At 37.4% G+C, this 57,671-nt stretch carries 51 protein-coding genes (2 of these 51 only partly in view); 28 read left to right on the top strand and 23 right to left on the bottom strand.

The window, feature by feature from the left end:
- On the top strand, window positions 1–746 hold the 3' portion of the coding sequence (locus tag ASU31_RS09360) for a RagB/SusD family nutrient uptake outer membrane protein (RefSeq protein WP_057932077.1). Its footprint begins 622 nt before the window's first position; only the last 746 of its 1,368 coding nucleotides appear in the window; the start codon falls outside the window, past its left edge; its stop codon occupies window positions 744–746.
- 66 nt (window positions 747–812) lie between these two features.
- On the opposite strand, the gene acs is transcribed toward ASU31_RS09360, so the two are convergent.
- Complete coding sequence (gene acs / locus ASU31_RS09365) at window positions 813–2,720, bottom strand: acetate--CoA ligase (protein ID WP_280739846.1); 1,908 nt, start codon at window positions 2,718–2,720, stop codon at window positions 813–815.
- A gap of 275 nt (window positions 2,721–2,995) precedes the next feature.
- Between acs and rpmB the strand changes: the two genes are divergently transcribed.
- The 6 genes from rpmB (at window position 2,996) to ASU31_RS09390 (ending at window position 6,955) form a co-directional block, all read left to right on the top strand.
- Entirely contained in the window at window positions 2,996–3,229 is a 234-nt protein-coding gene (gene rpmB, locus ASU31_RS09370) for a 50S ribosomal protein L28 (protein ID WP_025145121.1), read from the top strand.
- Window positions 3,230–3,273: 44 nt separating this feature from the next.
- Window positions 3,274–3,456 (top strand): 50S ribosomal protein L33, encoded by a 183-nt coding sequence (rpmG, locus tag ASU31_RS09375; RefSeq protein WP_010599807.1) that lies wholly within the window; start codon window positions 3,274–3,276, stop codon window positions 3,454–3,456.
- A gap of 98 nt (window positions 3,457–3,554) precedes the next feature.
- Window positions 3,555–3,710: a DUF4295 domain-containing protein gene (locus ASU31_RS27180; protein ID WP_010599808.1), complete on the top strand. Its 156-nt coding sequence runs from the start codon at window positions 3,555–3,557 to the stop codon at window positions 3,708–3,710.
- Window positions 3,711–3,794: 84 nt separating this feature from the next.
- Window positions 3,795–4,757, top strand: coding sequence for a signal recognition particle-docking protein FtsY (gene ftsY / locus ASU31_RS09380; protein WP_057932079.1), 963 nt, complete (start codon window positions 3,795–3,797; stop codon window positions 4,755–4,757).
- Between the two features lie 151 nt (window positions 4,758–4,908).
- Window positions 4,909–6,240 carry a 30S ribosomal protein S12 methylthiotransferase RimO gene (rimO, locus tag ASU31_RS09385; RefSeq protein WP_057932080.1) on the top strand — a complete coding sequence of 444 codons (1,332 nt, stop codon included), beginning with the start codon at window positions 4,909–4,911 and terminating at the stop codon, window positions 6,238–6,240.
- A gap of 214 nt (window positions 6,241–6,454) precedes the next feature.
- Window positions 6,455–6,955: a hypothetical protein gene (locus ASU31_RS09390; protein ID WP_057932081.1), complete on the top strand. Its 501-nt coding sequence runs from the start codon at window positions 6,455–6,457 to the stop codon at window positions 6,953–6,955.
- A gap of 70 nt (window positions 6,956–7,025) precedes the next feature.
- Here ASU31_RS09390 and ASU31_RS09395 read toward each other — a convergent pair whose 3' ends face one another.
- From ASU31_RS09395 to ASU31_RS09410, 4 genes are all read right to left on the bottom strand, one after another.
- Window positions 7,026–7,370 carry a hypothetical protein gene (locus ASU31_RS09395; RefSeq protein WP_057932082.1) on the bottom strand — a complete coding sequence of 115 codons (345 nt, stop codon included), beginning with the start codon at window positions 7,368–7,370 and terminating at the stop codon, window positions 7,026–7,028.
- Between the two features lie 578 nt (window positions 7,371–7,948).
- Window positions 7,949–8,950 carry an NAD(P)H-dependent glycerol-3-phosphate dehydrogenase gene (locus tag ASU31_RS09400; RefSeq protein ID WP_057932083.1) on the bottom strand — a complete coding sequence of 334 codons (1,002 nt, stop codon included), beginning with the start codon at window positions 8,948–8,950 and terminating at the stop codon, window positions 7,949–7,951.
- A 74-nt stretch (window positions 8,951–9,024) separates the two neighbouring features.
- Window positions 9,025–10,365: an efflux RND transporter periplasmic adaptor subunit gene (locus ASU31_RS09405; protein ID WP_083505321.1), complete on the bottom strand. Its 1,341-nt coding sequence runs from the start codon at window positions 10,363–10,365 to the stop codon at window positions 9,025–9,027.
- A gap of 88 nt (window positions 10,366–10,453) precedes the next feature.
- Window positions 10,454–11,947 (bottom strand): TolC family protein, encoded by a 1,494-nt coding sequence (locus ASU31_RS09410; protein WP_245224518.1) that lies wholly within the window; start codon window positions 11,945–11,947, stop codon window positions 10,454–10,456.
- A gap of 20 nt (window positions 11,948–11,967) precedes the next feature.
- On the opposite strand from ASU31_RS09410, the gene ASU31_RS09415 reads away from it, so the two are divergent.
- The 3 genes from ASU31_RS09415 to ASU31_RS09425 all read left to right on the top strand — a co-directional run bounded on the left by ASU31_RS09415 (window position 11,968) and on the right by ASU31_RS09425 (window position 18,573).
- Window positions 11,968–12,585: a polysaccharide deacetylase family protein gene (locus ASU31_RS09415; RefSeq protein ID WP_057932085.1), complete on the top strand. Its 618-nt coding sequence runs from the start codon at window positions 11,968–11,970 to the stop codon at window positions 12,583–12,585.
- Between the two features lie 747 nt (window positions 12,586–13,332).
- Window positions 13,333–16,098, top strand: a complete 2,766-nt coding sequence (locus ASU31_RS09420; protein ID WP_057932086.1) for a bifunctional aconitate hydratase 2/2-methylisocitrate dehydratase — start codon at window positions 13,333–13,335, stop codon at window positions 16,096–16,098.
- 195 nt (window positions 16,099–16,293) lie between these two features.
- The gene (locus tag ASU31_RS09425) at window positions 16,294–18,573 is read left to right on the top strand and encodes an aconitate hydratase (protein ID WP_057932087.1); all 2,280 of its coding nucleotides are present in this window, start codon (window positions 16,294–16,296) and stop codon (window positions 18,571–18,573) included.
- A gap of 614 nt (window positions 18,574–19,187) precedes the next feature.
- Here ASU31_RS09425 and ASU31_RS28175 read toward each other — a convergent pair.
- From ASU31_RS28175 to ASU31_RS09460, 7 genes are all read right to left on the bottom strand, one after another.
- Window positions 19,188–19,715, bottom strand: coding sequence for a PH domain-containing protein (locus ASU31_RS28175; RefSeq protein WP_057932088.1), 528 nt, complete (start codon window positions 19,713–19,715; stop codon window positions 19,188–19,190).
- Window positions 19,705–20,142, bottom strand: a complete 438-nt coding sequence (locus tag ASU31_RS09435; protein WP_245224519.1) for a putative signal transducing protein — start codon at window positions 20,140–20,142, stop codon at window positions 19,705–19,707. The genes ASU31_RS28175 and ASU31_RS09435 overlap by 11 nt, the downstream gene beginning before the upstream one ends.
- A gap of 148 nt (window positions 20,143–20,290) precedes the next feature.
- Window positions 20,291–21,628: a GH1 family beta-glucosidase gene (locus tag ASU31_RS09440; RefSeq protein WP_057932090.1), complete on the bottom strand. Its 1,338-nt coding sequence runs from the start codon at window positions 21,626–21,628 to the stop codon at window positions 20,291–20,293.
- A gap of 112 nt (window positions 21,629–21,740) precedes the next feature.
- Entirely contained in the window at window positions 21,741–23,135 is a 1,395-nt protein-coding gene (locus ASU31_RS09445; RefSeq protein WP_057932091.1) for a c-type cytochrome domain-containing protein, read from the bottom strand.
- Window position 23,136: 1 nt separating this feature from the next.
- A complete protein-coding gene (locus ASU31_RS09450; RefSeq protein ID WP_209434979.1) occupies window positions 23,137–24,069 on the bottom strand; it encodes a sugar phosphate isomerase/epimerase family protein in 933 nt (310 codons plus the stop codon).
- A gap of 102 nt (window positions 24,070–24,171) precedes the next feature.
- Window positions 24,172–25,683 (bottom strand): DUF1501 domain-containing protein, encoded by a 1,512-nt coding sequence (locus ASU31_RS09455; protein WP_057932092.1) that lies wholly within the window; start codon window positions 25,681–25,683, stop codon window positions 24,172–24,174.
- 11 nt (window positions 25,684–25,694) lie between these two features.
- The gene (locus ASU31_RS09460; RefSeq protein WP_057932093.1) at window positions 25,695–28,433 is read right to left on the bottom strand and encodes a DUF1553 domain-containing protein; all 2,739 of its coding nucleotides are present in this window, start codon (window positions 28,431–28,433) and stop codon (window positions 25,695–25,697) included.
- 220 nt (window positions 28,434–28,653) lie between these two features.
- On the opposite strand from ASU31_RS09460, the gene ASU31_RS09465 reads away from it, so the two are divergent.
- Window positions 28,654–29,538, top strand: coding sequence for an AraC family transcriptional regulator (locus ASU31_RS09465; RefSeq protein ID WP_057932094.1), 885 nt, complete (start codon window positions 28,654–28,656; stop codon window positions 29,536–29,538).
- A 131-nt stretch (window positions 29,539–29,669) separates the two neighbouring features.
- Here the strand turns inward: ASU31_RS09465 and ASU31_RS09470 are convergent, their stop codons facing one another.
- Window positions 29,670–31,484 (bottom strand): MutS-related protein, encoded by a 1,815-nt coding sequence (locus ASU31_RS09470; RefSeq protein ID WP_057932095.1) that lies wholly within the window; start codon window positions 31,482–31,484, stop codon window positions 29,670–29,672.
- A gap of 113 nt (window positions 31,485–31,597) precedes the next feature.
- On the opposite strand from ASU31_RS09470, the gene rlmH reads away from it, so the two are divergent.
- Window positions 31,598–32,071 (top strand): 23S rRNA (pseudouridine(1915)-N(3))-methyltransferase RlmH, encoded by a 474-nt coding sequence (rlmH, locus tag ASU31_RS09475; RefSeq protein WP_057932096.1) that lies wholly within the window; start codon window positions 31,598–31,600, stop codon window positions 32,069–32,071.
- A 253-nt stretch (window positions 32,072–32,324) separates the two neighbouring features.
- Here rlmH and ASU31_RS09480 read toward each other — a convergent pair whose 3' ends face one another.
- Entirely contained in the window at window positions 32,325–32,867 is a 543-nt protein-coding gene (locus ASU31_RS09480) for a DUF5606 family protein (RefSeq protein WP_057932097.1), read from the bottom strand.
- Between the two features lie 150 nt (window positions 32,868–33,017).
- Window positions 33,018–33,479 carry a peptidylprolyl isomerase gene (locus tag ASU31_RS09485; RefSeq protein ID WP_057932098.1) on the bottom strand — a complete coding sequence of 154 codons (462 nt, stop codon included), beginning with the start codon at window positions 33,477–33,479 and terminating at the stop codon, window positions 33,018–33,020.
- Between the two features lie 233 nt (window positions 33,480–33,712).
- Here ASU31_RS09485 and ASU31_RS09490 point away from each other — a divergent pair, with 233 nt between their 5' ends.
- Together ASU31_RS09490 and ASU31_RS09495 are read left to right on the top strand one after the other, a co-directional pair.
- Window positions 33,713–34,894, top strand: a complete 1,182-nt coding sequence (locus ASU31_RS09490; protein WP_083505322.1) for an asparagine synthetase B — start codon at window positions 33,713–33,715, stop codon at window positions 34,892–34,894.
- A gap of 285 nt (window positions 34,895–35,179) precedes the next feature.
- On the top strand, window positions 35,180–35,920 hold the full coding sequence (locus ASU31_RS09495) for an outer membrane beta-barrel protein (RefSeq protein WP_057932099.1): 741 nt from the start codon (window positions 35,180–35,182) through the stop codon (window positions 35,918–35,920).
- Window positions 35,921–35,987: 67 nt separating this feature from the next.
- Here the strand turns inward: ASU31_RS09495 and ASU31_RS09500 are convergent, their stop codons facing one another.
- Genes ASU31_RS09500 through lpxK form a run of 3 tightly spaced genes read right to left on the bottom strand, consistent with a single transcriptional unit; the run spans window position 35,988 to window position 39,844 of the window.
- Entirely contained in the window at window positions 35,988–37,994 is a 2,007-nt protein-coding gene (locus tag ASU31_RS09500) for a putative porin (protein WP_057932100.1), read from the bottom strand.
- A 1-nt stretch (window position 37,995) separates the two neighbouring features.
- Window positions 37,996–38,811, bottom strand: a complete 816-nt coding sequence (locus tag ASU31_RS09505) for a purine-nucleoside phosphorylase (RefSeq protein ID WP_057932101.1) — start codon at window positions 38,809–38,811, stop codon at window positions 37,996–37,998.
- A complete protein-coding gene (gene lpxK / locus ASU31_RS09510; protein WP_057932102.1) occupies window positions 38,783–39,844 on the bottom strand; it encodes a tetraacyldisaccharide 4'-kinase in 1,062 nt (353 codons plus the stop codon). Before lpxK ends, ASU31_RS09505 begins: the two co-directional genes overlap by 29 nt.
- 452 nt (window positions 39,845–40,296) lie before the next feature.
- Between lpxK and ASU31_RS09515 the strand changes: the two genes are divergently transcribed.
- From ASU31_RS09515 to ASU31_RS09550, 8 genes are all read left to right on the top strand, one after another.
- Complete coding sequence (locus ASU31_RS09515) at window positions 40,297–41,436, top strand: sterol desaturase family protein (protein WP_057932103.1); 1,140 nt, start codon at window positions 40,297–40,299, stop codon at window positions 41,434–41,436.
- Window positions 41,437–41,808: 372 nt separating this feature from the next.
- Complete coding sequence (locus tag ASU31_RS09520) at window positions 41,809–42,939, top strand: NAD(P)/FAD-dependent oxidoreductase (protein ID WP_057932104.1); 1,131 nt, start codon at window positions 41,809–41,811, stop codon at window positions 42,937–42,939.
- The gene (locus tag ASU31_RS09525) at window positions 42,940–43,653 is read left to right on the top strand and encodes a methyltransferase domain-containing protein (RefSeq protein WP_057932105.1); all 714 of its coding nucleotides are present in this window, start codon (window positions 42,940–42,942) and stop codon (window positions 43,651–43,653) included. It abuts the gene before it with no gap.
- Complete coding sequence (locus ASU31_RS09530; RefSeq protein WP_057932106.1) at window positions 43,650–44,702, top strand: type III polyketide synthase; 1,053 nt, start codon at window positions 43,650–43,652, stop codon at window positions 44,700–44,702. Before ASU31_RS09525 ends, ASU31_RS09530 begins: the two co-directional genes overlap by 4 nt.
- 18 nt (window positions 44,703–44,720) lie before the next feature.
- Window positions 44,721–45,158, top strand: a complete 438-nt coding sequence (locus tag ASU31_RS09535) for a 3-hydroxyacyl-ACP dehydratase FabZ family protein (RefSeq protein WP_057932107.1) — start codon at window positions 44,721–44,723, stop codon at window positions 45,156–45,158.
- Window positions 45,151–46,428 carry a beta-ketoacyl-[acyl-carrier-protein] synthase family protein gene (locus ASU31_RS09540; RefSeq protein ID WP_057932108.1) on the top strand — a complete coding sequence of 426 codons (1,278 nt, stop codon included), beginning with the start codon at window positions 45,151–45,153 and terminating at the stop codon, window positions 46,426–46,428. The genes ASU31_RS09535 and ASU31_RS09540 overlap by 8 nt, the downstream gene beginning before the upstream one ends.
- A complete protein-coding gene (locus tag ASU31_RS09545) occupies window positions 46,421–46,681 on the top strand; it encodes an acyl carrier protein (RefSeq protein ID WP_057932109.1) in 261 nt (86 codons plus the stop codon). Before ASU31_RS09540 ends, ASU31_RS09545 begins: the two co-directional genes overlap by 8 nt.
- A complete protein-coding gene (locus ASU31_RS09550) occupies window positions 46,671–47,135 on the top strand; it encodes a 4'-phosphopantetheinyl transferase family protein (RefSeq protein WP_057932110.1) in 465 nt (154 codons plus the stop codon). The genes ASU31_RS09545 and ASU31_RS09550 overlap by 11 nt, the downstream gene beginning before the upstream one ends.
- A 43-nt stretch (window positions 47,136–47,178) precedes the next feature.
- Here ASU31_RS09550 and ASU31_RS09555 read toward each other — a convergent pair whose 3' ends face one another.
- The 5 genes from ASU31_RS09555 to ASU31_RS09565 form a co-directional block, all read right to left on the bottom strand.
- Window positions 47,179–49,368, bottom strand: a complete 2,190-nt coding sequence (locus ASU31_RS09555) for a peptidase domain-containing ABC transporter (RefSeq protein WP_057932111.1) — start codon at window positions 49,366–49,368, stop codon at window positions 47,179–47,181.
- Between the two features lie 78 nt (window positions 49,369–49,446).
- A complete protein-coding gene (locus ASU31_RS09560) occupies window positions 49,447–50,607 on the bottom strand; it encodes an HlyD family secretion protein (RefSeq protein ID WP_167346170.1) in 1,161 nt (386 codons plus the stop codon).
- Between the two features lie 397 nt (window positions 50,608–51,004).
- Window positions 51,005–51,154: a hypothetical protein gene (locus ASU31_RS27420; RefSeq protein WP_157257953.1), complete on the bottom strand. Its 150-nt coding sequence runs from the start codon at window positions 51,152–51,154 to the stop codon at window positions 51,005–51,007.
- A 523-nt stretch (window positions 51,155–51,677) separates the two neighbouring features.
- Window positions 51,678–51,848, bottom strand: coding sequence for a hypothetical protein (locus ASU31_RS27425; RefSeq protein WP_157257954.1), 171 nt, complete (start codon window positions 51,846–51,848; stop codon window positions 51,678–51,680).
- 23 nt (window positions 51,849–51,871) lie between these two features.
- The gene (locus ASU31_RS09565; protein WP_057932113.1) at window positions 51,872–52,084 is read right to left on the bottom strand and encodes a hypothetical protein; all 213 of its coding nucleotides are present in this window, start codon (window positions 52,082–52,084) and stop codon (window positions 51,872–51,874) included.
- 277 nt (window positions 52,085–52,361) lie between these two features.
- On the opposite strand from ASU31_RS09565, the gene ASU31_RS27430 reads away from it, so the two are divergent.
- From ASU31_RS27430 to pruA, 6 genes are all read left to right on the top strand, one after another.
- Entirely contained in the window at window positions 52,362–52,505 is a 144-nt protein-coding gene (locus ASU31_RS27430; RefSeq protein WP_157257955.1) for a hypothetical protein, read from the top strand.
- Between the two features lie 141 nt (window positions 52,506–52,646).
- A complete protein-coding gene (locus ASU31_RS09570; RefSeq protein WP_057932114.1) occupies window positions 52,647–52,826 on the top strand; it encodes a hypothetical protein in 180 nt (59 codons plus the stop codon).
- A 71-nt stretch (window positions 52,827–52,897) separates the two neighbouring features.
- Entirely contained in the window at window positions 52,898–54,310 is a 1,413-nt protein-coding gene (locus ASU31_RS09575; RefSeq protein WP_057932115.1) for a S41 family peptidase, read from the top strand.
- A gap of 221 nt (window positions 54,311–54,531) precedes the next feature.
- On the top strand, window positions 54,532–55,440 hold the full coding sequence (locus tag ASU31_RS09580; RefSeq protein ID WP_167346171.1) for a sensor histidine kinase: 909 nt from the start codon (window positions 54,532–54,534) through the stop codon (window positions 55,438–55,440).
- A complete protein-coding gene (locus ASU31_RS09585) occupies window positions 55,440–56,165 on the top strand; it encodes a LytR/AlgR family response regulator transcription factor (protein WP_057932117.1) in 726 nt (241 codons plus the stop codon). Before ASU31_RS09580 ends, ASU31_RS09585 begins: the two co-directional genes overlap by 1 nt.
- A 231-nt stretch (window positions 56,166–56,396) precedes the next feature.
- Window positions 56,397–57,671, top strand: the 5' portion of a protein-coding gene (pruA, locus tag ASU31_RS09590; protein ID WP_057932118.1) for an L-glutamate gamma-semialdehyde dehydrogenase. It continues 360 nt past the right edge of the window; 1,275 of the gene's 1,635 nt are visible here — the first part of the coding sequence; the start codon lies at window positions 56,397–56,399; the stop codon falls past the right edge of the window.

Raw genomic sequence — 57,671 nt, forward strand, 5'->3', positions numbered from 1 at the left:
AATTGGCTACAGTTGATGATCAATATGCTGCCAAAGCTTTTTTGGCAAGGGTTTATCTGCAAGAGGGTAAATATGCTTTAGCAAGGGATATGGCCAATGATATTATTACCAATAGCCCATATCATTTAATTACAAATTCTCTTGAAGCACCTTTCAGAACCAAAAATTCGAGTGAGGGGATTTTCGAAATCAAACAGAACGAACAAAGTAACGCAGGAACATCTAACGATGGCTTGGCAACTTTTTATGCCAGTTATCAAAATGCTACGGGTGGAGATGTTGGTAGGGCTGATGCATTAGTAAATACCATATTTTACGATTCGTTCGAAACTGGTGATAAAAGACAAACAGAAATGATTTATGATGGTACAGGTGCCAGAACAGGTCTTTTTACCAAAAAATGGTACAGCTTTTATGATAATATTCCTGTTTGTAGAATTACCGAACAATATTTAATACGCGCTGAGTGCAATTTTAGATTGGGGACAAGCGTCGGTGCTACCCCTGCAAGCGATATCAATACTTTAAGAACAAGGGCTGGATTAGGTGACGTTGTGCCAACATTAACAATTATCTTAAACGAACGCGAAAAGGAGTTAGATTATGAAGGTTTTAGGCTTCATGATTATAAACGCACTAAACGTTCTATCGGAACCTTTGCCTATGACGATCCTAAATTGGTTTTCCCAATTCCAGACCGTGAAATAAATGTGAATAAAGCTTTAAAGCAAAACCCAGGTTATTAGAAATGTAGCATTATAACAGAAATGCCCCAAAAATTTCGGGGGCATTTCTTTTTCTTAAAATTATGGTTAAAGCTTTTTGGCTGCTGCTATAATCTCTTCTACTACGCCTGGATCGAGCAACGTAGAAGTATCGCCTAAATTAGTTGTATCCCCTTCGGCAATTTTACGCAGAATTCTACGCATAATTTTGCCCGAGCGTGTTTTGGGTAAACCAGAAACAAACAATATTTTATCAGGCTTGGCAATCGCCCCAATTACACGGGTAACCGTTTGTAAAATATCTTTTTTAGATAATTCTGCTTCGCCATGCATTTCAGGGTAAATTACAAAAGCATAAATACCCTGGCCTTTTACATCATGCGGATAACCCACAACTGCACTTTCTACCACACCGGCATGCATATTAATCGCATTTTCTACCTCAGCGGTACCAATTCTATGTCCAGAAACGTTTAACACATCATCAACTCGACCTGTGATTCGATAATAACCATCTTCATCACGTAAACAGCCGTCGCCCGTAAAATATAAATTCTCGTAAGTAGAGAAATAAGTCTGTTTGCAGCGCTCGTGATCGCCATAAGTGGTACGCAACATACCCGGCCAAGGGAATTTGATACAAAGATTTCCCATTACGCCATTCCCTTCAATTTCATTACCATTTTCATCCACCAAAATCGGTTGAATACCCGGCAAAGGCAATGTGGCAAAGCTAGGTTTGGTTGGTGTTACCGTAGCAATGGGCGAAATCATAATGCCCCCCGTTTCTGTCTGCCACCAGGTATCAACAATAGGCGCTTTACCGTGCCCGATTTTCTCATCGAACCAATGCCATGCTTCTTCGTTGATCGGCTCTCCTACCGAGCCTAAAACGCGGATTGAGCTTAAATCTTTGCCGTTTAATGGATCTTCACCATAACTCATTAAAGAGCGGATAGCCGTTGGAGCTGTGTATAAAGTATTCACCTTGTGTTTTTCTACAATATCCCAAAAACGTGATGGTGTAGGATAAGTAGGAATCCCTTCAAAAAGAACCGAAGTAGCACCTTGCGAAAGCGGCCCGTAAACAATATAAGAGTGACCGGTAATCCAGCCGATATCTGCTGTACAAAAATAAACCTCGCCAGGCTGATAGTTAAATACATTCGAAAAAGTATAACCCGCATAAACCATATAACCGCCACAGGTATGCACCACACCTTTGGGTTTGCCGGTAGAACCAGATGTGTAGAGAATAAACAGCATATCTTCTGCATCCATTTCTTCTGCTTCGCAGATATCGTTTACGTGTTTAACCTCATCTTCCCACCATACGTCCCTGCCTTTCAACATCGAAACAGGTGTACGGATATGGGTTAACACGATACATTTTTCAACGGTTGGGCAACCAATTAAGGCATCGTCAATTACATCTTTTAAAGGAATCTGTTTATTGCCACGATAAGAACCATCTGCCGTAATCACTACTTTACATTGCGAATCGTTAATCCTGTCGGCAATAGATTTAGCAGAAAATCCACCAAAAATAACGGAGTGAACGGCACCAATCCTGGCACAGGCCAAAACAGCAATAGCCAGTTCCGGCACCATAGGCATATAGATACAAATACGGTCGCCTTTTTTTGCGCCGTTACGTTTTAAAACATTGGCAAAACGGCAAACGCGTTCGTGCAACATTTTATAAGTATAAGTAACACTTTCTTCTTCAGGATTATTAGGTTCCCAAACAATAGCAGGTTTATCGCCATTGGTAGCCAAGTGCCGATCTAAACAATTTTCGGTAATATTAAGTTTAGCGCCTTCGAACCACTTGATATTTGGTTCGTTAAAGTTCCAGGATAATACCTTGAACCAAGGTTTGCGCCATTGAAAGTTTTGCGCTACTTCGCCCCAAAACTGCTCTGGGTTTTCTACGCTTTTCTTATAATCTTCTTCGTATTGCTTAAAAGATGTAATTTGCATTGCTCGTTCTATATTTTGGATTAGTGGGGCTAATTTAAATAAATAATAATAAGGAAAAATAGTCTAATCGTATCAAAATGAATATCAAACGTTTGATCCGGAATATTTATTTTAATATATGTAATATATGAAGATTTTAATATTTGGCGTTTACAAACCTTTTCAGCCTATAAATATTAATTACAAAAATATTTAGCTGTACTATTGCTGTTTACAATTATTATTCAGATATTTGCACACTCTTAAAAAAATTAAGCGGACGATATTAACAACTATATTTACAAGTCATGTCAAGAGTTTGTGATTTAACAGGAAAAAAAGCAATGGTAGGTAACAACGTTTCTCACTCAAACGTTAAAACCAAACGCAAATTTTACCCAAACCTACAACTTCAGAAATTTTATATTCCTGAAGAAAACCGTTGGATTACGTTGAAAGTTTCTACTTCAGCGATTAAAACCATCAATAAAGTGGGCATTAGCGAAGCAATTAACCGTTTCGTAAAAAAAGGATTTTTGTAAAAAACATTAACTGTTGAGATTAACAGTTTTCAATTTATATTAAAATGGCAAAAAAAGGTAACAGAGTTCAGGTTATTTTAGAATGTACTGAACATAAAGAAAGTGGCATGCCAGGTATGTCTAGATATATTTCTACCAAAAACCGTAAAAACACTACTGAGAGATTAGAATTGAAAAAATTCAATCCGGTATTGAGAAAAGTAACCGTACATAAAGAAATTAAATAGGTTAAGAATAAAAGACCAAAGCTTAAAGACTAAAGCATTTTGCAAGTCTCAAATCTAATGTCTGATATCTCAAACCTAATAATTAAAATTATAAGAACATGGCAAAGAAAGTAGTTGCAACCCTTAAAACAGGTACAGGTAAAGAATATTCGAAAGTAATTACAATGGTAAAATCACCAAAAACCGGTGCTTACTCATTCAAAGAACTTATCGTACACAACGACCACGTAAAAGATGCTATTGCATCTAAATAAGGTTAATATTTTTTAATATTAAAAATATTAAAGGCCGTTCCGTTTTAACCGGAAGGGCTTTTTTTGTTATATAAAAATTTAGATATGGGTTTATTCGATTTTTTCAAAAAGAAAGAAACTGCACCTGAAGCTCAGGAAGCACTGGATAAAGGTTTAGAGAAAACTAAAGACGGTTTCTTTAATAAAATTACCAAAGCTGTAGCAGGAAAATCTTCTGTTGATGATGAAGTGCTCGATAATCTGGAAGAAGTTTTGGTTACTTCTGATGTTGGTGTAAGTACTACATTAAAAATTATCAAACGTATCGAAGAACGTGTTGCCAAAGATAAATACCTCAATACCTCAGAACTAAATTTTATCCTGCGTGATGAAATCCAGTTACTTTTATCCGAAAACAACAGTAACGATTTCCGTCAGTTCGAATATGGCGATCATAAACCTTATGTAATTATGGTGGTTGGCGTAAATGGTGTGGGTAAAACCACTACTATCGGAAAGCTGGCGCATAAACTTAAAGAATCGGGACTTAAGGTAGTATTAGGTGCTGCCGATACCTTTAGAGCTGCGGCCGTTGACCAGATTAAACTTTGGGGCGAACGCGTTGGCGTGAGGGTTGTGGCACAGGCTATGGGTTCTGATCCTGCTTCAGTTGCTTTTGATACCTTACAGTCGGCTGTTGCTAACGACGAAGATGTAGTGATTATTGATACTGCCGGACGTTTACACAACAAAATCGGTTTGATGAACGAGTTGGGTAAAATTAAACAGGTGATGCAAAAGGTAGTGCCAGGTGCACCGCACGAAATTTTATTGGTATTGGATGCCTCGACCGGACAAAATGCCTTTGAACAGTGCAAACAGTTTACCGAAGCTACTGATGTTAATGCATTGGCCATTACAAAATTAGACGGAACAGCAAAAGGCGGTGTCGTAATCGGAATTTCAGATCAGTTCAGGATTCCTGTTAAATATATTGGTGTAGGAGAAAAAATTGGCGACTTACAGCTTTTTGATAAGAAAGAGTTTGTGAATAGTTTGTTTAAATAAGCTAAATTTATAAATCAAATCATTATCGACCGTCATGCTGAATTTATTTCAGCATCTGCCATTGAGATCCTGAAATGAATTCAGGATGACGACCGCACCAACAAGACACAGACTACAAAAATGTTGTGTTTATAGAAAGATTAAGTGAAAGATGAATACCAAAATAGTAAGAAGTAAAAGCGCAATTAAACAACCCAAAATTAATGTAATTACATTAGGTTGTTCAAAAAACATATACGATTCGGAAGTATTGATGGGCCAGCTGCGTGGCAACAACTTAAATGTTGTGCACGAATCAGACAAGATGGGCAAAGATGATATCGTTGTAATTAACACCTGCGGTTTTATCGATAATGCTAAACAAGAATCAATCGATACCATTCTACAGTTCAGTGAACTAAAGGAAGCCGGTAAAATTGGCAAAGTAGTGGTTACAGGTTGTTTATCTGAACGTTACAAACCTGAACTGGAATCAGAAATTACCAATGTTGATGCCTTTTTCGGCACTAACGATCTGCAGAATATATTACATGAGTTGGGTGCGAATTACAAACACGAACTTATTGGCGAACGTTTGCTAACCACCCCTTCTCATTTCGCTTATTTCAAAATTGCCGAAGGCTGTAACCGCCCATGTTCTTTCTGTGCCATCCCTTTAATGCGTGGCAAACACTTGAGCAAACCAATGGAAGAATTGGTTAACGAGGCTAAAATACTAGCTAAAAACGGTACAAAAGAACTGATTTTAATTGCTCAGGATCTTACCTATTATGGTTTGGACCTTTATGGTGTGCGCAAGTTAGATGAGTTGATGCGTCGTTTATCAGATGTTCCAGGAATCGAATGGATCCGTTTGCAATACGCCTACCCATCTGGTTTCCCGATGGAAATTTTAGATGTCATGAACGAGCGCGATAACATCTGCAAATACCTGGATATGCCATTACAGCACATTACCGATAATATGTTGAAATCGATGCGCCGTGGTACCACCAAACAAAAAACCATAGATTTAGTCAATCAGATCCGTGATAAAGTGCCAAACATCGCCATGCGTACTACTTTAATTTGTGGCTACCCTGGCGAAACCGAACACGATTTTGAAGAAATGAAGGAGTGGGTTGCCGAAACCAAATTCGATCGTTTGGGTTGCTTTACCTATTCTCATGAAGAAAAAACGCATGCACATACCTTAGTTGATGATATTCCGGACGAAGTAAAACAACAACGTGTAGATGATATTATGGAAATCCAGCAAGGTATTTCTTTCGATATTAATCAAGAAAAAGTAGGCAAAACCTTCAAGGTGCTAGTAGATAAAAAAGAAGGCGATTTCTTTGTAGGTAGAACCGAATTTGATTCGCCTGAGGTTGACAATGAAGTTTTAATCGATGCGGCTACAGGTTATGCCGCTAACGGAAGCTTTGTTAATGTGAAGATAGACAGGGCTGAAGATTTCGATTTATACGGAACTATAGTTTAAAAAAACACAAAATACGAAACCCCAAAAGCAGTGCTTTTGGGGTTTTTGTTTTTATAAACATTTAATTATTCGCTTTCCGCTGTAGCGAATACCATCACATCTTCGTTTAAAGAATAGAACCAGATACCGATGCACCAAACCAGATTGATGGCTAATTGCAATTAAACAGAAATCCTTTAAACCTTAAAAATTATAACTCAATAATTTAAGCTAAATGAAAAAAATTCTATTTGTTCTCGTGCTCATTTTCATCACCAATTTAGGTTGCAAAAAAATAACCAACGGCGGCGGACTATGTGCCTGCTCTCCTATAAGTTATGACACAAGCTTAGGCTTGGTGATTAAAAACAGTGCCGATGTGGATCTCCTTAACCCTAAAACTACAGGTTTTTTAGACAAGACCCAGATTCAGCTTTATTCTAAAGATGCCAGCAATGTAATTAAACAAATCAATTTCGACATTCGCCAGCCCTTTACTTACACGAATAACTTAAAATTGGATTATTATCAACTTATTTCCTATGAAATAGGGCTTCAAGCCAAAAGCATAGATAATGCCTTTTATCTTAAACTGGGCGATAAGCTTTATGAGCTTAACCTAAAGGTGAATAATCGTGCGGTTGAAAAATTACTGATCGATAAAGTTGATGCTCCTAAAGAACTTCCGAATATTAACAGTCAGTATTTAAATAGCATTTACACCTTAAAGATATAAGAGGAAAAGAATTTTAAATACAAATAAACGGCATAAAAAAATCCCGATGACCTCGGGATTTTTTTATATGTTATTTTTTAGACGCAGGCCTGTTTTTAATCTGACTAGGTTTTAACCAAATTTTAGCGCCTTTAGAGTTCACATAATATTTTTCATTTTTTGCATTGATATAAACATCTGATCCATCCGGTGCCATTTTGCCTTTCCAGGTTTTATCAGCAACTTTCGAACTGCCTTTTACTGCTACTTCGGCAGTTTTATTACCTACAGATTTAGCACCTTTACTTATTGCTTTTCCGGTATGATCTAATGCTTTACCAACTTCAGTTTTTTTCTTTTCTTGAGCATTTACAGTTAAGGCTACACCTCCAAATAAGGCCAGCGTTAATAAACCCATTACTAATTTTCTTTTCATGACAGCTATATTTTGTTTAGAGAATAACAGTTGATCATAAGATTTGTTTTATTTCTGTTACACTAATAAAGATAAAGTTTTAAAATATTATTTTATAAGTAGAGAACCAATCAATGGTAAAAGATCTTGATTTACAAAAAAGCAAATAATTGCGCTAATTCGTTGAAGAGCTTCCCAATGGAAAGTCACTTAAAATGCTTTAAGTCAAATTTTTATTTTTTTGGAGCGCATGGCCACAGCAGCTATTAAAGCTTGTTCCCGTTCTTCGCTGTATCCTTTCGCTGCGCTCCAGGGATGCCGCTTCGCCCGGGGCTAAACAAATTGGTACTGCAAGAAAATACAGAACGCCTACCTACTTCTTTCGTAAGCATTCATTTTTTATTTCTTGCGCAGCCCTTCGTCCAATAAACCTTATTGAAGCGGTTATCCTTTTTGTTGTACCCCACAAACACCCCTCACTAACCATCACAAAAAGATACTAGCGAAAAGAAGGACTGTCCTAACCGAGAAGCAATGAACCTCCTTTACAAAAAACTAAATTTACATTAAAAGACTAAATGGCCATCAAAGCCCTGCCCCTAGTTTAATTTCTCGGCTAGTAATTTCATTTCAATGTGCGGCGAACGGTTTTCGTAAATAATACTGTGCACCGCCTTGCAAATTGGCATATCTACATTATACGCCTGATTTTTAATATGCATACACTTAACCGCATAATAACCTTCAGCAACCATATTCATCTCCAATTGAGCCGATTTTACGGTGTAACCTTTCCCTACCATGTTACCAAATGTGCGGTTACGGCTGAACTGCGAATATGCAGTAACCAACAGATCGCCAAGATATGCCGACTCCATAATATCCCTGTTGATAGGATGAACGGCATCAACGAAACGTTTAATCTCACGGATGGCATTGCTGATCAACACCGCCTGAAAATTATCGCCATAACCTATGCCATGACAAATACCACTGGCTACCGCATAAATATTTTTTAAAACTGCAGCATATTCCGTCCCGAAAATATCGTCTGATACGTTTGTTTTAATATAACGGGTGTTTAAAAACGAAGCGAAAGTGGATGCCTTTTCTACATCGGTACAGGCGATGGTTAGGTATGATAATTTTTCTAAAGCTACTTCCTCGGCATGGCATGGTCCGCTAACCACCAAAATATCATCATATGGGATGTTATAATTTTCGTGCAAAAATTCGCCGATAATCAGATTATCTTCGGGTACAATGCCTTTTATGGCTGAAATGATTTTTTTGCCCTTTAAATCTTCAGTGGTGATGGAAGCTAAAGTATTTTTTAAAAATGCCGCCGGGACGTTTAGAATTACAAATTCGGCAGATTTTATGATGGAATTGATATCTGAAGAGATATGGTCTTCCTGAGTAAGTTTAATCTCAACAGAACTAATATAATTAGGGTTATGTTTAAATTTTTTAATGTGCGCTATGGCAGCCTCGTTGCGCATCCACCAAAAAATTTCCTTTTCAGCTAAATTATCTGCAAGCATTTTCACAATGGCAGTCGCCCAGCTTCCGCCCCCTATCATCGCTATTTTAGGTACCATATTTATAAAATAAAAATCCCGGTTTAATGTTTTAAACCGGGACAATTTAATTATTTATTGTTGTTAAATATAGTCTACTTCTTAGCGTCTTTGCTAAACAATTGGTCTTTAGATGTTTTTTCTACAATCATCCCGTCTTTTAATTTGTTTTGGATGGCAGAATAAGGACCGGTAACAATTTCTTGGCCAGTTTTAACACCAGATTTCACGATAATAAACTGGTCATTTTGGATCCCTGTGGTTACCTCTGTCTTTTTAACCTTTTTAGTTTTAGCATCGTAAGCATAAATATATTGCTTCACTTTTTTATCGGTTAATTTAGATTTCTGCTTATCGGTATTTTCCTGGTTACCCTGGTTTTGACCAGCATCGCCAGATTTACCGCTATCGGTAAATACAGCCTGAATTGGAATAGCTAAACCTGTTAACGATTCGCTTTCGATATCAACTGTTGCCGACATGCCCGGGCGGAAAATAGATTGTTGTTTACCTGCTAGTTCTTCAGTAATTCTAATTTTTACAGAGAAATTAGTTACCTGATCTACTGAAGTAGATACCGCAGTACCTACAGCTGTTGATGAACTTGCAATTTCAGTTACTACACCCCTAAATTTTTTATCTGAGAAAGCATCAACCTCAATCGAAGCTTTATCGCCTACTTTAACACGGGTAATGTCGTTTTCGTTAACGTCAACATTAACTTCCATTGAAGATAGGTTAGAGATACGCATAATTTCTGTACCTGCCATTTGCGAAGTTCCTAAAATACGATCTCCCAATTCGATTGACAATTTTGAAACTACCCCATCAACCGGAGCATAAATTGTTGTTTTAGCTAAGTTTGCACCAGCTTCTTTAACATTTGCCCCTGTTTGCTCTAAAGTAAATTTTGCGCCGGTTACATTTTCTTTTGCACTGGCTAAATTTGCTTTAGCAGTTAGATAAGCTGCCTTGGCAGAATCGAATTCTGATGCAGAAATTACCTTTTTATTAAAAAGCTCTACATTACGTTTGTAAGTTGCTTCAGCATTTACAAAGTTAGCCTGGTTTTGTATCAATTGTTGTTGCGCTGCAGCCACACTAGCCCTTTGCGCATTGAAGGTAGCAACTGTTCTTTCATAGCCCGATTGCAAAACATCCGGACGTACTTTACAAAGCAATTGGCCTGCTTTAACAATATCGCCTTCTTTTACCTTTAATTCTACTACCTCTCCCGATACTTCAGAGCTTAATTTAACTTCTGTTTCCGGCTGTATTTTACCACTTGCGGTTACTGTTTCTACAACAGTTTTATCTGATGCTTTTTCTATAGTTACTTTTTCGGTCTTATTACCACCAATAACTCCGGCCAGTTTTAATATCACTAGAAGGGCTACAATAGCAACTACGGTAATAATAATATGCTTCAGTTTCATAATTTATTGTATTTCGTTTGTTTGTATTAAAGTTATCATGTTAAGGTTGAACGTTAATGTTGCACCCTGTTCTTCCAATATTTTAAGTTTAGAAAGTAATCTGTTTGCCTAAATAGTAATCAATTACTTTTGCTCTGAACAGAAGATCATATTTAGCCTGGATAAAATCTATCTCCGCTTTATTTCTATTGGTTTGGGCCGTGCTATAATCTAAAGAGTTTACTAAACCAACATTATAACGCTGCTCAATTACATAAAAGGCATCTTTTTGCGCCTGAAATGCATTCTGAGTTGATGAATAACGGCTTTCTGCGGCCTTTAAATCATATACTGCCTGAGAGATTACCTTGCTTAAATTATTCTTGGTAAGTTGTTCCTGTACCTGTGTATTCTGATAGTTAATTTTTGCTTTTCTAACATTTGTTCTCGCCTGGAAACCATTAAAAATAGGAATAGAAAGATTCAACCCAACATATTGGTTAAAGTTATCTTCTATCTGCGAACCAAATGCCTGTTTGCCTAAAACAGTCACAAAATCTGGCGCAACAACAGATTCGTTAGTAGTTAATGTTCTTCCAATTTCAGAGAATCCATTTGGGGTAATAGAAACTACCTTACTTCTACCGCTTGAAAAATTAGACCCTAAACCAGCTCCAATTGATAGTCTTGGGTAATAAGACGATTTTGCAACACTAACTCCCCTTAATGCAGCTTCAGTTCTTAATGATGCTAACTTAATATCGGGGAAACTGGTTACCGCACTGGTGAAAATTGTATTAATATCATAGCTGTTCTGCAAAGAATAGTTTTCTGCAATAGCAGGTGCCTTTACTTCAAACCTGTTTTCTGGTTGCATTTCCATCAATTGATTTAAAGTTAAATAAGATACCGATAATGTATTTTGAGCATTTGTAGTATTTAATTCGGCTGTTGCTACCTGAGATTTTGCCTGCGAAATATCGGCTAAGGTTTTATTACCGGCATCTAACAAAGCTTGTTCCCTTTTTAAGGTCTGTTTAGCCACATCTAACTGTTGTTGTGAAGCCGCCAATAAGTCTTTATTATACAGAATCTGCATGTATGAGGTTACCACCTGCAAAATTAAATCGTTTTTGATTTTCTCTACATTGGTTTGATCGGCAGCAAGCAAAAGTTTGTTCTGTCTAATCTGGTTTATTTTCTGAAAGCCCTGAAAAAGATCGGCACTTGCGCTTAAGCTACCATTGGCTGATGAAAATTGTTGTGAAATAAACTGATTGGTTGATGGATCGATGCTACGACCGAAGTTTTTATTATAACTAGCTGTTCCGTTAAGCGTTGGTAAAAGCGCATTTTTAGATTGACTTAACGTTTCATTGCTTAAAGCAGCACTAAATGCAGCCTGTTTGATCTGTAAATTATTTCTAAGGGTATTATCTACTGCCTGTTGGATGGTTAAAACTTGCTGGGCATTGGCATTACTGGCAAAACCGAGCGCAATAACAAAAGCAAAACCGGTAACTAACTTCTTCTTGGTAAACATCTTCATAATTTGTTTCAAATCTATATAAACAACTTTAATAATTTCAATCTGTACAGGCATTTAGTAACTTTACCGCTAAAATGTACCTGATCAAATCACCGCTTCTGCTAAAATGGTATTATCCATCACTATTATGGAATAAATCCCGCACCGAAAAAGTTATTTATTTGACCTTTGACGATGGACCTATACCCAATGTTACAGATTTTGTATTAAAAACTTTAAAAGTCTTTAATGCTAAAGCTACATTTTTTTGCATTGGCGATAATATTGTAAAACACCCCGAAGTTTTTGAACGTATAAAAAACGACGGACATGCCATTGGCAACCATACTTTCAACCATTTAAAAGGCTGGAAAACCGATAATGAAACCTACCTTCAAAATACACTAAAATGCCAGGAACTTACACAAACAAATCTGTTTCGTCCACCCTACGGGAGAATTAAGAAGTCGCAAATCTCAAATCTCAAATCTCAAATCTCAGAACTCAAAATCGTAATGTGGGACGTACTCAGCGGCGATTTCGACACTAAGCTTTCACCCGAAAAATGTTATCAAAACGTAATTAAACATACCGAAAATGGTTCTATAATTGTATTTCATGATAGTTTAAAAGCATTCGACCGTTTATCTTACGCACTTCCTAAAGTATTGGCTTATTTTAGTGAAAAAGGTTTTACATTTTCAATGCTTTAGCCTTAAGCTAATCTTGTGCCAAGGCGCTAAATACAACTCAATAAACTGAAAATCAATAAATTAATACCGAATAAAATAAATAACTGTTCAAAACCGCACAAATCTGTCCGAAAACGAACGGTTAACCCAGATATTAAGATGCTATTACCTAACTAACATCAGCCCCCTATTAACATTATTTTCTAGCGACCAGTTTTTAGCCTGTTTTCTTAACGCAATCGTCATAAGACTGTATTATATTTGTAATTTCATTCGAATTTGTTACGTTGTCCAAAGGACTCCTACGGAGAGCTTGTCGAAACGCCTTTCGACATATTTAAACAGATCCTTCGACAGGCTCAGGATGACAATTCTATATTTAGAAGACAGCCTCATCTTTCCTGCCAGATAAACCCAGAAATGAACAGGGATAACAATTATAATATAAAGCTGGTAAGCACAGAGATTTTAGGCTATACCAGCCCCTCTAAAACGCCACTAATCGCGTATTAACCAGCCATAATTTATATGTTTTTATGGCCTTTAATCCACATTCTTTTTTCTTGTTTAGAATAATTCCAAATTGTTTAATCGCCTGCCTAAATTGCATTTAAGGGTTGTTTTTTGCTATTTTTGTTTTAACCAAAAAACTGGGCCCTATTGGCTCAGTGAACGCAAATTAATATACAAAAACAGTATTCTTTTTTGTAAAAAGCGGGTGTACATTTTGTTGCACAATCTTATAACAAAAAGAATAAAATAGCTAAGATGAGTATTTATAACGATTATATCCAGGAGATTGAAGACAGAAAAGCTCAAGGTCTTCACCCTAAACCTATTGATGGAGCAGAATTATTAAGTGAAATCATCGATCAAATCAAAAATGTAAATAATTTTAACAGGACAGATGCTGTTAATTTTTTCATATACAACACCTTGCCGGGCACTACCGGAGCTGCAGGTGTAAAAGCAGAGTTTTTAAAAGAAATTATTTTAGGCGGAACTATCGTTGCCGAAATCACACCTGATTTTGCTTTCGAATTGTTATCGCACATGAAAGGTGGATCTTCTATCAAAGTGTTGTTAGACATTGCGTTGGCCGATAATGGTGATAAAGCCCATAAAGCTGCAGATGTACTTAAAACACAGGTTTTCTTGTATGATGCTGATACCGATCGCTTAAAAGAAGCTTACAACAATGGCAATGTCATCGCTAAAGAAATATTAGAAAGTTATGCCAGGGCTGAATTCTTTACTAAACTTCCTGAAGTACCGGAAGAAATCAAAGTAGTAACTTTTATCGCAGGTATTGGCGATATTTCTACAGATTTATTGTCGCCAGGTAACCAGGCACACTCTCGTTCAGATCGTGAATTACATGGCAAGTGCATGATTACGCCAGAGGCCCAGGAGGAAATTAAAGCATTGCAAGCGCAACATCCTGATAAAAGTGTAATGCTGGTAGCTGAAAAAGGTACCATGGGTGTAGGTTCTTCACGTATGTCGGGTGTAAACAACGTTGCACTTTGGACGGGTAAAAAATCTAGTCCTTACATTCCATTTGTGAACATAGCCCCAATTGTAGGTGGCACCAATGGTATTTCTCCAATTTTCTTAACAACAGTTGATGTAACTGGCGGTATTGGTATCGACCTTAAAAACTGGGTAAAGAAAACAGATGAAAATGGCAATGTTATCCGTAACGAAAATGACGAGCCGATTTTAGAGCAGGATTATTCTATAGAAACGGGTACAGTACTTACCATTAATACAAAAACTAAAAAATTATACAATGGAGATCAAGAGTTGATCGACATTTCAAAAGCATTGACACCGCAAAAAATGGAATTTATCAAAGCTGGCGGTTCTTACGCTATCGTTTTTGGTAAAAAAATCCAAACTTTTGCAGCTAAAACTTTAGCTATCGAACCTTCGTTAGTATTCGCCCCTGCTAAAGAGGTATCTATTGAAGGCCAAGGTTTAACGGCTGTAGAAAAAATCTTCAATAGAAATGCCGTTGGTTTAACACAGGGCAAGGTTTTACATGCCGGTTCTGATGTTCGTGTAGAAGTAAACATTGTAGGTTCTCAAGATACAACAGGTTTGATGACCGCTCAGGAATTAGAAGCAATGGCTGCTACAGTTATTTCTCCAATTGTTGATGGCGCTTATCAATCAGGTTGTCATACCGCATCTGTTTGGGACAAAAAGGCACAGGCAAACATCCCGAAATTGATGAAGTTTATGAACGACTTCGGTGTGATTACTGCCCGCGACCCTAAAGGCGAATATCATTCAATGACCGATGTTATTCACAAGGTATTAAACGACATTACTATTGATGAGTGGGCAATTATCATTGGTGGTGATTCGCACACGCGTATGTCTAAAGGTGTAGCTTTCGGTGCAGATTCTGGTACGGTAGCATTAGCATTGGCAACTGGTGAGGCTTCTATGCCAATTCCTGAATCGGTAAAAGTAACATTCAAAGGTCAAATGAAAGAACATATGGATTTCCGTGATGTAGTTCATGCGACACAATTGCAGATGTTGCAACAGTTTGATGGCGAAAACGTATTCCAGGGCCGTATCATCGAGGTACACATCGGTACTTTATTAGCTGATCAGGCTTTTACTTTTACAGACTGGACAGCTGAGATGAAAGCAAAAGCATCTATCTGTATTTCGCAAGACGATACTTTAATCCAATCGTTAGAAATTGCTAAAAACCGTATTCAAATCATGATAGACAAGGGTATGGACAACCATAACCAAGTACTTCAAGGATTGATTAATAAAGCGAACAAACGTATTGAGGAAATTAAAACCGGTATCAAGCCAGCTTTAATGCCAGATGATAATGCCAAATACTATGCAGAAGTAGTTATTGACCTGGATATCATCAACGAGCCAATGATTGCCGATCCGGATGTGAACAACGCAGATGTTTCTAAACGTTATACGCATGATACCATCAGAGACTTAACTTTTTATGGTGGCGATAAAAAAGTAGACCTTGGTTTCGTAGGTTCTTGTATGGTACACAAAGACGACTTGAAAATCGTTTCTCAGATGTTGAAAAACGTAGAGACATTAACTGGTAAAGTAGAGTTCAAAGCTCCATTGGTAGTTGCAGCCCCTACTTACAATATCATCGATGAGCTGAAAGCAGAAGGCGATTGGGAATACTTACAAAAATACTCTGGATTTGAGTTCAGCGACGCTTTACCTAAAGCTGCAGCGCGTACCGAATATGAGAACATCATGTACTTAGAACGTCCGGGTTGTAACCTTTGTATGGGTAACCAGGAGAAAGCGGCTAAAGGCGATACTGTAATGGCTACGTCAACCCGTTTATTCCAGGGCCGCGTGGTGGAAGATAAAGATGGTAAAAAAGGAGAGTCTTTATTGGCATCAACACCAGTAGTGGTTCTTTCTGCTATCTTAGGTCGTATTCCAAGTATTGAGGAATATAAAGTAGCGGTAGAAGGCATCAACTTAACCAAGTTTACGCCTATTTCTACAAAACAATAAGAAACAAATAAACATATTTATTGTTAATAAAGCACAAAGGCTGTCCGATAATCGGATAGCCTTTTTATTTACACTAATAATTGAATAGAATGGTTTTAAATAACATAATTTGACAAATCTTAAAAATAAGTATATTAAAAATTGTTTAATTTAGTTTGTGTTGTTATTGACAATAATTTTAAAAAAAAATAAAGTATGGCTTTTGATATAGACATGATTAAAAAGGTTTATGCAAACTTTGGCAGCCGCGTTGAGGCTGCGCGTAAAGTGGTTGGCAGACCTTTAACATTATCTGAAAAAATATTGTATACACACCTTTGGGATGGAGATCCTAAAACGGCGTTTAAACGTGGCTCTGACTACGTAGACTTTGCACCAGATCGCGTTGCGATGCAGGATGCAACAGCTCAAATGGCATTATTGCAATTTATGCAGGCTGGTCGCCCACAAGTAGCTGTACCTTCTACAGTTCACTGCGATCACTTAATTACAGCTAAAGAAGGTGCTGCAATAGATTTACCGCATGCTAAAACCGAAAGTGCCGAAGTTTTTGATTTCTTATCTTCTGTATCGAACAAATACGGTATCGGTTTCTGGAAACCAGGTGCTGGTATTATTCACCAGGTAGTTTTAGAGAATTATGCTTTCCCAGGTGGAATGATGATCGGAACCGACTCACACACCGTGAATGCGGGTGGTTTGGGTATGGTGGCTATTGGAGTTGGTGGTGCTGATGCCTGCGATGTAATGGCGGGTTTACCCTGGGAACTTAAATTCCCTAAGTTAATCGGCGTTAAGTTAACAGGAAAATTAAACGGCTGGACTGCTGCTAAAGATGTGATCCTTAAAGTTGCGGGTATCCTTACTGTAAAAGGTGGTACAGGAGCAATTGTAGAATATTTTGGTGATGGCGCCACTTCAATGAGCTGTACGGGTAAAGGCACCATTTGTAACATGGGTGCCGAAATTGGTGCTACTACTTCTACTTTTGGTTATGATGAAAGTATGGAACGTTATTTACGTGCTACGGGTAGAAATGAAGTTGCTGATGAAGCAAACAAAATTGCAGCATATTTAACGGGTGATGCTGAAGTTTATGCTGATCCGGAAAACTATTTCGACCAGGTTATTGAGATCGATTTAGATACTTTAGAGCCTTACCTAAATGGCCCTTTTACACCAGATTTAGCTACTCCGGTTTCGCAGATGAAAGTTGAGGCAGAGAAAAACGGCTGGCCTTTAAAAGTAGAATGGGGATTGATCGGTTCTTGTACCAACTCTTCTTACGAAGACTTATCAAGAGCAGCTTCTATCGCAAACCAGGCTATTGCAAAAGGTTTGGTAACCAAATCTGCTTTCGGTATCAATCCAGGATCTGAGCAGGTGCGTTATACTGCAGACCGTGATGGTTTCCTAAAAACTTTCGAAGATTTAGATGCAACAATTTTTACCAATGCCTGCGGACCATGTATTGGGATGTGGGACCGTACCGGGGCAGAAAAAGCAGAAAAAAATACGATTGTACACTCGTTTAACAGAAACTTTGCTAAACGTGCAGATGGTAATCCTAATACTTTCGCTTTCGTGGCTTCACCAGAAATGGTTGCTGCAATTGCAATTTCAGGTAATTTAGGCTTTAACCCGTTAACCGACACCTTAACAAACGATAAAGGCGAACAGGTTAAATTAGATCCACCTACAGGTTTTGAACTGCCAACAAAAGGTTTCGCTGTAGAAGATGCAGGTTATCAGGCACCAGCAGCTGATGGTTCATCCGTTCAGGTTTTGGTTTCTCCAACTTCACACCGTTTACAATTGTTAGATCCATTTACCCCTTGGGAAGGTACCGACTTAAAAGGTTTAAAACTTTTAATCAAAGCCAAAGGTAAATGTACAACAGATCATATCTCAATGGCTGGTCCATGGTTAAAATTCCGTGGTCACTTAGATAACATTTCTAACAACATGCTCATTGGTGCAGTTAACTATTTTAACGACAAAACAGATAACGTTAAAAATGAATTAACTGGTGAATACGGGCCCGTTCCTGCAACGCAACGCGATTATAAAGCTGCTGGCTTAGGATCTATTGTTGTTGGTGACGAAAACTATGGTGAAGGTTCATCACGTGAACACGCCGCTATGGAGCCTCGCCATTTAGGTGTTCGTGCTGTATTGGTAAAATCTTTTGCCCGTATCCACGAAACTAACCTCAAGAAACAAGGTATGTTGGGCTTAACCTTTGCAGATAAAGATGATTACGACAAAATCTTGGAAGACGATACCATCGATATCTTAGGCTTAACAGAATTTGCTCCAGATAAACCATTAACATTAGTATTACACCATGCCGATGGCACACAGGAGCAATTCCCGGTTAACCACAGTTATAACGATCAACAAATTGAGTGGTTTAAAGCTGGTGGTGCACTAAATATTATTCGCGCTGAAGCAGCGGCTAAGGCAGCACTTTAGTCATCCGAAGTCCAGAGTCGAAAGCCCGAAGTTTGGATGAAAACAATATCAATCCCGTTCTGTTAAATCAGAGCGGGATTTTTTGTTCTTTTACCAGATACCGCTTAAAACGATGTCTATGTATCCATTTTATCATATTGAGCTTGTCGAAATGCCTTATAAAATCATTTTAAAGAGTCCTTCGACAGGCTCTCCACAGGAATCCTTTGGATAGGGTGACAAATCTATTATTTAGGATTAACCTCTTTATTCTTTTGGAAAGCAGTTGCAGTAGGTCTTAGGTTGGGGTTAGTCCCGCTAATGCTGCTGCTGGTTGAAAAAACCAGCATTCGCGTATATCGGGTTTAGATAGCATAGACAGTGATGCTTTTCACTCAAAAAAGTACTTTACCAATAGGAGCTGCTAGAACACATGAGGGAATACTCTGCCTTCCTTACAGGAAATGGACTTTATAGCCCCAGGCGCAGTGGCATCCCTGAAGCGAAGCGTAAGGATACAGCGAAGCATGGGAACAAACCTTAATAGCTGCTACCGGCCCTGCGCTTCAAATGAGATAATAAATAATTGCCATATTTTTTGGAAAGCATTCTTAGAATATTTTCCTGCAAACAGTTCATTTTAAATATGGTATAAAGCGATATTTTGTTGTATAAATATGCATTGGGAAACATTTATAATCAATCATAAGTGAGGTTAAAAAGAAATGATCTCCGGTTTTCAATCGAATCTTAACATAGTGGTAATTTGTCCACAGAGCTGATCGGCGATTTGCAAAATCAAGATTATTTTCATGGTAAATTCCAATATGCTGTTCAATAACGTCAATATCCTTTTGCTTAAATTCAAACCGCTTGTTCTTATCTGAATAAAGATACAAATTAGAATTACCGAATATTATAAAGGTAGCTTTTCGATTTTTGATATAGTAAGTAATGTGTAAATAAAAAACGGGAAGTAAAAAGATGAATAAAACCGATAACATGTACCCAAAGAACCGGAAATCAACAAATGGCCACCAACCAAGCATATAAATAGCTAGTGGGGTTATGATTAATAAAATCCCTAATAGCCTACAATATTTTAAGGATTTAAATTGATGTTTAAGATCAATTTTGAAAGTTACATCCTCTTCAAAACTCATAACCACAGTCGTAACAATGGTGACATTTATTGGCCTTAATGGGTGTAGTTAGGGTTAAAAAGGAAAGTATAGTTGCCCAAATACTATATTTTTTATCGGTAGCCATTCCATAACCCACATTGGTAGATCCACATTTTTCACAAACTGTTTTATCTTCCGCTGATTCTTCTTCATCAACAATTTCATCTGATGATTCAAAAGCCAAACTATTGTCTTCAGCCAGTAAAGCATTAATGGCTTCTACATCTCTTTCAAAAACAATGAGTTTTACACCGCCTATTGCCTGATTGTAAAGCGGATTTAAAGTTGCAACATTTTCATCCGCCAGGAAACAGGCAAATCCACTGTCTTCCAATTTAGCCTTAATAATATTGGCCTCCATCGGATTATAATAGGTGCTGTAAACTACTGTTCTATCGTTCATCATCCAAACATAAGAATTTGTTTACTAAAATAGTCCTCGTTTGCAACGAGGATTAGTGAGATTTGCATTGTAATGCAACAATGAGAAAATACGGCGATCAAATCGCCTTTCTCCTCCGTCCTCGTTACAAACGATGACGATGTTTCTTTGTCTATTTTTTCAGGAATTCTTTCCACCAATATCCGGAATCTTTAATGGTACGTTCCTGAGTTTTAAAATCATTATAAATTAACCCAAATCTTGCCGTAAATCCTTCAGCCCATTCAAAATTATCCATTAATGTCCAGGCCATATAACCGGTTACGTTTATGCCTTCCTTTTTGAGTTTTAGGAGTGCATTTAAATAAAGTTTAAAATATTCGATCCGTTCAGGGTCTTCTATCCTACCATTGATCAATTTATCATGATAAGCAGCACCATTCTCCGTGATCAGGATATTTTTGATACTTGGGTAAGCGGCGAACTGTTTAACGATATTATAAAAACTATCAGCATTTACTTCCCAGCCCATTGCGGTATGAGGCCTTTTTCTGCTTTTGGCTTTTACCTCCCAGGCCTGAATAACCGGAATAAAGGCATTGTATTTAACCACCAAAGGAAAATAATTCTGAAGACCAATAAAGTCAAAATCAAACTTCATCCGTTCGTGAAGCCGCCAGGTACCATATTCGATCTGAAATTTCTCTAACACATCCCAATTGGCAGTAGGAAAACCCATGCCCTGTGTAGGTTCTACAAAAAGACGATTCATTAGGCAATCAACCCGTTTTGCAGCAAGAATATCACTATCACTCTGGGTACTTGGAATTACTTCCGAACAAGAAAAAGTAGTCCCGATATTAGCCTTGCTAATTTCTGCGCGTAAAATCTTGCCCCCATCTGCCTGGGCCAGTGCAGTATGTAACACTGCCGAAAAAAAATTACCTAATCCTGTTTTCCCTGGGGCATGAACGCCTAGCATATACCCCAAAGAAGTATAACCGAAAGGCTCATTCAAGACAATCCAGTTTTTTACCTTATCACCGTACGCTAAGGCGCAGATGCTCACAAAAGCATTAAAAGCAGCATTAATACTAAAGCTTGTCCAACCGCCCTCATCTTCTAAAGCCTGTGGTAAATCCCAGTGGTATAGCGTTATGTAGGGTGTTATTCCATGGGTTAAACATTCATCAATAAGGTTGTGATAAAAACGGATGCCTTCCTGATTAACTTCACCCCTACCCGCAGGTAAAATGCGCGACCAGGCAATAGAAAATCTAAAAACTTTAAAGCCCAGCAGTTTAACTAAAGCTATATCTTCGGCATATCGGTGATAAAAATCGCAAGCTGGATCTAGTTTGTGGTTCTTTTTTATTTTTCCATTTTTGGCGGTAAAGGTATCCCAAATGGAAGGGCCTTTACCATATTGAGTGGCTGTACCTTCTATCTGAGCGGCAGCGGTAGCCACACCCCACAAAAAATTTTGACCAAAATCACTTGCATTAATCATTCTTTATCAATTAATTGCCACAAGTTGCGAGTTTAATATTAATAAATCATTAAGCAATAAATTTTTAAAATAAAGATTTCTCCGCTGGGGTCGAAATGACGATTCTTCGAAATTATGGCGCTTTAACCACAGTAGTATCTTGTGCTACCATTGGTACTTTATAATTTCCGGTATCTAAACTTACTTTAGGGAATAGTTTTTTTATACTGGCTAAATCTGCTTTAGCTATCCTAGTTTGATACACGTACAAAAATTTTAAATTTTTTAGTTTCTTTAATTGATTAATCCCTTTTGCAGTAATTTTTGTCCCGACCAAACTCAATGATTGTAACTGATCTAAATCTTTCAGCGATGCTAAACCTGCATCTGTAATCTGGGTATTATTTAGGTTTAACCTGGTTAAATTTTTACAACCCTTTATTGCAGTTAAGGTTTGGTCGTTTACTTTATTATTTTCTAACTTAAGCCAAAGGAGCTGTTTTTCGATTGATTTTATCAGGTCCAAAACATCTTTACCCATCAATTGTGCATTGATAAAATTGGCCGAAAGATAATTGGTATTCTGGGCAACAGGAAACACGGTAATACCTGCATCGGTAAACTTTTTCAATACTTTATCATCAACTGCCGAAACCTCTTCAGTTGGAATATCACTGGCTTTGATTTGCTCATTCCCACTTTCGCCTTTTTGCAGGCTGGCTAAAATAGTTTTTATATTTTCTGGCTGGGGAAGATCTTTAAATTTCTTTTTAAAATCGGCGCCATTATCAATCCACCATTTTAACAAGGCGATCTCATTGGTGGTGAGTTGAGGTTTTTCTTTAGGTGCCATATGGTCTTCATCATTCAACGGCAATAAAATCCGCTTCATCAGCTCACTATCATCAGCTTTACCCTTTACTAAGGTGTGTCCATCTTCTCCACCTTTTAAAATATATTCTTCCTGGTCTAACCTTAGCTTGCCTTTCTGCTTTTCGCTGCCATGGCAACTATAACACCTATTTTGAAAGAGTGGTTGAATAGCATTTTGGTAAACAATGGCTTCCTGAACATTGGGAATTGGTGGTATGGCTGCACCGCCTTTTGTGTTGCCCGATTTTAACGGCGCGGTTAAATAATCAGAACCATGGGTTAAAGAACCTCCTAAATGCCCGGTAATTGAAATGAGCGCTATGAGAACCACCGCTATTGTACCTAGTATGGCATTTGATTTAACCTTTTTGCAAATAATCCACAATACAAAAGATAAAACAGCAACACTGATTCCCATCCATTGGTGATTACTCACAAGTTTACCGTCATAATCGCCACCATTGGCCAATAAATAGCCAGTAATGCAGGATACTACAGCACTTAACGCACCTAGAAGCAGCATAATAGGAATGGCTGGTTTTAGGTTGGTAAACTTTGCCGCAAATGATAAGAGAATACAAATACAGCCAAGTAACAAAATTCCGATAGGAAGGTGGACAAAAACCGGGTGAAAGCGGCCAAAAAACTCTAACATCTTATTGATATCTCTTTCTTAATAAATTCATCATGTAAACATTTATTGCCCATTGATCGGCAAGGGGTTGGCGCGTATAAGGCAAGGTAGGCATATAATCAGCCGGACCAAATTCGGTAAGAATGGTCATACGCTCGCCGTTTTTCTTTTTGCGTGCTATAATTTTATCCCACCAGGCCAGGTGTGCTTCTACCACTTTTGCCCATTCTGGTGCCCGTGGGTCGTTTACTTGTGGCCCTTCGGGGTGCCCAACCCTCGAGTGGATATGTTCTGCCTTTTCTAAAATAAAATCGATGGTCTGTTTCTGGTCAGACAATAAACTTTCGTGCACATTACACCAATGCGAAATATCTAAAGTAAATCTTAATTCTGGATTTTTTTCAGCAAAATTTTTAGCAACATGCGCAGCAAACATCATACGGCTACGATGTGTTTCATGATAAACCGGTATGCCAGACGATTTACTTTTGGCCGTTGCGTAATCAATAATCTGTTTATTCTCTTCGTAGGTGAAATAATCTTTTCCCGAATGGCAATTAATGTAAACAGGTTTTTGATAAGTATTGGCACAAATAGCATCTAAACTTTTTTTGAAAGAAGTTAAGTGCTCAGTTATGTTCGACTGCGATCCGGCGCATAAAAACCCTATTTCCAGTTTATGTTTCTTAACTGCATCAAAAAGTTCTTTTATCGCTTTATCCTCACCTGGCCACCATACTTCAATGCCTTCATATCCTTCTTTTTTGGCTGCTGCGCAAAACTCATCTCTTGTGCCTCCAAAACCCCAATCGGTTTGCATAAATAATAATTCGTAGCCAGCTTTTGCTTTTATATTTTTAAGTTCGTTGCCGCTCATATTTTGGACTGGGGCTAAAATTGATGCTGCCGTTACAACAACTGTATTTTGTAAGAATTTCCTTCTGGTTTGGTTCATTGGTTCACTTGTTATTGGTTCATTTGTAGATTGGGCATTAGTTTATTGGTAACTGCCAATTGAAAATTGGTCACCGCAGACTCCGGACTTCCGACTCCTGACTTAAGCTACAATCTCTGATATCACCTTACCTGCCACATCAGTTAACCTAAATGGCCGTCCCTGGAAAGGATAGGTAAATTGTTCGTGATCGAAGCCCAACTGGTTTAAAATAGTGGCTTGAATATCGAAAGCATCAACTTTTCCACTTATAGCACTATATCCAATTTCATCTGTTTCGCCGTGTGTAAATCCTTTTTTCACACCTCCACCTGCCATCCATATGGTAAATGCTTCTGTATGATGATCTCTCCCTTTAAATGGATTTTGAATACCATTTCTGTTTTCCATCATCGGAGTACGCCCGAATTCACCGCCCCAAACAACCAGGGTTTCTTCTAATAAACCGCGTTGTTTCAAATCGAGTAATAAAGCAGTAATTGGTCTGTCAATGGTTCGGCATTTATTCTTCAGTCCGATGTTAAGTGAGTTGTTCGGATTATCGCCATGTGCATCCCATCCCCAATCGAATAATTGCACATAACGCACCCCTTTTTCTACCAGTTTACGGGCAAGCAACACATTATTGGCAAAACAAGCTTTACCTGGTTGTGTACCATACATTTCGTGAATGTAGGCTGGCTCATCATTGATATTCATCACCTCTGGTGCCGATATCTGCATGCGGTAAGCCATTTCATACTGAGCTATCCGCGATAAAATTTCAGGATCATTATACTCTTGATATTGTTGCTCGTTGGCTTTATTAATGGCTTCGATAGACGCTTTTCTCAAATCCCGGTTCATTCCGTCCGGATCTTTTATAAATAGTACCGGATCTCCTTCACTTCTACATTGTACACCTTGATAAACAGAGGGTAAGAAGCCGCTTCCCCAAACACTTTTTCCTGCATCAGGGAAACTACCTCCACTGGTCAATACTACATATCCCGGTAAATTTTGGTTTTCTGACCCTAAACCATAAGTTACCCAGCTTCCCATACTTGGTCTGCCCAACCGCGGCGACCCTGTATGTACCAACAGCTGCGCCGGAGCATGGTTAAATTGATCTGTTTTTACAGCTTTCAAAAAGCTTACCTCATCTACCATGGTAGAAAAGTGTGGTAAATTATCACTCACCAAGGCGCCTGATTGGCCATATTTTGCAAAATTGGCCTGTGGCCCCAACATTTTAGGTACCCCGGTTATAAAAGCAAATTTTTTCCCGGCGAGTAATGATGGAGGGCAATCCTGGCCGTCCATTTTCATTAACTCTGGTTTAAAATCAAACAGTTCTAATTGAGATGGAGCACCTGCCATGTGCAAATAAATTACACTTCGTGCCTTACCCACAAGCGGTGGCGATTTTGGCAATAACGGATGTGCGGGATCGTAAGCGATCTTTGTTTGCGGACTCGAAAAAAGATTACCACAGCTACCCAATAACGAACCCATTGCCAAAGCACCCAAGCCCATCGCACTTTCTTTTAAAAAATGGCGTCGCGAGTGCAGGCGTGCATTTGCTTCATGTGCTTCTTTAATTAACCTATGTGCGTTTAATTCGTCTCTTGTCATAACCGATCAAATCAATTTTTGGTAACCACTTCATCCAAATTAAGCATTGCATTGGCCACGAGTACCATTGCCGCTTCTTCTGGCTTAAATTTCTTTTGTTTATCACCCATAAATGCCGATACACTTGCCGAATTTTTTCTAAACTCGCCAAAAGCTTTGGCATACAGGTCTTCGAATACTTTTAACCTATTTTGAGGGATCGTTTTATATAGGATCAATTCATAGCCTTTAGCAATTTTAGATTTGCTCGTGCTTCCTCCTACTTTTTCCATACGTACAGCAAGTTTTCTTGCCAAATCGATATAAACACTATCGTTTAAGGTTACCAGGGCCTGTAAAGGGGTATTGGTCCGGATACGGCGCGGACTACAAACCACTCTCGATGCTCCATCAAAAGCAATAGCTGATGGATATGGAGCTGTTCTTTTCCAATAGGTATAAATTCCCCTGCGGTATTGCTCTTCCCCACCACTTAACACCCACTTAGCACCATTATAAGGCGAGAACCAAATTCCTTCAGGCTGCCAGGGCATTACCGGTGGTCCGTACATTTTATTACTTAATACCCCACAAACGGCAAGACTCTGATCTCTTATTTGCTCAGCGCTCAACCTAATCCTCGAACCCCTGGCGTAAAACTTATTAAACAGATCTTTTTCTTTCAGTTCTTCGGTTACCTTACTGTCTTGCCTGTAAGTAGCCATCATCACCAGTTCTTTCAACATTTTTTTAACGCTCCAGTTGTATTTGTACATAAACTGATAAGCCATAAAATCTAAAAGTTCCTGGTGGGTAGGAGCCATTCCCTGGGTTCCCATATCTTCTAAAGTTTCTACCAAACCGGCTCCGTACAACTGCTCCCATAGCCTATTTACCATTGTTCGCGATACAAGAGGATTTCTTTTATCGGTAAGCCACATGGCTAAACCCATCCTGTTACTAGGTGCATTTTTAGGCATAGCAAAACCCAAAGAATTAGGTACACCAACTTTAACCTCTTTGCCTTTCGAAGTCCAGGCACCACGCTCAAACACATAGTTTTTACGTTGCATGCTCAATGGATTTTCGACCATAATCGGTGTGGTTGGCACCTTTGCATTCATTAAATCAGTAAATATTTTTTTATTGGCCAAGTACTCAGGTTTACCTTTTCCGGGAAACTGTTTGGTAAAATAAAACCAATCGAAGTACACCATAAATTCGTCAGGATTTTTCACCGAAGGATTGGTGTACTTTAAGTACACATCCTTTACCCCGCTTTGCTTTGCAAAATCTATTTCTACATTTTCATAACCTTTAGTTTGGGCAAGCTTCCACGATTTTACAACAGGACCGTTTGGTGAGCCTAAATGTAAACTCATTGTACCATCAGGTTTACTGCAGTTGTAGCGCAAAATCAACTGATCAACATGGTTAAGATCAACTGATTTTAATCTTGCTGTAGAGCTATTTTTAAAATACAATGCAATGTTATTATTACCGATTACCGAATTAACCAATTCATCGGCCGTTGTAGAGTTTATTGCCGGCTGACCCGTTTTTAAGAATAAATCAACTTCGGCTGCTCTTTCTTTACCCGAAACAGTTTTAACCCAGCTGGTTAAATGATTGAGCTCGTTTTTAAGGCTATCATTAAAATCTTTAAGTAATGGGTATTCTGCAGAAACGTCTTCATCCCTTGTATTGTTAAAATACGACATGAATTTATAATACTCATCATGTTTAAAGGGATCGTACGGATGGCTATGGCATTGTACGCAAGAAAAAGTTGTACTCATTAACCCTTCCCAGGTGGCATTTACACGATCTAAAACGGCCGCTGTTCTAAATTCTTCATTATTGGTCCCCCCCTCATCGTTGGTTGGGGTATTTCTGCTAAAAGCCGTAGCAATATACTGGGCATCAGTTGGATTTGGAAATAAATCTCCGGCAATCTGATCGGTAATAAATCGATCATATGGCATATCACGGTTAAAGGCCTTAATCACCCAGTCGCGATAACTCCAGATGTTTCGGTTAGGATCACTCTCGTAACCTTTAGTATCGGCATAACGTGCTATATCCAGCCACATCGATGCCCAGCGCTCGCCAAATTTAGGCGAAGCCAGCAAACTATCAACCAGCACATTGTAGGCCGCCTGTTCATCTTTACTGTTTAAATAAAATTTGGCCAGTTTATCTGATGGGTAAGTACCGATCAGATCTAAACTTACTCTCCTCAACAAGGTAGCCTTATCAGCAGTTTTAGAGGGCTCCAGTTTATTTTCTTCAAGCTTTGCAAAAATAAATTTATCCAGATCGTTGCGCACCCAATCATTATCCACATCTGGCAATTCGGTCGGTTTTACACTAACATAAGCCCAATGGTTGCCCCATTTTGCGCCTTGTTTTATCCAACCACTCAAAATATCAATTTCATCGTTATTTAAAGCGGGGTGTTTATATGGCATCCTTTCTTCAGGATCGTTTGATTTCAAACGTTTGATAAACTCGCTATCCTCAGGATTACCTGGAATAATTGCCGGTTTGCCACTCTTGGTTTTAGCCAAAGCCTCTTCCCTAAACAACACACTAAAACCACCTTGTTGTTTAACCCCACCGTGACAGGAGATACATTTTTTATTTAGAATGGGCTTAACCTGTGCGTTAAAATCAATCTGTTTCTCCGAAGAAAAAAGTGAAAAGGCAATTAAGGCGATTGCAACCAGCACAAAGCCAGAGGCGAATAGTATTTTCTTGTTCAATAACATTTGGTTAAAAATAAACTTATGCTAATTTTTAGACCCCTTAACTTGTATACAAAGTTAAATTAAGCTAAACATTTATCAAAAATTACAATAGAGGCGGCTATTAGACTAAATCGCTAAGATTTCGCTTCCTTTAAATCAAAGATCAAGAAAAAAATAAAACACAAAAATGTATTAACTTGCTCAAAAAATGGATTATCTTACTTTTTATTAAGAATTAGCAATGGAGAAACGCCAAGTAGGACAGAAAAATAGTTTTGATTTTCAGAAAGCCTTTATCATTCCCAGGAATGTACTAATAAAACAATGCACTAAAAATGAAATCATAAACAATTTATTTATTACCGACATTGGTTATTACCGTAAGGCATTGAATCACTATATAAAAAGGAATAATGGTTCGGAACAGCATATTTTGATTTATTGCGTAGAAGGAAAGGGAAACGTAGAATTTCACGATACTAATTATCATATTGAAGCAGGTAATTTCATTATTATCCCAAAAGAAACAGCACATACTTACCAAGCTGACCCAACGTTACCATGGACTATTTATTGGTTCCATTTTTCAGGAACCGGTGCTGATCAATTGGTTGCTTCGTTACAGAATTATAAGGCTTATGCGGGGTTTAGTGAAGAACGGAACATGTTATTCGATACTATTTACAACCGATTAGAAAGAGGTTTTAGTAGAGAAAATATAATTTACTCAAATTTATGTTTCCACCAATACATTGCTGAAGTTGTTTATACCGATAAACATCTCGTTAACGATAAAATTATGGAACCTGATAAAGTTGAAGAGGTTATAGATTTTATGCGGAAAAATATTGAAAAGATGCTTAGTTTAAAGGAAATGGCCTTGGCTGTTTACCTTTCACCTTCCTATTTATCAGCCATTTTTAAAAAGAAAACAGGAACCTCACCTATCGATTATTTTAACCAGCTCAAAATTCAGAAAACAACACAATATTTACTATTCACTAACCTGCGGATTAACGAAATTGCACAAAAAGTCGGCATTAACGATCCTTACTATTTTAGCCGGCTCTTTTCAAGCATTATGGGCATTTCGCCAAAACAATACCGCGATAATAGGTTTAAGTGATGTTTTTTTTCGGCAGTCGGATGTTACCATCTACCAGAATATTTATCTATAATTATCTTTAAACTCTTATGTATCAGATGGTCACATCTGACACCACGAAAATAGTAATATCCAACGCCACACCACCAACATTAATCCAACGTCAAGCCAATTTCCTTCAGCAAAATAGCTGCATTAAAAGTCTTACATGGTCCGTGTTTTAATAAATAATCAAATTTCATTTCGCCTTCGGTAATCTGTATATCGAAATGGAAATTACGGACGGTTTCGGGGTGATCGATAATCAGATCTGCCAGTTGTAAATCGTGTGTAGCAAAAAGTGCAGGTGTTTTTTCGGTAATCAGCTTTTGTATAAAAACTTTTGAGCCCAAATATTTATCCCGACTGTTTGTACCCCGCAGCATTTCGTCAATCAATACAAAAGTATCTTTGTCTTTAACTACATTATCTAAAATCATTTTCAGACGGTTTAACTCTGCCTTAAAAGTTGAGGTACTTTCATTAAGCGAATCTTTAATCCGCATATAGGTATTGATCGAAAAGACCGATAATTGCATGGTTTTGGCACAAACCGGCGCACCGGTATAAGCCAATATCATATTAATACCCAAAGTACGTAGAAAAGTGCTTTTACCGGCCATGTTAGAGCCCGTTACAATATCTACAGTTGGTTTTCCTTCTAAATGAAAATCATTATCCACCCGAACTTGCTCGTTAATAAGCGGATGGCCGATATGAGTGGTGGCTAATGCAAACTGATCTGTAATCACCGGAAAAACCCAATCTGGCTGATTATAGGCTGTTGTGGCCAATGAAATCAGTTCTTCAAAATCGCCTAAATGGTCAAGAGCTGAAATCACATCCTTTGATGATGATTTATACCAAATATCTAAACTGATGCAGCATTTTAAATCCCAAAGCAAAAGTGCGTTCAATACACCACCAACCAGGAGATTCAGCCTGGCATCAAAATTCTGGATAATTTTAGATAGGCTTTTAATTTCTTTGCTTACCGGGATTTTTGAATCTAATAAACTTAAAGTATACGAACTTTTCCAGCTTTGATTCTCTGTCCATAAAATAGCGCTTGCATAACCGTTTAACAGATTAGAACTTCCGCCAAAGGTGTAAAAAACCTTGTTAATTTTTGAGCCTAATAAAACATTCCACCCTGTGTGGATCACAAATAGAAATGCCAATATTTTCCAAAAAGCAGCGCTAACAAGAAGTGCCGCTAAAATTAAACCAATTGAAATATAAGGCACCAGCTTTACATAAAACCTCAAAAAACTGCTTTTTACAAATTCCAATTGTGCACCCAATTGGTGTTTAAGCTGAACTTTAATCTGCTCTATTTTATTGGGATCATAGCCATGCAGATTAGCCCTGAAACTATAGGTTTCTGCTATCTTTTCCCTTATTTCACTTATAGCTTCCTGGCGAAGTAATATCTGATCTCTGGCCGATTTTTCTGCAAAATTTTTAGCCAGTAGATTATTTCCGCTTTTGGTACTACAACGATTAATCAGTGCAAACAGAGATGCGCTACCAAAAATATCAAGATCAGAAGTATAAGGATGCAGTTCAGATTCGAAAGCCTGACCATGATCATAGCCATTCGCTGCTCCGTTTAAAACATTCCATTCATTCTGATAGACCCATAAAAGTTGTTTTTTATAATCGATTTCGCGGTCTAACTTACTTTGTCTCCGGACAACAAAGGCAAAGGCGATTATGGGCGCCAATAATGCAAGTTGAATTAATGTACGTAAATCATCATCTGCAGACTGCAACAGTAGAACAAAAAATAAAATTTCAGCCAGGAACAGACCAATCCTGACGAGGGAAAGTTGATCGATTATTTTTTTGGTCTGTGCTATATCAGCACTAACCTGCTTATTTTTTTTGTCGTAATCGGCTATTATTTCTGCTTGTTGTTTTAACATGATATCGCTTCGGTGTATATATTTTCGAAGGTATAAGATCGATAGATTGTCTTTTTTGTTACAATTTTCTCTAAGTTTGAATCTCGAAATTCTAAAGATAGGCAAAATATTAAATGAAGATTACACTGATCGCCATTGGCAAAACAGAAGATAAATATCTAATTGAAGGAATTGATAAATACATCAACCGTTTAAAGCACTATATTAACTTTAGTTTTTTGGCTTTGCCAGATGTAAAGAATGTTAAAAATCTTAGCGAAGCCCAGCAAAAGGCAAAAGAAGCAGAATTGCTGCATAAACAAATTAACAATGGCGATGTTGTTATTTTATTGGATGAAAAAGGGAAAAAATATTCATCAGTAGCGTTTTCCAATTATTTAAATAAACAGATGGTTGGTAGTGTGCAACATTTAATTTTTATTATTGGCGGCCCCTATGGATTTGATGAAACCATTTACAAAAGAGCAAACGGGTTAATTTCGCTTTCTGACATGACCTTTTCTCATCAAATGATCAGATTGTTTTTTGTAGAGCAGCTTTACCGGGGATTTAGCATTTTAAAAGGAGAACCTTATCATCACGCTTAGAGATGGAAAATGTGAATGAGCTATGGAAAAGGCGAATTAAAATCATCATTAAATAAAAGAAATTATGCTATTAGATAAATATAAACGGGAATACAGGTATAAAAGCAATCAGAACGGAAACAATAAATACCTATGGATCAGCATCATAGCATCATTGGTAATTATAGCTCTGCTTTATTATTTCTTCGATTAAACCCACAAAAAAACACCAGACAGGTTGCCTGGTGTTCGCTATCATTTCTGTAAATAAAGCTTAAACGCCTTTTTTACTGGTCATACTTGCTTTTTTAGCTGGAGCTGAAGTTTTAGTAGTTGCTTTAGCACTTGCTGATGCTTTAGATCCTGTAGCTTTTTGTTTTTTATCTGAAGCTGCTTTTTCTTCTGATAACTTAACCTCTGCTGGTGTACCTGGTGTTTCTGGAGTTTCCTCAGTAAACAATGGCAGATCTTTTAATAAGTTATACCAAGTGATAATCTTCTTCATATCAGAAGCATAAACTTTCTCCTGATCGTGACCTGGAGCTACTTCAAGAAAGTAAGCACGTAAATCGCCTTTCAAATCCGGAGTAGATCCTTTTGCTGAAATTTTAGCAAAAATATCTGCCAATTTAATTTCCTCATCTTCGCCATACACAGTAATATCTTCTAACGAAGCTAATTTTGTGTTGGTGATGTTGGCTACAACTTTAGTTTTTTGAGCATCTAAGCCCTCTAAAATGTAACCTACTTTATTTTGTCCAACCAGTTTAAATAACCCTGGTCTGCCAGATACGGCAACAATTCCTCTTAAATTCATATTTTTTTTGAGATATGAGATTCTAGATATGAGATATGAGAAATCACTCAGATCAAATAACTAAAACTCTTTGTTCAATTATTAAATGAGATAGAGCATCAATCAGAGAAATCAAGTCTCAAATCTAATGTCTCAAATCTCGTATCCATTTTAATCTTCTAAAACTTCAATGTTTAAAATCTTATCACCTTGACGGATATCATCTACAAGGTCTACATTCTCAACCACTTTACCAAAACAAGTATGGTTACGGTCTAAGTGAGCAGTATTTGTTCTGCTGTGGCAGATAAAAAACTGTGAACCACCAGTGTTGCGGCCAGCGTGAGCCATAGATAAAACACCACGATCGTGGTATTGATTTTCTCCGTCCAGTTCGCAATCAATTTTGTAACCTGGGCCACCAGTACCTGCTAAATGTGCTTTAGCCGGGTCTTTTGAATTTGGGCATCCGCCCTGAACCATAAAGTTAGGAATTACACGGTGAAAAGTTACACCATCATAAAAGCCTTCTTTAGCTAGTTTTTTAAAGTTTGCAACGGCTTTCGGCGCATCATTTTCGTAGAATTCTACAGTCATTTCGCCTTTTTCTGTTTTTATTATTGCTTTACTCATATCAATATCGGTACTAATTTTAAATTTTATTCACCTAAAAAACAATCGTATTTTTTTAGTAGAGGGCAAAAATAACAAAATTGTATAACTTATAACATCATTAAATTTTTCTATACAGTTTAAATGCGGTATTTTAGTGTTTTAAGCATACCGATTTGATAAAGAAATATTATATCCTGCTCATTTGCCTGCTTTGCTCCCAGGGGCTAAGGGCTTCTTCTTTGTTGATTTACATGGATGAAGACCAAAAGAACCACCTTAAAGCATATGGTATTGCCTATTGGACAATCAGCAAACAACTGGAGGTAGATTGGCTCTTAAACTATCGTGGCGGAAGCTTTTTAATTAAATACAATAAAACAGTTGAAGATGAACTTAAAATCCGTGGCGTATCTTACGAAGTAATGGCCGATGGAAAGGTGACCAACCTTTTAAACGAAATCAGCGATCCTGCGGTGAATATGGAGATGGTTAAACTGGAGAAAACACCAAAAATTGCGGTTTACTCTCCAAAAAGCAAATTACCCTGGGATGATGCCGTTACACTCGTTTTAACCTACGCCGAAATCCCATACGATGTAATTTATGATGATGATATTTTACAGGATAAATTGAGCAAATACGACTGGCTACACTTGCACCATGAAGATTTTACCGGGCAGTACGGCCGTTTCTGGGCCAATTTCAGGTATGCAACCTGGTACCAGGAAGATGTTAAAAACCAGGAAACCTTAGCTAAGCGCATGGGTTATAAAAAGGTTTCGGAAATGAAATTAGCCGTTGCCAAACACATTAAAGAATATTGTGCCGGTGGAGGCTTTTTGTTTGCGATGTGCTCGGGCACTGATAGTTTCGACATTGCCCTTGCTGCTGACGGGGTAGATATCTGCGCCCAAATGTTTGATGGTGATGCCGCAGATCCAAATGCACAAAGTAAACTGGATTTTAATAAAACCTTAGCCTTCCAGAATTTCAAGCTGGATAACAACCCAATGAACTATGAATTTTCGGATATCGACGTTACTCAAACCCGTACCCTGAACCAAACCAACGATTACTTTACTTTATTCGATTTTTCGGCCAAATGGGATCTTGTTCCAACCATGCTTACCCAAGACCACGATAAGGTGATTAAAGGCTTTATGGGGCAAACCACGGCTTTCAGAAAGAGTTTAGTTAAAACAAGTGTAACTGTTCTGGGCGAAAACAAAGGTGCTGCAGAGGTAAGGTATTTACATGGAGAAATTGGCAAAGGTCAGTTTACTTTTTATGGTGGGCACGATCCGGAAGATTATCAGCATGCTGTAGGTGATCCGCCAACAGATTTAAATCTACATCCAAATTCACCTGGCTATCGTTTGATCTTAAATAATGTTCTTTTTCCAGCTGCGAAAAAGAAACCTCAAAAAACATAATTTTCGAGTAATCGCCTTTTGGCATCTTTTCTTTTACGGTTAAAAAACTAGTAATTCTACTGGATATTCCTATTATGTAGACAGTAAATCACATTTATCGGCATAACTAATTGCCATCGTAATTATACTGAAACCGCTCAAAAAAAACCCTGTAAACCAGTAGATTACCAGACAAACTGTAACAGACTTGATACTTTGGCACAGCTTTTGGAATTGAGACTTGTAATTAACAAAGGGTTTAAGCCCGAAATTTTTTAAACAAGATTCTTCTAAAAGAAAAATATTATGAAAAAGTTATTATTAAGCGCTTCAGTTTTATTATTAGCAACAGGTGCGTTTGCACAAACAAAGATGACTAGTGAAACTGCCCGCTTTGGGATAAAAGCTGGTGTTAACCTTTCAAAGTTTCATGCCGGGGGCGATGATGCTGCAGCAAACGCATACAACGACAATGTAAAAAACAATGTGGGTTTTAACGTTACTGCATTTGGAGATTTTGGTGTAGGAAACAATTTCTTCATTCAACCAGGTATATCTTTGCAAAATAAAGGTGCTAAGGGTGAATCAGTATCTACAATAACAGCTAATAATTCAACAATAACCACTACAACAACTGGAAAAACCAATTTAATGGCTATTGAGGTTCCAATTAACGCGGTATTTAGAATCCCTACTGGTGATGCTGGTGCAATACAGATTAGTGCAGGTCCTTATATTGGTTTCAACATCTCTGGAAAAGATAAAGGAGAAATAAGAACTACAACTGTAAATAACACCACTAATGCAAGTACTACTGCTGTTGTTGCTAATGATAGCGACTTATCTTTTGGTAGTGCAAGCGATAAAAACTTTGGTAGTACAGATTTCGGTGCAAACTTCGGTTTAGCTTACCGTACAAACTCTGGATTTTTAGTAGGTGCCAATTATGGTTTAGGTTTAACAGATTTGACTCCGAAAGACAGACAGGCTAATACCAATAAATTAACTAACCGCGTATTAGGTTTCTCAGTTGGTTACTCGTTCTAAGCGAAAGGCCTTAAAAGCAAAAGCCTCCCGATTTAATAATCCGGGAGGCTTTTTTATGCGCTATTATTTAGTCGTAAAAGTTCCAGCTTACGCCAAATTTTAATAGGGCATCTTGCATTGGGTATCTATTTACGGTATAATAACCTGGTTGGAATAATCCCTGATTTACAAAATCGTATTTAACAAAAATATTAGCCCTTTTTAAATTTGCTTTAAAAAAGACATCAATTACTGGTTTTGACGCCAGGTTTGTGGGATTACGCTCATCAATATAAAACTGTGCCGTTGCAGGTGAATATAAATAGTTTGCATATTCAGAATTATACCTCACATCAAAGCCCACATTGGCCTTTAATACTTTAAAAAAAGTATTATCAAAATAAATACTGTTATAAGTATAAAGTTCAGGTGTTCTTAACACTGCATTTTTATCTGTTTTTTGATAAGCGATATAATTTTCCATCACAAACTTGCCAAACCTCGATTTCTTTGATACATCCAACCTGATTAAGCTAATATCAGCAGTAGCCTGTTTTGGTAAAATAGCATTTGTACCATTAGTATGGTCGGCGGCAAAATAAACGTAGTTACTGGTTAAGAAATATTTGGCTCCAGCAGTAAAACCATACTTATCATTAATATAGTTAAATGATAAATTGGCAATTTTAATGTTCTTGAAATCAGTGTTTGTCCATTGGTAATGGTTGCCGTGATAGTAATTAAAAATAGCCGCTGGCGATTGGTTTTGTACATAGGCGCCCAACTCAATCCTTCCTATGGTTTTACCTAAAAGAATTTTACTTTTTGCTTCGTATAAATAATCGCCTGCATTTTCACCTTGCAAAATTTGCTGTACATCTAAATTGAAATCGATATTGTTAGAGAATCGGTAGCCCGCTGCACCCAAAATAGTAATATTTTGATAAGCAAACCTACTGCGCTCGTAATTGGTTGCATCTTGTTTTATGCCAAAATATTCATGCTTGTAATAATCGTGCCTTATACCTGCATCTACCTTCAGTTCATTTTTAATAACCGAACTATTTTTGGGCCTTAAAAAGAAACTATAAATAAACTCATTTTTGATATGTTGTACATGGGTCGAATCATTCGTAAATATTGTGCTCGCAATTCCGGGAGGCAGTACATTATTAACATCCGTTCCATTTTTGTAGAAATCGAAACTGTCGTTATTATACTCAAACGTATACGAAACCTTATTGGTTGGTAAAACAGCATTGTTCACATTTGCAGAGGTATCTATCCTGCCTACATAATAAGTTTGCTTTAAGAAAACGGTGTTTTTACGGTACAAATTTCTTGAGTCTGATAAATTTACCGGTTCTGCCTCTCTTGCAATTTTAGTATAATCTGGATCGAATAATCCTGTAGCTACTGTAGAGCCATTCTCGTAGGCACGCATGGTATTAAAAATTGCCGATGCCCACATATTATAACGTTTGCTTGGCGATTGGTACCATGAAAATACAGCAACATTCAAGTTATCGCCGCGTTGTCTGGCGTAAAAACCTCTGGAATCACCACGGTTAAAATTAACTCCAACGTTCCAGTTCTTTTTAATATTCTGCGTGTGGATAGCCCTAAAAAGTTGCTCTTTTTGTCCGGCACTAACAAAATACAAGCTGGTAAAAGGGGTTCTGGCCTGATAGTAAATAATATCTTCGGGGGTTAAAGTATAATAATCAAGCGAATGAAATCCTGCGTCAAAGCCAATCCTTTTGCTGGGTTCGTACAATAAAGGTCTGGCCGCCAAGCCCATATTACCATTGTTTATGGTGGGGTGCAAGGGCTGTAAAAGCGGGCTGTAATTCTGGATATTCGTAGTTGAGGTATCTAAAGGCAGCAGCACAATACTGTCTTTAGTTAACGACAGCTTGGTAAACCTGATATATTTTGCGGTAAAAACAACAGAATCCTTCCCCGAGTCTAGTTTCTTCCGAACAGAATCCAATTCCTTATTGGTACCCACACTCGTTTTTAAATCTTGTGCAAAGGTTTTGTTAATACCTAATAGCAGTAAGATAAAAAAACAGTTTTTAACGACTTTATGCATCTTATAGTTCAGAAATTAAGCGGGTTAAAATCTCTGTCATTTTAGGCTCGGCTTTGGCTGCTGCTGCTAAAATTTCATCTAAATTAAAAGGTTGCAGATCTTCCGGAAAACCCTCATCCGTTAACACGGAAATGGCAAAAACAGGTAAACCAGCGTGATTGGCCACAATAACCTCAGGCACGGTACTCATACCAACAGCATCAGCGCCAATTAAACGCAGGTATTTATACTCGGCTTTAGTTTCTAAATTCGGTCCGGAAACAGCAACGTATACCCCTTTATGACAGTTAATGTCAACATCTTTAGCTATTTCCAACGCTTTGGCTATAATATCGCGTTTATAGGGCTGGCTCATATCCGGAAAACGAGGGCCTAATTCGCTTTCAATTAAACCACGCAATGGGTTATCTGGCTGCAAATTAATATGATCGTCGATAATCATTAAATCGCCCTTTTTAAACTCAGGATTTAACGAGCCCGCAGCATTAGATACAATTAAGTTTTCTATACCCAAACCTTTCATTACCCTAACCGGGAAGGTAATCTGTTGCATGCTGTAACCTTCGTAATAATGCAGGCGCCCTTGCATGGCAATAATTTTCTTTCCGTTCAATGTTCCAAAGATCAGTTTCCCACTATGAAATTCTAAAGTAGAAATTGGAAAATTGGGAATATTAGAATACATCAATTGATGCTCAACTTCGATTTCTTTTACCAAGCCACCCAAGCCAGTACCTAAAATAATACCTATTTCTGGCTTAAAGTTCTCTGTTTTACGTTTTATATATTCAACGGTTTCTTCTATTGCTCTTAACATAGTTTAAAATGAGTTCGTCAAAGGTAATCTTATCTTCTTCAAATAATTCAACCTCTATGGGTAAATAATATACAGGTAAATCTACCAGTAAATCTTCAAATCCGGTAGCTCTTAAACGCTTGCTATCCTTTTCTGTTGTGATAATGATTTTATCTTTTTTAGTACTGGCCAAAAAAACCGATTTAAGCTTCTTAATATCGTCATTTTTAAAAGCATAATGATCACGAAATTCTTCGTGTTTAATGGTTTTAGTAAATTTTTCAAGCTCTTCTATTAACGGAGCAGGATTTGCAATTCCGGTGAGCAGGAAAATTTCGAAATCTTTAATCGACTCGAGCGTGCGGCTTTCGTTATGATATAAATGGATAAGATCGCCATACTTGAGATAAGAATGTAATACTGGTTGATTGGCATTTGGCTGCAGTTCATTTATAGCGGCCTGTTGGGCAACATGTAACAAAGGAACCGGTGATTTTGTGACCAATAATATGTCGGCCCTTTTACGCGAGGAGAAAACATCTCTTAAATTTCCCGCCGGCAACAAAAACTGTAAAGTACCCAACTTTCTAAACTCGAAAAGCACAATATTAAAACCTGCCCTTACCGCACGGTGCTGAAAGGCATCATCAAGGATAACTAAATCATGATTCTCTTTTAATTGCTTAATCCCATTTACACGGTCTTCGCAAACGGCAACAGTAACACCTGTAAATTTTTGATGGTACTGTAATGGCTCATCCCCTATCGTTTCGGCGGTTGCAGCGCCATTGGCAACAATAAAACCTTTCGTTTTCCGGCCATATCCCCTGCTTAGTATGGCTATTTTATAACCGGCCAGCAACTTCACTAAATATTCTGTTGTTGGTGTTTTGCCCGATCCGCCAACGGCTAAATTGCCTACACAGATTACTGGTAAATCGAACTTTACGGATCGCATCAATCCCCAATCATAAAGTTTTTTACGTATGAGGATAGCCATCCCATAAATGATCGAAAAAGGAAGTAGTAACAGGCGTAGATAGTTCAGTAGCATATCGTGGTTTCAAAAATACTGATAATTTAAAAAAGAAAGGCATAGCTTAGGCCAAATGCCCAATAGAGCAACCATTAGTTCGATGAAATGGTTTGTAAGGATTTTATGTTAAGCATAATTGCAAACTAGATAGCTAAATTTTTAAAGATTTTTTTTTTAGAAAAGCAGTGTCAGTAGTATAATTAACGTTAGTCGGGCTTTTCGCTAAATCTCTTGTTTTGAAGGAAACAAGAGGATACCGCTGCAATCCCGTTTAATTAGAAGCAACCGTGCTACTATTAAAGGTTTTGAACCTTCTAAAAGAAACAATCATCGTTACAAGGATAAATCGTATAGTTATTTTAACACTTGTTTGGACAAGAGCATTTATAGTCAGTTAACCAATTAGCAAAAGTTATTCGACCATATTATCTTTTTTTATTATCATTGTTATCTATCAAAAACATACTTTAATGTCTCCGAACAAAAGATTAGTAGTGGGCCAAGGCCAGATTAGTGGATATATTTCTATTTTTTTAGCCGTATTGGCGCTTTTAGGCATCCTGTGTTTTCATTATCCAGAAAAGCTTACCACCCCCGAATTCCGCGAAATTTACACAAAAAACAGTATGGAAGCCTTAATGCTTGGAGGCGTTATTGCAGCATTCTTCTTTTCGCTGTTAAGCTTAATCCTCAGTAAAAAACTAAAATGGGCCTGGCCAGGCTTTGCACTCGGTGCTTTAGCCGTAATATTGGGTGCTTTGAGTGTAGAAGGTAGAGATGTGGCTAAATCGAGCTGGCATTTTGGCTTGGACTGGATGATTTTAGATCTTCTATTAATGGTTGCCATTTTTGTTCCCTTAGAATTGTTTTTTCCAAAAAACAATGAGCAAACCAAATTTCACGAAGAATGGCGTACCGATTTAACTTATTTTGTAATCAGTCACTTATTTATTCAATTTTTTGGCATTGTAACCCAAAAACCTGCCGTATTATTTTTCGGTTGGATAGGTTTAGATAAATTGCACACCTGGGTACAGGGTCTCCCATTTATAGTGGCCTTGTTTTTGGCTTTTTTCAGTACCGATTTGTTTCAATACTGGGCACATCGTTTCTTCCATACCCGTGTGTCCCTTTGGCGTTTCCATTCCATTCACCATTCTACACAAAATATGGATTGGCTGGCCGGAAGCCGTACCCATTTTATTGATATATTTTTCACCAGGGCAATGACCTTTATCCCGCTTTATGTTTTAGGCTTTTCGTCAACCGTTTTCAATGTATACATTATATTTATTGCGATACATGCGGTACTTATCCATGCCAACACCAGGATTAATTTTGGCCCTTTAAAATACATTTTTACTACACCCCAATATCACCATTGGCACCATTGCGAAGATCCTAAATATTATGGACACAATTTCGCCTCAATATTTCCCTTTATTGATATGATGTTTGGCACCTATTATTTACCTGGCAAAGAATGGCCCGCCGGAACAGGTGTACACGAAGCTTCGTATCCGAAAGGTTTTGTTAAACAATCCATTTATCCATTTACAAAAAGTCCCTTTGACACTAATTTGAATATGGAAGAAAGAAGCGATAGATAGATGCTAACGCTCGTTTCTAACGAGCGTTGAATATTCCGTCGTTTAAAACGACGGAATCGTATAACTATTTCTGCACTCGGTTGGAAACGAGCGCAAACGAAAAACCAGGTTGTATCATAAGTTATAATTTCATTCGAATTTGTCACGTTAAGCTTCCCGAAGAATCGGGACAAGTAGTCGAAACACCTTGAGAGGCATTTAAACAGGTCCTTCGACAGGCTCAGGATGACAATTTATAATTATGTTGCAGCCTCCATTGCACACCCAACTCGGTGCCCGCTGTGTTTTTCTCTCCATAATCTCTGTGGTTAAAGAAGCTTAAATGGAACAAACCCGATTTTTAAATGTTATATTGGGGTTCCATCTTATAGTATGCAGGCCGAAACAGAAATTTTAATTATTGGTGGTGGATTGGCAGGTTTAACAGCCGCACTTCACCTGAATAAGGTGGGTTTAAATGTTACTTTGATCGAAAAAGATACTTATCCCCACCATAAAGTTTGCGGCGAATATATTTCGAATGAGGTGCTCCCCTATTTTGAATGGCTCGGTCTGGATATTGAGAATCTTGCCCCCACATTAATCAGCGAACTGCTTTTCACTTCCCTTTCTGGCAAAAGCATAAAAACTAAATTACCCCTTGGCGGCTTTGGCTTAAGCAGATACACAATCGATCATTATCTCTATACCGAACTGATCAGGAGAAAAATAAATGTAATTCATGATCGCGTTGTACAGATTAACTTTGCCAATAATCAATTTACAGTAGCAACTATAAACCATGCTTTTGCCGCAGCTTACGTTATTGGCGCTTATGGAAAAAGATCAACGATTGATATTAAGCTAAACCGGAGTTTCATTAATAAACAATCGCCCTACCTGGCAGTTAAAGCACATTACAAAGCCGATTTTCCGAATAATCTGGTAAGCCTTCATAATTTTGAAGGTGGCTATTGTGGCGTTTCGAAGGTTGAAAATGATCGATTGAATATATGTTACCTGGCCAACTATGAACGTTTCAAAAAACAAAAAAATCTGCTTGCCTTCCAGGAAAATGCACTTTATAAAAACAGGCACCTGAAAGCTATTTTCGAAAATGCTACCAGTTTATTCGATGCGCCATTAACCATCAGTCAGATTTCTTTCGAAGCTAAAGAACCTGTGTCTAATCATGTTTTAATGATTGGCGATACTGCCGGATTAATTCATCCACTTTGTGGAAACGGTATGGCCATGGCTATTCACAGTGCCAAAATTGTTTCAGAACTTTTGCATCAAAGAATGGAGGGCAAAATTAGTTCGCGGGTAGCATTGGAAAAAACTTATACCTTACACTGGAACAAGGAATTTAAAAGCCGCTTAAAAATGGGCAACGTATTATCTTCTTTGCTTAGGAACAATAAATTCGAAAGTTTAGCCATGAATACGTTGACTAATATGCCCTTTCTGCTCCATAAAATAATTAAACAGACACATGGTAAACCAATCAAGATTTCATCATAAATGCCAGTAGACACTACATATAGAAGTACAGCACCGGAGATTATGGATGACTTTGCTATGGAAGGTGAGATATTACGCGATGCACTGGATAAAATAGCAAGCATTAATCAGCTCCTTGGTGGTAATAAAGTTACACTAGAAGGGATTAAAAGATTAATCAACAGCAAACCAAAAGACGAGGTTATTCGTATTACTGATATTGGTTGTGGAAATGGAGATATGTTGCGCACTTTGGCAGACTATGCAAATAAACAAGGTTTACATTTTATTTTAAAAGGGATAGATGCCAATAGGTTCACCATAAATCATGCACAAAGTTTATCTACAAAGTACCCGAATATAACGTATGCATGTAGCGATATTTTTGATGATTTAAGTAAACCAGAACCTTGCGACATTATGCTGTGTACCTTAACACTACATCATTTTAAAGATGAAGAAATTATCGATCTGCTTGAGAATTTTAAAAGATCGGCAACAATGGGTATCGTAATAAACGACCTGCAAAGAAGCGCATTAGCCTATTACCTGTTTAAAGCTTTGTGTTATGTTTTTCGTTTAAATGATATGTCGCGGGAGGATGGTTTAGTATCCATTCTTCGTGGGTTTAAAAGAGCAGATTTGCTTAAATACACCAAACAATTAAAGCTAAAATCGAGTTCAGTAAAATGGAAATGGGCTTTCCGCTACCAATGGATAATTAAAACAATATGAGCGTAACCGTAAAAGCAGTAAGTAAAGCCCTGCCCGAATTTTGGAGGTCAACCGCTGAGATTTTACCCTTTCTAGATATTTGGCTAAAAGGTCAGGATGATCGCTTTATCAGAAAGGTAAAAAAGATTTTTGAAAGCGCCGCAGTAGATAAAAGATACTCGATCATGTCGCCCGAAGAAGTTTTTAGTGATTTAAGTTTTGAAGAGCGAAACAACATTTATGTAAGAGAAGGGATAAAGCTGGGTGCCAAATGTTTGGAAACCGCACTCGAAAAAGCCAACTGGCAAGCTCAGGATTTAGACTACATTATTACAGTGAGCTGCACCGGTATCATGATCCCTTCTTTGGATGCTTACCTGATCAATCTGCTCAAGCTACGTCAAGACATTGTTCGTCTACCTGTAACTGAAATGGGCTGTGCCGCTGGTGTATCAGGCATGATTTACGCTAAGAATTTCCTTAAAGCCAATCCCGGTAAACGGGCAGCAGTTGTTGCGGTAGAATCACCAACGGCAACCTTTCAATTAAACGATTTTTCGATGGCCAACATTGTAAGTGCTGCGATATTTGGCGATGGTGCCGCCTGTGTACTGTTAAGTTCGAATGAAGAAGATAGCGGGCCAGAAATTTTGGCTGAAGAAATGTACCATTTTTATGATGCTGAAGAGATGATGGGATTTAAACTGACCAATTCCGGACTGCAAATGGTACTGGATGTAGCAGTTCCAGAAACCATTGCGAATCATTTTTCAGATATTATTCATCCTTTTCTTTCCAAAAACGGTCTTGACATTAATAATATAAACCATTTAATCTTCCATCCGGGCGGAAAAAAGATTATCCAGATTGTTGAAGAATTACTTGGACAGCTAGGCAAAAATATAGACGAAACGAAAGAAGTTTTAAGGCTTTATGGAAACATGAGCAGTGCAACAGTTCTCTACGTTTTAGAACGGATTATGGATAAAAAGCCATTGCCTGGAGAAAAAGGACTAATGTTAAGCTTTGGTCCTGGTTTTTCGGCACAGCGCATACTTTTACAATGGTAATCATTCAACTAATCACTAATGAAAAAAGAGATCTTAGCGAAACTCCCTTACGGCAAATCTTTTCTATTTGTTGATGAGTTGTTGCATGTTGACGAAAACGGCGTGACCGGGACATATACCTATACTGAAAACCTTCCATTTTACGAGGGTCATTTTAAAGACCGTCCGGTAACGCCCGCGGTGATCCTCACCGAAACCATGGCGCAGATTGGATTGGTCTGTTTAGGCATTTACCTGTTAAAAGATATTGATCAAAATGTATCCGTCGCCATGACGTCGAATGCTATTGACTTTTTAAAACCGGTTTACCCTGGTGAGCAGGTTACAGTAACGAGTGAGAAAGTGTATTTTAGGTTTAATAAACTGAGTTGCAAAGTAAAAATGGAAAATGCAGCAGGCGAAATGGTTTGCAAAGGCAGCATTTCGGGCATGTTAATCTCAAAAGGAAATGAATAACAGAGTCGTAATTACCGGTTTAGGCATATGCGCACCCAATGGCACTACAATTGATGAGTTTTCAGTTGCCATAAAAAAAGGACTTTCTGGTATCCGCCATCAGCCAGATTTGGAAGCCTTAAACTTCTCTTGTCAGATAGCAGGCAAACCAGTACTTAGCGAAGAACGGATCAGCCAATATTTTACACCGCTTGAATTACGAAACCTAAACAGTACAGGAATTATATATGGTGTTATTGCTGGTTTGGATGCATGGAAAGATGCGGGCTTAACCATCGAAGATAATGAAGATCCCGACTGGGACAGCGGTACCATTTTCGGAGCGGGCACTTCTGGTATAGATAAATTTAGATGGGCAATTAACAAAATAGATGCGCTTGAAATCAAAAAACTGGGAAGCTCTGTTGTGATACAAACCATGGCCAGCGGCATAAGTGCTTTTATCAGTGGCAAGCTCGGCCTGGGTAATCAGGTGAGCACCAATTCATCTGCCTGCGCAACAGGAGCAGAAAGCTTATTGCTGGCTTACGAAAGGATTAAAACAGGTCAGGCCATAAGAATGTTAGCAGGCAGCACCAGTGACAGTGGTCCCTACATTTGGGGTGGTTTTGATGCCATGAAAGTTTGCACTTTTAAACATAACCATGAACCGGAAAAAGGTAGCCGCCCTATGAGTGCAACGGCAAGTGGCTTTGTACCCGGAAGCGGCGCGGGTGCTTTGGTATTAGAATCGCTCGAAAGTGCAATGGCTAGAAAAGCCAAAATATATGGCGAAGTGCTCGGCGGCCACATCAATTCTGGCGGTCAGCGGGGCTTGGGTACTATGACTGCACCAAATCCTACCTCGGTACAGCGATGTATCCAAACAGCATTAAAAAATGCGGGTATTGAAGCCCAGGAAATCGATGTGATTAATGGCCACCTTACCGCAACAACCAAAGATGCGCTCGAAATAGAAAATTGGAAAACAGCAATGCAGTTACCAGATGATGATTTCCCATACATCAATTCTTTGAAAGGCATGATTGGTCATTGTATTGCAGCATCAGGGAGTATAGAATGCGTGGCCTCGATGCTTGAGCTTTCAGAAGGATTTATTTTCCCCAATATTAATTGCGAAGACTTAAGCCCCGAGATTACAGCTTTAATTGATGCGAAATACATTCCGCAAACCTTGATTCATAAACCATTTAATATCTTAGCTAAAGCCAGTTTCGGTTTTGGTGATATTAACGCCTGCATTATTTTTAAAAAATATACCCATGAATAAAGAAGAGATCATCGAAGCCTTAAAAACAATTGTTGAACCTTACAGCGAAGAGGTATCAGCCATAGCGAATATTGACGAAAACACCGATTTTATAAACGATTTAAAAATAAATTCGGCCAACCTGGTTGATATTGTCTTAGATATTGAAGAGAAATTCAATATTGAAATAGACAACGATTCGATGGCTAAAATGCTTACTGTAAAAGCCACCACTGAAATTATAGCTCAAAAACTGGAAGCGAATGCTGGGTAACGATATCGTTGATCTGGATCTGGCTAAAATCCAAAGTAACTGGAGGCGTAAAAATTATCTCGATAAAATTTTCACTACCGAAGAACAGTTACTTATTTCATCAGCAAAAAGACCTGATGAAATGGTATGGCTGTTATGGAGTATGAAAGAATCGGCTTATAAAATTTATAACCGTAAAACCGGAATCCGAAATTTCGCTCCTAAAAGTTTAAATTGCACCATTTATCCAAACAACGATCAGATAAAAGGTACAGTAAGTATAGATAATGATACTTATTTCACTAAAAGCGATATTCAGCTACAATATATTCATACCATCGCTGCTCCTATTTATGGTAAGCTGGAAAAAATTAAAGTAACGATTTACCAATCACCAAATCATCCAGGTGATTATAGAAGCACTAAACCAGGCTGTGTAAGCCATCATGGGCAGTACCTAGCATTGGTGTATTAATTCCAGAGTTGACAACTTACTAGCAAGAAGGCAAGAAAAGTTGTCAACTCCTATAGAAAGAGGGTATCATCAAGCTTGTTAAATCATCATCACTAAATTGCTGTTTCCATAAATTGGCGTAGTGACCATTTGCAATCATCATTTCAGTATGGCTTCCCTCTTCTACAACCTTTCCCTTATCTAATACAATAATCTGATCAGCTTTTCTAATCGTAGGTAACCGATGCGCAATGATGATGATTGTTTTTTTTTGCATCCTTAACAAATCTATTGTTCGCTGCACATACTGCTCCGAAGCCGAATCTAGAGAGGAAGTGGCTTCATCCAGAATTAAAATTTCAGGATTACGGTACAGTGCCCTTGCTATTGCAATCCTTTGCTTTTGTCCGCCTGACAAAGAGGCTCCGTTTTCGCCTAAATAAGTCTGAAAACCTTCTGGCAAAGCTTCAATAAAATCGATAATCCCCAGTTGTGTACAAATACTAATAATCTGTTGCATATTGGGTTCATAATCGCCTATGGCAATATTTTCGATTACATTTCCTGCAAAAAGATCAATTTTTTGCGGCACAACGCTTAGTAAATTTCTTAAAGAGGCATTGTTCAAATACTTAAGCGCATGATTACCGATAAAAATATTGCCTGATTGTATGGGATAAATATTTTGAAGTAATGACATTAAGGTAGACTTCCCAGATCCGCTCTCTCCTACAATTGCAGTAAAACTTCCAGCCTTAATTTTTAGGTTTAAATCTTCAAACACATTTACACGACTGCCATATCTAAAAGCTACATGTTCAAACCTGATATCGCCCATCAATTCTTTCGTAAGGAAAATACTTGACGAATTTTGTTCAATCTCCAGGTCCATAATTTCGAACAAACGATCGGAGGCGATCATGGCATCCTGGATAGATTTATTTGCTCCAATTAAGGAAGTGGCCGGACCAGTAAAGTAACCAATAAGCGTATAGAAAGAAAATAATTCTCCAGGGGTAATTTCGCCATCTAAAACATAACCTGCACCCGCCCAAAGTAAAATAATAGTAAGCATACGGGCAATAACCTCGGTAGATGTTCCGGAAAAAACTGAATTTAATCCTGATTTATAAATTGTTCTGAGCAGGCCAATAAAATGAGTTTCTGTTTTTTCGTTGGTAAACCTTTCAAGGCCAAATCTTTTAATTGTGGCTACATTATTTAAGCCCTCAACCAATTGCGATTCCAACTCGGCCGACTCCTCCATCAACTTCCTTTGCATTTTCTTGTTTAGTTTATTGCTTATGAAATAAATCAATAAATACAATGGAATAACAGCCAACATTATTAAGGCCAGTTTCCAATAGTAACTGAACATTAAAATAAAAGAGAATACAACAATAAAGCCGTTTACAACCAGGTTAATGGAAACATCGTTGATAAAAGCTCTTATTTTAACGGCATCGTTTACCCTTGAGATAATTTCGCCCACCCGCATGGTATCGAAAAACTGTTGAGGCAGTTTTAAGAGGTGTTTGTAGTAGCCCAATATCAACCGGGCATCTATCTGCTGCCCCGTACGGATTGTAAAAATGGTTTTAGCCGTTCCAATAAATAATTGCAGCGCTAAAATGGCCACCATCATTAAGCTCATTAAATTAAGAAGGTTCCGATTACCTTCTACCAAAACATGGTCGGTTATTTTTTGAACAAAAACTGAGGTAGATAGTCCAAGTATGGTATAAATCAAAGCACCAAAAAGTGCCTGTGTTACAATACTTTTATGCGGTTTAATCAGGTTCCAAAAACGGCTTCTGGTATCAACCTTTTCATTGCCTTGCTTAAAACCCTCATCAGGTAACAACAGAACCAGTACGCCTGTCCATTCACTTGTAAATTCATCAATAGTTTTGCGGTGTTTTTTCCCATCACCCGGGTCCATTACTTCAATGTATTTATCGGTTACACCATAAATAACTACATAATGCTGCAATTGTTTCCTTACCACCACATGCGCAATAGCGGGCAATGGAATTTTAGAAAGACTATCTAAACTGCCCTTTACGCCTTTTGCTTCAAACCCCAGTTTATTTGCAGCTTCTATCAAACCTAAAACATTGGTTCCTTTTTGATCGGTGCTGGCCAATTGACGGATGCGTGCAACGGGCATTTTTAATTTATAAAACGCAGCTATAGATGCCAAACAAGCGGCGCCACAATCGGTAATATCGCGTTGTTTTATTAGTGTAGACATTAGAAGAGAGATGTGAGATTTGAGACTGGAGAACTGAAATTGGTGATTTGCGTGTTTTCGGCTTTGGTCTTTAAGCTTTTAGCTTTTAACTCCGTTTGGATTTAACCAATCATCAACTTTATCATAAAGCAATTGATACAAGTTTCGTTCTGCAATGGTAAAGTGTGCATTAAAGGTCATCCCCTTTTTTACCTGCCCTTTATAACCATTTTTTAACTTTAAATAATCCTTGTCCAGTTTACACTTCACTTTAAAATAAGGGCTTTGGTTAATCAATATAATATCATCAGAAATGTCGGCTACTACACCAGCAAGCAAGCCCCATTGGTTATAGTTAAAAGCATCGATCTGAAACCTGACGGTTTGGCCAGCTTTAATTAAACCGATGTCAGCAGGTTTAATATAACAAATGGCCAGCAAAGCACTATCAGGCGATATCTCGCCAATTTTCTGATTGGCGGTAATGAACGAACCCAATTGTAAACCTGATAGATTTTGCACCGTTCCGGATACTCCTGCGGTTAAATGATATAATTTCTCCTGCTCGGTTAGCTGGATTTTCTGGCTAGCGAGATCTTTTAATTCTTTTCTATACTGGTTAGATTCTGTTTGCCACTGCGTTTTGTACTTTTTAGCCACCAAATTAAAATCAGAGCGCGCCTGATCGTAGTTAAACTTATATTGCTCATACTCTGCTTCGGTAACAACCTTCTTGTTATACAATGTTTCATACCTTTTATAAATTTTATAGGCTTGTTCGCGTGCATTTAGTGCATTTTGAATCTGTTCTGCGTATTGTTGCCAGCTTGCCGCATACAGGCCGGTTTGCAACGCAGGTTGCCCTGCATTGCTTAAGTCGACCAGTTTTAAAACGAGGAGCGCATCATTTAATAAATCTTTTAATTCACTTGAGCGATTATTCAAAATCACATTTTGTGTTTCGGGTATAGTGGGGTCTATATTTAAAAGGAGTTCTCCTTTTTTTATCTTTTTGTTATCGGTTAAATTAATCAGCGTAATTTTTCCAGCCACTGGGGCAAGCAGTTCTGTTCTTTCGATATTACTCTGTAAAGAACCATTGCCCTTAACGCTTACTGTTGTGTAAATAAAAGGTAGAGCGGCAAAAGCAACAAGAGTGAACAATATGGTGGCAGAATAAATAATTTGTGTCCGCACCCTGGTATGGTGTAAAAAAATAATAGAATTATCTTCAAAATTGGCGTCTTCTGTTAAGGGCATAATCATCAATTGGCTTGGTTAAGGCCAAGTTTGTAATTATTAATTTATGCCACAAAAAAGATACACGAAAAGGGAGATTGTAGGGATGAAACGCTGAATTAGCTGAGTTGCTTTAGGATATTTGCAACGAAGACACAGAATCTATTAAAATTTAATATTAAGTTTGTGCATTTCAGGAGTTAAGGCCTCATAATTTCTATCGACCAAGCACCCTTCTAATTGTAAATACTGGATGTATAAAAAATTATTGCTCATGCTTATTGGTGGCTAATATAGTATACCGCCTTACCAAGAAAATAACCACCTAAATAAGTTACTCCAATGACGAAAAAGCCAGAAATAAAGATCTAGAGATTGTTTTCATAGCAATTTCAGATTAAATTTTTAATTAAAATTGTTAAGGCAATAAAATACCGAAATCTTTAACGCCTTGTATTACTCCGTTTATAAAATATGTTCTCTGATCAAAAAGATAGATACAGACCAGAATGGCAATAAATAAGATATTTACCATTTTTTGATTTTTTTTGATGGCTGTTTTTTCCATGGTTAAAGTTTGATTTTAATCCTTAATTAATTTTGAAATTAAGACAAATTTGATAGAATAAATATATCTACGTCAGACTCTTCATTAATAACCAGATATTAATAATAACATAATCATCACATCGATTATAGATTCACAATTACACTTAGGATTTTTGTAAAATTACCTTTACGTGTTTTATTTAAATAGTCATCCTAAACTTAGGGAAGACAATATTGGTAGGACTGTTTCAGTAAGGAAGGAGATTCTGAAATTTTTAATGGGTAAAATAGAAAAGAGCCCTACCCAATAGCTCAGCTGTTGCAAGTGAAAATAATAGTACACCAAATATTACCAATAAAATATTGATTAATGATAGCCCTTTAATACTGGTATTACCAGTAACTAATGAAACAGATGGCACAAGTAGTAGAATTGCTGAAAGTATAAATAAAAAAACCATAATAATACTGAGATAATATTTAAATATAAAATAAATTAACCGTTTTATCAATATTTGATAAAACGGTTGCAAATTAAAATTTTATTTTTCATGCTTACCGCCTGAAGCATCATGCCAGCCAGCATAACAGGCAATTCCAGCAAGACCGAATATCAATAACCATTCTTTACAGCCACCATTAGTAGCCGTCAATTCATCATTTGTCAGCTCTGATAGATTATCATTGGTGATAATATTATTAATTTTTTTCATCTTCTATAAATTTATTTTAATTATTAATGTGTTGAATGATACCAAGCTTTACCTATATAATATCCTGCAGCCATACCAGCAGCTCCCATTGCAATTCCAATTCCAATTGCACCAAGAACAATAGGGTTACCTCCATCTGTCATCTTCATTTCCTTAGCATCCATTTCCTGAACACCAAAGCTTTCTAATTTTAAGTTTTTCATTTCGTTTAATTTAAATTTTTGTTTCTTACTCATTAAGGCTTTTCAGATTCCTCCTATGTTGGCCTAACATGAAACAAGTATTGGATATTAAATTTCAATCAAAAAAAAAGATACACTAAAAGGCACTTTATAAGGACAAAAGAGAGAATAACCTCTGAAATAGTCAATTTCGAATCAAACTGGCGTCAATCCAGGTCATACATCAATCTACACAAAAGATAATACAAATATGTATTTTAAAATAGTTCATCCTTTAAGTATAAATATCGACTATAATTGTAATTGGAAACTATGAAAAAAAATATCCCAAATGCCCTGTAATTTCTTCAATTTAATTTACCCAGCAGCCAGATTAATGCGTGCAGGCAATGATGGGGCCGATTTAGGCATTAAACCGGATATAGCTATACCAGCAGATGGTACCCGATTGGGTTGGCTATGTAAAGAAGTATAAAACTAAATAACAGTCATCGTTTAAGACCTACAATCTATTGGTTTGGTACAGATAAACGACCGTTTGGTGTATATTTTTTGGCTATTGAATTCAGAAATAACACTTTTAAACACATTTATTTAACTATCTAATATTACAATTATGAAAAACAAAAAATTAGAAAAAAGAACACAGTTTATCTTTAAGAAAAAAACTATTATTAATTTAGATAATGACCAGTTGAGGAGAATTAATGGAGGAAGTAATCCTACAGGAGGAGGCCATTCAGGAAATCCACAATGTGATGAACTAAAAACGGTAAATCAAACGGTAAGTGGTTAAGAGATAACTGAAGCTAACAATTATAGTTTACACTTTCATTCTTAATGTAAACTATAATCATCCCACTAACTATGAAAAATATCATCTTATCTGTTTTGTTGTTCTTTTCCTTTAATAACTTATGGGCACAGAACTGCAACTGCTCTGATAACTTTCGTTACCTTACCAATAGGATAACGAAAAATTATGTGGGTTTTAAAGATAAGATTACAATAAAAAATCAGCAACAATTTCAAAAATTCACCGATAGCCTGCAAAAAGTAGCCGACAGATCAAATGCTTATAAATGTTTGAATTTAGGCAGAGAATGGCTCGCCTTTTTTAAGGATAAACATATATCATTTGGAATGGAGTTTGATAAATTAAATCCTGATTCTGTGAGACATTTTTTTTCAATGGAGGAAAAAACTAGCTGGACAGAAAACGTTTTTAAATCTTACCTCGCACAAAACAAAGAAAGCATTGATAGTATTGAAGGGATTTGGAGCTTTGGCATATATGAAGTTGGAATTATTAAAGACATAAAGCCTAATCAGTTTATTGGCTTTATATTAAAGGCAGATTCGATCAGATGGATGCCACAACAAATTAAGTTTAAATTGATAAAAAAAGATAGTCAATATCAAACAATGTTCTTTAACGGAGGCGATCACTCAGAACAACACCCTATACTTTTAAAGAATGGTGACACCCTAAATTTTGGGATCTTTGGCAAGTGGATAAAAAGCCCTAAAACTAAGCAAAAGACGCTACAACCAATAACTGTGAATAATAGCGCCCCATCATTTAGCATTCTTGATCAGAAAACCTCACTCATTAAACTCCCATCATTTAATTCTAAATATAAAACTCAAATCGATAGTTTAATTCTTAAAAACAAGCATCAAATTGACCGTACTGAGCATTTGATTCTTGATGTAAGGGATAACTCTGGAGGTTCGACTAAGTGCTTTGAGAAACTATTGCCTTATTTATACACCAATCCCATAAAAGTGGATGGAGGAATTGTTTTGGCCACAGAGGACAATATACGCGATTGTTACGAAATAGATTATCCTAATATTTCTAAGCAGAGTAAGATAGAAATGAAAAATGATGTTAAGAAATTAAGAGCTCACCTAGAAGAGCACTATCTTTTGTATAAAGAATATAGAATAAAGTTTTCGAAGGTTTTAAAAAATCCGTCGCGGGTCTCAATTATAATTAATGAGAATACGGCAAGCAGCGCTGAACTTTTCATATTAAGAGCAGAACAAAGTAAAAAAGTGGTTTTATATGGCAGTAACACATCAGGCGCAGTTGACTATGGTGAAACTGTACTTATAAAATTACCATGTAACTTTTACTCTCTTAGTTATCCTGCTAGCAAATCACTACATAGCGTAAAGCGACCACTAGACAATGTAGGTATTACACCTAATGTAAAAATACCTAGCGATACAACTAATTGGGTTGAATTTGTAAGAACATATTTTTTTAAATGATAAATACAAAGAAGAATTACAGGGTATTTATATATCATTTGGTTTTTTGGATAGCTTATATGCTATTAGGCAATCTACTGGAATACCCCTTAGATCCAGAAGGATTTGTTTTTAGCCCGATTGATATATTAATCTCTCAGCTGCCAAACATTTGTACAGTATACGTGTGTATTTTAGTTTGCAAAAAATTTGCCAGTCCAATAAAACCGCTTTTACTTATTTTGGGAACTGTATTTGCTTTTACAGTTTGTTTTTTACTATGGTACATCACAAGTTACCATATAAGGCCTCATTTTACGGTGAATGGTCCAAAATCCCCTCCATTTAATTTTTTAAATTATGGAGCTGCGGTATTATGGGTTTTCATAAAGTATTCTATTTTGGGCTTTGGGTATTATTTTGCCTCTGAAGGAATTAAACGCGAACGAAAACTACGCCTTATCGAAAAAGAAAAACATGAAGCAGAATATGCTTTTCTCCGTGCACAGATTAATCCTCACTTTTTAAACAACACCCTTAATTTCTTTTTCGCAAAGTCTTTACCCTTGTCAGAAGAATTGGCCGATGGGATCATGATCCTCAGCAAAATTATGCGTTACTCCTTAGAAATAGATAAAGATGATCGCATGACCTTAATAGATGAGGAAATTGAGCACATTAAAAATGTAATTAAAATTAATCAACTTCGCTTCAATAACAAGTTGCAGATTGATTTTAATGTGAATGGGAATACTGATAACATACGACTGATCCCATTAATTCTAATTACCATTGTAGAGAATATCTTAAAACATGGCAGTTGTACAGATAAGTTGCACCCTGTTAAAATAACCTTAAGCATTAACGAAATCGATCATAATATCCATTTAAGCACTTGGAACAAAAAGAAAAAAGGGCCTAAAGAACTCTCGAGTGGTATAGGTATGGAAAACATAAAAAAACGCCTTACCAATCATTACAATAAGGGATTTGCTTTAAATATTAACGAAACCGAGCTTGATTATAGTCTCGAGTTAGTTTTACCTTATAATAAAGCGACCGATCATCAAGAAAAACCAAGTCCATCTGATAATTTAGGTTTTTTAGAGCATTTCAAGTTACCGCAAATTAAACCTCAACCATACGCCTAATGATTAACTGCATCATTGTTGATGACGAAGACCATGCCATTGAAGTAATACAACATTACCTGAAATCTGTTGCCGCAATACAGATCACCGCAACATTTACCAATCCGATTGATGCCCTAAGTTTTTTAAGCAGCAACCCGGTAGATCTCATTTTTTTAGATATTCATATGCCAGAGATATCGGGCATTGATTTCATCCAAACGATGAACAACAAAGACGTACAGGTGATACTTACTACTGCCTATAAAGAGTTTGCCACTGCCGGTTTTGATCTTGATGTAGTTGATTATTTAGTTAAACCCATCCCTTTGCCCCGCTTTTTACAAGCCATAAATAAAGCGCAAAAGATTATTAACACTAAAAAAGTTCATCCCCCCGTGAAGCACCAGGATGACGATTATTTCATGGTTAAAACAGAGGCTAAAGGTAAAATGCTGAAAATTAATATTGCCGAAATTGATTTTATTGAAGGCATGAAAAATTATATTGCTTTCCACCATAATGGGATTAGAACGCTTGCCCTGCTAACCATGAAAGATGTAGAGGAAAGATTGCCCAAAGCACAATTTATCCGGGTGCAGAAATCGTTTATAGTAGCGCTTAATAAAATCACATCTATAGATGGAAACAGGATTATTTTAAAAGGTATTTCTGCAGAAATATTGATAGGGGAAACTTACCGTAAAGATTTTTTAGACATGATGAAGCAAAAGCTACTTTTGTAACCAGCATTGACAACTTTCTTGCCACCCTGTTAGTAAAGTTGTCAACTCCTCTTATCCAAAATACCAGCATTTTAACCACAACTTCTTTAAAATTACCTGCTCATTGGCTTCGGCCTCCAGACTTCTGTCTCTGACTATTCCAGTCAAACGTTTGCTCTATTTTCTTTACAGAATAATAGAATTGCCTACCCCAAAAAGCGTTATCTTTGTCCAAATCATAAAAAATAAAATATGCTTAAAGGATTTTTTAACGTACCCACTCCGGTAAACGAACCTATATTAAATTATGGCCCAGGCAGTAAAGAACGTGCACTTTTAAAAGAAGCACTTGCAGAGGCACGCTCACACCAACAAGACATTCCGATGTATATTGGCGGCAAACAAGTTCATACCCAAAAAAAGGGGAAAGTTGTTCCACCACACGATCACCAACATATTTTAGCTCAATTTAGCATTGGCGACAAAACCCATATTACACAAGCTATTGATGCTGCTTTAGCGGCAAAAGAAGATTGGGAAAACCTAGCCTGGGAACACCGTGCTGCAATTTTCTTAAAAGCTGCCGACCTAATTGCAGGTAAATACCGTTACAAATTAAATGCTGCAACCATGCTAGGCCAAAGCAAAAATGCCTACCAGGCTGAAATTGATGCAGCATGTGAGCTTATCGATTTCTTACGTTTTAACGTAAGCTACATGGTAGATATTTACAAACAACAACCTCCTGTTTCTCCTCGTGGAAGCTGGAACCGTGTTGAACAACGCCCGTTAGAAGGCTTTGTTTTCGCCCTTACTCCTTTCAACTTTACTGCAATTGCTGCTAATTTACCCGCATCAGCAGCTATGATGGGTAATGTTGTGGTTTGGAAACCTGCTGATACCCAAGTTTACGCTGCTAACCTTTTAATGGAAATTTTCCGTGAAGCAGGTGTGCCTGATGGCGTAATTAACCTAGTATATGCTGATGGACCTGAAACTGGTGAAGTGATTTTTAACCACCCTGATTTTGCAGGTATCCACTTTACAGGCTCTACAAAGGTTTTTCAGGAAATCTGGAAAACAATTGGAACAAACATCCACAAATACAAATCGTATCCACGTATTGTTGGCGAAACCGGCGGTAAAGATTTTATCCTGGTTCACCCATCTGCACAAACAAAAGCAGCAAGTACAGCAATTGTTCGTGGTGCTTTCGAATACCAGGGACAAAAATGTTCGGCGGCTAGTCGTGTTTATATTGCAGAAAGCCTTTGGCCAGAAATTAAAGAGCAGATGTTAACTGATCTTGCCAGCTTTAAAATGGGCGGGACAGAAGATTTTGGCAACTTTATTAATGCTGTTATCGATGAGCGTTCTTTTGATAAATTAGCAAAATATATCGATCAGGCTAAAAAAGATAAAGGTGTAGAAATTATCGCTGGTGGTAACTACGATAAGAGTAAAGGTTATTTCATCGAACCAACTGTTCTAGTGGTTGATGACCCGAAATATACAACCATGTGCGAA

The organism is Pedobacter ginsenosidimutans, assembly GCF_001442625.1.
In the GTDB taxonomy this organism is placed as follows: Bacteria; Bacteroidota; Bacteroidia; order Sphingobacteriales; family Sphingobacteriaceae; genus Pedobacter; species Pedobacter ginsenosidimutans.

Excerpts from the sequence above, each read along its gene's own strand:
- rpmB (WP_025145121.1), top strand. The coding sequence starts at position 2,996 with ATGTCAAGAGTTTGTGATTTAACAGGAAAAAAAGCAATGGTAGGTAAC.
- rpmG (WP_010599807.1), top strand. The coding sequence starts at position 3,274 with ATGGCAAAAAAAGGTAACAGAGTTCAGGTTATTTTAGAATGTACTGAA.
- ASU31_RS27180 (WP_010599808.1), top strand. The coding sequence starts at position 3,555 with ATGGCAAAGAAAGTAGTTGCAACCCTTAAAACAGGTACAGGTAAAGAA.
- ftsY (WP_057932079.1), top strand. The coding sequence starts at position 3,795 with ATGGGTTTATTCGATTTTTTCAAAAAGAAAGAAACTGCACCTGAAGCT.
- rimO (WP_057932080.1), top strand. The coding sequence starts at position 4,909 with ATGAATACCAAAATAGTAAGAAGTAAAAGCGCAATTAAACAACCCAAA.
- ASU31_RS09390 (WP_057932081.1), top strand. The coding sequence starts at position 6,455 with ATGAAAAAAATTCTATTTGTTCTCGTGCTCATTTTCATCACCAATTTA.
- ASU31_RS09395 (WP_057932082.1), bottom strand. The coding sequence starts at position 7,370 with ATGAAAAGAAAATTAGTAATGGGTTTATTAACGCTGGCCTTATTTGGA.
- ASU31_RS09400 (WP_057932083.1), bottom strand. The coding sequence starts at position 8,950 with ATGGTACCTAAAATAGCGATGATAGGGGGCGGAAGCTGGGCGACTGCC.
- ASU31_RS09405 (WP_083505321.1), bottom strand. The coding sequence starts at position 10,365 with ATGAAACTGAAGCATATTATTATTACCGTAGTTGCTATTGTAGCCCTT.
- ASU31_RS09410 (WP_245224518.1), bottom strand. The coding sequence starts at position 11,947 with ATGCCTGTACAGATTGAAATTATTAAAGTTGTTTATATAGATTTGAAA.
- ASU31_RS09415 (WP_057932085.1), top strand. The coding sequence starts at position 11,968 with ATGTACCTGATCAAATCACCGCTTCTGCTAAAATGGTATTATCCATCA.
- ASU31_RS09420 (WP_057932086.1), top strand. The coding sequence starts at position 13,333 with ATGAGTATTTATAACGATTATATCCAGGAGATTGAAGACAGAAAAGCT.
- ASU31_RS09425 (WP_057932087.1), top strand. The coding sequence starts at position 16,294 with ATGGCTTTTGATATAGACATGATTAAAAAGGTTTATGCAAACTTTGGC.
- ASU31_RS28175 (WP_057932088.1), bottom strand. The coding sequence starts at position 19,715 with ATGAGTTTTGAAGAGGATGTAACTTTCAAAATTGATCTTAAACATCAA.
- ASU31_RS09435 (WP_245224519.1), bottom strand. The coding sequence starts at position 20,142 with ATGATGAACGATAGAACAGTAGTTTACAGCACCTATTATAATCCGATG.
- ASU31_RS09440 (WP_057932090.1), bottom strand. The coding sequence starts at position 21,628 with ATGATTAATGCAAGTGATTTTGGTCAAAATTTTTTGTGGGGTGTGGCT.
- ASU31_RS09445 (WP_057932091.1), bottom strand. The coding sequence starts at position 23,135 with ATGTTAGAGTTTTTTGGCCGCTTTCACCCGGTTTTTGTCCACCTTCCT.
- ASU31_RS09450 (WP_209434979.1), bottom strand. The coding sequence starts at position 24,069 with ATGAACCAAACCAGAAGGAAATTCTTACAAAATACAGTTGTTGTAACG.
- ASU31_RS09455 (WP_057932092.1), bottom strand. The coding sequence starts at position 25,683 with ATGACAAGAGACGAATTAAACGCACATAGGTTAATTAAAGAAGCACAT.
- ASU31_RS09460 (WP_057932093.1), bottom strand. The coding sequence starts at position 28,433 with ATGTTATTGAACAAGAAAATACTATTCGCCTCTGGCTTTGTGCTGGTT.
- ASU31_RS09465 (WP_057932094.1), top strand. The coding sequence starts at position 28,654 with ATGGAGAAACGCCAAGTAGGACAGAAAAATAGTTTTGATTTTCAGAAA.
- ASU31_RS09470 (WP_057932095.1), bottom strand. The coding sequence starts at position 31,484 with ATGTTAAAACAACAAGCAGAAATAATAGCCGATTACGACAAAAAAAAT.
- rlmH (WP_057932096.1), top strand. The coding sequence starts at position 31,598 with ATGAAGATTACACTGATCGCCATTGGCAAAACAGAAGATAAATATCTA.
- ASU31_RS09480 (WP_057932097.1), bottom strand. The coding sequence starts at position 32,867 with ATGAATTTAAGAGGAATTGTTGCCGTATCTGGCAGACCAGGGTTATTT.
- ASU31_RS09485 (WP_057932098.1), bottom strand. The coding sequence starts at position 33,479 with ATGAGTAAAGCAATAATAAAAACAGAAAAAGGCGAAATGACTGTAGAA.
- ASU31_RS09490 (WP_083505322.1), top strand. The coding sequence starts at position 33,713 with ATGGATGAAGACCAAAAGAACCACCTTAAAGCATATGGTATTGCCTAT.
- ASU31_RS09495 (WP_057932099.1), top strand. The coding sequence starts at position 35,180 with ATGAAAAAGTTATTATTAAGCGCTTCAGTTTTATTATTAGCAACAGGT.
- ASU31_RS09500 (WP_057932100.1), bottom strand. The coding sequence starts at position 37,994 with ATGCATAAAGTCGTTAAAAACTGTTTTTTTATCTTACTGCTATTAGGT.
- ASU31_RS09505 (WP_057932101.1), bottom strand. The coding sequence starts at position 38,811 with ATGTTAAGAGCAATAGAAGAAACCGTTGAATATATAAAACGTAAAACA.
- lpxK (WP_057932102.1), bottom strand. The coding sequence starts at position 39,844 with ATGCTACTGAACTATCTACGCCTGTTACTACTTCCTTTTTCGATCATT.
- ASU31_RS09515 (WP_057932103.1), top strand. The coding sequence starts at position 40,297 with ATGTCTCCGAACAAAAGATTAGTAGTGGGCCAAGGCCAGATTAGTGGA.
- ASU31_RS09520 (WP_057932104.1), top strand. The coding sequence starts at position 41,809 with ATGCAGGCCGAAACAGAAATTTTAATTATTGGTGGTGGATTGGCAGGT.
- ASU31_RS09525 (WP_057932105.1), top strand. The coding sequence starts at position 42,940 with ATGCCAGTAGACACTACATATAGAAGTACAGCACCGGAGATTATGGAT.
- ASU31_RS09530 (WP_057932106.1), top strand. The coding sequence starts at position 43,650 with ATGAGCGTAACCGTAAAAGCAGTAAGTAAAGCCCTGCCCGAATTTTGG.
- ASU31_RS09535 (WP_057932107.1), top strand. The coding sequence starts at position 44,721 with ATGAAAAAAGAGATCTTAGCGAAACTCCCTTACGGCAAATCTTTTCTA.
- ASU31_RS09540 (WP_057932108.1), top strand. The coding sequence starts at position 45,151 with ATGAATAACAGAGTCGTAATTACCGGTTTAGGCATATGCGCACCCAAT.
- ASU31_RS09545 (WP_057932109.1), top strand. The coding sequence starts at position 46,421 with ATGAATAAAGAAGAGATCATCGAAGCCTTAAAAACAATTGTTGAACCT.
- ASU31_RS09550 (WP_057932110.1), top strand. The coding sequence starts at position 46,671 with ATGCTGGGTAACGATATCGTTGATCTGGATCTGGCTAAAATCCAAAGT.
- ASU31_RS09555 (WP_057932111.1), bottom strand. The coding sequence starts at position 49,368 with ATGTCTACACTAATAAAACAACGCGATATTACCGATTGTGGCGCCGCT.
- ASU31_RS09560 (WP_167346170.1), bottom strand. The coding sequence starts at position 50,607 with ATGCCCTTAACAGAAGACGCCAATTTTGAAGATAATTCTATTATTTTT.
- ASU31_RS27420 (WP_157257953.1), bottom strand. The coding sequence starts at position 51,154 with ATGGAAAAAACAGCCATCAAAAAAAATCAAAAAATGGTAAATATCTTA.
- ASU31_RS27425 (WP_157257954.1), bottom strand. The coding sequence starts at position 51,848 with ATGAAAAAAATTAATAATATTATCACCAATGATAATCTATCAGAGCTG.
- ASU31_RS09565 (WP_057932113.1), bottom strand. The coding sequence starts at position 52,084 with ATGAGTAAGAAACAAAAATTTAAATTAAACGAAATGAAAAACTTAAAA.
- ASU31_RS27430 (WP_157257955.1), top strand. The coding sequence starts at position 52,362 with ATGCCCTGTAATTTCTTCAATTTAATTTACCCAGCAGCCAGATTAATG.
- ASU31_RS09570 (WP_057932114.1), top strand. The coding sequence starts at position 52,647 with ATGAAAAACAAAAAATTAGAAAAAAGAACACAGTTTATCTTTAAGAAA.
- ASU31_RS09575 (WP_057932115.1), top strand. The coding sequence starts at position 52,898 with ATGAAAAATATCATCTTATCTGTTTTGTTGTTCTTTTCCTTTAATAAC.
- ASU31_RS09585 (WP_057932117.1), top strand. The coding sequence starts at position 55,440 with ATGATTAACTGCATCATTGTTGATGACGAAGACCATGCCATTGAAGTA.